Source organism: Prescottella defluvii (assembly GCF_000738775.1).
Lineage (GTDB): Bacteria > Actinomycetota > Actinomycetes > Mycobacteriales > Mycobacteriaceae > Prescottella > Prescottella defluvii.
On record NZ_JPOC01000020.1, the window covers coordinates 111,511 to 169,181 of the forward strand.

At 69.5% G+C, this 57,671-nt stretch carries 33 protein-coding genes (2 of these 33 only partly in view); 30 read left to right on the top strand and 3 right to left on the bottom strand.

The features are described 5' to 3' along the window. Positions 1-97 carry the end of a mycofactocin-coupled SDR family oxidoreductase gene (locus tag IJ15_RS0107480; RefSeq protein ID WP_031937719.1) on the top strand. 716 nt of this gene lie to the left of the window's left edge, so only the last 97 of its 813 coding nucleotides appear in the window; the start codon falls outside the window, past its left edge; the stop codon is at positions 95-97. 14 nt (positions 98-111) lie between these two features. Further along, complete coding sequence (locus IJ15_RS0107485) at positions 112-2,058, top strand: mycofactocin system FadH/OYE family oxidoreductase 2 (RefSeq protein WP_031937720.1); 1,947 nt, start codon at positions 112-114, stop codon at positions 2,056-2,058. 54 nt (positions 2,059-2,112) lie between these two features. Here IJ15_RS0107485 and IJ15_RS0107490 read toward each other — a convergent pair whose 3' ends face one another. Beyond that, entirely contained in the window at positions 2,113-2,460 is a 348-nt protein-coding gene (locus IJ15_RS0107490) for a DoxX family protein (protein WP_031937721.1), read from the bottom strand. A 91-nt stretch (positions 2,461-2,551) separates the two neighbouring features. Here IJ15_RS0107490 and IJ15_RS0107495 point away from each other — a divergent pair, with 91 nt between their 5' ends. From IJ15_RS0107495 to IJ15_RS0107515, 5 genes are all read left to right on the top strand, one after another. Further along, positions 2,552-3,010, top strand: a complete 459-nt coding sequence (locus tag IJ15_RS0107495; RefSeq protein ID WP_031937722.1) for a MarR family winged helix-turn-helix transcriptional regulator — start codon at positions 2,552-2,554, stop codon at positions 3,008-3,010. Further along, complete coding sequence (gene mftE / locus IJ15_RS0107500; RefSeq protein WP_031937723.1) at positions 3,010-3,702, top strand: mycofactocin biosynthesis peptidyl-dipeptidase MftE; 693 nt, start codon at positions 3,010-3,012, stop codon at positions 3,700-3,702. Before IJ15_RS0107495 ends, mftE begins: the two co-directional genes overlap by 1 nt. 73 nt (positions 3,703-3,775) lie before the next feature. Beyond that, positions 3,776-5,173 carry a mycofactocin biosynthesis glycosyltransferase MftF gene (gene mftF / locus IJ15_RS0107505; protein WP_031937724.1) on the top strand — a complete coding sequence of 466 codons (1,398 nt, stop codon included), beginning with the start codon at positions 3,776-3,778 and terminating at the stop codon, positions 5,171-5,173. Positions 5,174-5,175: 2 nt separating this feature from the next. Then, positions 5,176-6,657: a mycofactocin dehydrogenase MftG gene (gene mftG / locus IJ15_RS0107510; RefSeq protein ID WP_081880628.1), complete on the top strand. Its 1,482-nt coding sequence runs from the start codon at positions 5,176-5,178 to the stop codon at positions 6,655-6,657. A gap of 50 nt (positions 6,658-6,707) precedes the next feature. Next, a complete protein-coding gene (locus IJ15_RS0107515) occupies positions 6,708-8,015 on the top strand; it encodes a GAF domain-containing protein (protein ID WP_031937726.1) in 1,308 nt (435 codons plus the stop codon). Here the strand turns inward: IJ15_RS0107515 and IJ15_RS0107520 are convergent. Next, entirely contained in the window at positions 8,009-9,640 is a 1,632-nt protein-coding gene (locus IJ15_RS0107520; protein WP_031937727.1) for an AMP-binding protein, read from the bottom strand. The genes IJ15_RS0107515 and IJ15_RS0107520 overlap by 7 nt on opposite strands. Positions 9,641-9,897: 257 nt before the next feature. Here IJ15_RS0107520 and exaC point away from each other — a divergent pair, with 257 nt between their 5' ends. The 13 genes from exaC (at position 9,898) to IJ15_RS0107590 (ending at position 24,098) form a co-directional block, all read left to right on the top strand. Continuing rightward, positions 9,898-11,421: an acetaldehyde dehydrogenase ExaC gene (exaC, locus tag IJ15_RS0107525; protein WP_031937728.1), complete on the top strand. Its 1,524-nt coding sequence runs from the start codon at positions 9,898-9,900 to the stop codon at positions 11,419-11,421. A gap of 78 nt (positions 11,422-11,499) precedes the next feature. Beyond that, positions 11,500-12,525 carry an alcohol dehydrogenase AdhP gene (gene adhP, locus IJ15_RS0107530; protein ID WP_081880629.1) on the top strand — a complete coding sequence of 342 codons (1,026 nt, stop codon included), beginning with the start codon at positions 11,500-11,502 and terminating at the stop codon, positions 12,523-12,525. After that, positions 12,522-13,034 (top strand): DUF779 domain-containing protein, encoded by a 513-nt coding sequence (locus tag IJ15_RS0107535; protein ID WP_031937730.1) that lies wholly within the window; start codon positions 12,522-12,524, stop codon positions 13,032-13,034. The genes adhP and IJ15_RS0107535 overlap by 4 nt, the downstream gene beginning before the upstream one ends. Beyond that, complete coding sequence (locus tag IJ15_RS0107540) at positions 13,031-14,443, top strand: ethanolamine ammonia-lyase subunit EutB (protein ID WP_031937731.1); 1,413 nt, start codon at positions 13,031-13,033, stop codon at positions 14,441-14,443. Before IJ15_RS0107535 ends, IJ15_RS0107540 begins: the two co-directional genes overlap by 4 nt. Continuing rightward, positions 14,440-15,192, top strand: a complete 753-nt coding sequence (gene eutC / locus IJ15_RS0107545; protein ID WP_031937732.1) for an ethanolamine ammonia-lyase subunit EutC — start codon at positions 14,440-14,442, stop codon at positions 15,190-15,192. Before IJ15_RS0107540 ends, eutC begins: the two co-directional genes overlap by 4 nt. A 91-nt stretch (positions 15,193-15,283) precedes the next feature. Further along, complete coding sequence (locus IJ15_RS0107550; RefSeq protein ID WP_031937733.1) at positions 15,284-15,850, top strand: hypothetical protein; 567 nt, start codon at positions 15,284-15,286, stop codon at positions 15,848-15,850. 64 nt (positions 15,851-15,914) lie between these two features. Beyond that, positions 15,915-16,577 carry a YoaK family protein gene (locus IJ15_RS0107560; protein ID WP_031937734.1) on the top strand — a complete coding sequence of 221 codons (663 nt, stop codon included), beginning with the start codon at positions 15,915-15,917 and terminating at the stop codon, positions 16,575-16,577. A 147-nt stretch (positions 16,578-16,724) separates the two neighbouring features. Further along, entirely contained in the window at positions 16,725-18,401 is a 1,677-nt protein-coding gene (locus tag IJ15_RS0107565) for an AMP-binding protein (protein ID WP_051918618.1), read from the top strand. A 45-nt stretch (positions 18,402-18,446) separates the two neighbouring features. After that, positions 18,447-20,069, top strand: a complete 1,623-nt coding sequence (locus IJ15_RS0107570; RefSeq protein ID WP_231569450.1) for a sigma-54-dependent Fis family transcriptional regulator — start codon at positions 18,447-18,449, stop codon at positions 20,067-20,069. A gap of 217 nt (positions 20,070-20,286) precedes the next feature. After that, positions 20,287-20,937: a zinc ribbon domain-containing protein gene (locus IJ15_RS0107575; RefSeq protein ID WP_031937737.1), complete on the top strand. Its 651-nt coding sequence runs from the start codon at positions 20,287-20,289 to the stop codon at positions 20,935-20,937. Positions 20,938-21,064: 127 nt separating this feature from the next. Continuing rightward, positions 21,065-22,564, top strand: coding sequence for an aldehyde dehydrogenase family protein (locus IJ15_RS0107580; RefSeq protein WP_031937738.1), 1,500 nt, complete (start codon positions 21,065-21,067; stop codon positions 22,562-22,564). Between the two features lie 38 nt (positions 22,565-22,602). Beyond that, positions 22,603-23,715 carry an NDMA-dependent alcohol dehydrogenase gene (locus IJ15_RS0107585; RefSeq protein ID WP_031937739.1) on the top strand — a complete coding sequence of 371 codons (1,113 nt, stop codon included), beginning with the start codon at positions 22,603-22,605 and terminating at the stop codon, positions 23,713-23,715. Positions 23,716-23,834: 119 nt separating this feature from the next. Further along, entirely contained in the window at positions 23,835-24,098 is a 264-nt protein-coding gene (locus tag IJ15_RS0107590; RefSeq protein WP_031937740.1) for a GlsB/YeaQ/YmgE family stress response membrane protein, read from the top strand. Between the two features lie 5 nt (positions 24,099-24,103). On the opposite strand, the gene IJ15_RS0107595 is transcribed toward IJ15_RS0107590, so the two are convergent. Then, positions 24,104-24,733 (bottom strand): SACE_7040 family transcriptional regulator, encoded by a 630-nt coding sequence (locus tag IJ15_RS0107595; protein WP_031937741.1) that lies wholly within the window; start codon positions 24,731-24,733, stop codon positions 24,104-24,106. 118 nt (positions 24,734-24,851) lie between these two features. Between IJ15_RS0107595 and IJ15_RS0107600 the strand changes: the two genes are divergently transcribed. The 10 genes from IJ15_RS0107600 to IJ15_RS0107645 all read left to right on the top strand — a co-directional run. Continuing rightward, entirely contained in the window at positions 24,852-26,396 is a 1,545-nt protein-coding gene (locus tag IJ15_RS0107600) for a carboxyl transferase domain-containing protein (protein ID WP_031937742.1), read from the top strand. A 7-nt stretch (positions 26,397-26,403) separates the two neighbouring features. After that, positions 26,404-28,428, top strand: a complete 2,025-nt coding sequence (locus IJ15_RS0107605) for an acetyl/propionyl/methylcrotonyl-CoA carboxylase subunit alpha (RefSeq protein ID WP_031937743.1) — start codon at positions 26,404-26,406, stop codon at positions 28,426-28,428. Then, positions 28,425-29,594 carry an acyl-CoA dehydrogenase family protein gene (locus IJ15_RS0107610; protein ID WP_031937744.1) on the top strand — a complete coding sequence of 390 codons (1,170 nt, stop codon included), beginning with the start codon at positions 28,425-28,427 and terminating at the stop codon, positions 29,592-29,594. The genes IJ15_RS0107605 and IJ15_RS0107610 overlap by 4 nt, the downstream gene beginning before the upstream one ends. A gap of 2 nt (positions 29,595-29,596) precedes the next feature. Further along, positions 29,597-30,064 (top strand): MaoC family dehydratase, encoded by a 468-nt coding sequence (locus IJ15_RS0107615; RefSeq protein ID WP_031937745.1) that lies wholly within the window; start codon positions 29,597-29,599, stop codon positions 30,062-30,064. Further along, complete coding sequence (locus tag IJ15_RS0107620; RefSeq protein ID WP_031937746.1) at positions 30,061-30,921, top strand: HpcH/HpaI aldolase/citrate lyase family protein; 861 nt, start codon at positions 30,061-30,063, stop codon at positions 30,919-30,921. The genes IJ15_RS0107615 and IJ15_RS0107620 overlap by 4 nt, the downstream gene beginning before the upstream one ends. Before the next feature lie 4 nt (positions 30,922-30,925). After that, a complete protein-coding gene (locus IJ15_RS0107625; protein WP_031937747.1) occupies positions 30,926-32,881 on the top strand; it encodes an acetoacetate--CoA ligase in 1,956 nt (651 codons plus the stop codon). A 266-nt stretch (positions 32,882-33,147) separates the two neighbouring features. Continuing rightward, complete coding sequence (locus IJ15_RS0107630) at positions 33,148-35,871, top strand: branched-chain amino acid ABC transporter permease/ATP-binding protein (protein WP_031937748.1); 2,724 nt, start codon at positions 33,148-33,150, stop codon at positions 35,869-35,871. After that, the gene (locus IJ15_RS0107635) at positions 35,868-36,623 is read left to right on the top strand and encodes an ABC transporter ATP-binding protein (protein ID WP_051918620.1); all 756 of its coding nucleotides are present in this window, start codon (positions 35,868-35,870) and stop codon (positions 36,621-36,623) included. Before IJ15_RS0107630 ends, IJ15_RS0107635 begins: the two co-directional genes overlap by 4 nt. Before the next feature lie 70 nt (positions 36,624-36,693). Beyond that, positions 36,694-37,449: a FadR/GntR family transcriptional regulator gene (locus IJ15_RS0107640; protein ID WP_031937750.1), complete on the top strand. Its 756-nt coding sequence runs from the start codon at positions 36,694-36,696 to the stop codon at positions 37,447-37,449. 370 nt (positions 37,450-37,819) lie between these two features. Beyond that, positions 37,820-57,671, top strand: the 5' portion of a protein-coding gene (locus IJ15_RS0107645; RefSeq protein ID WP_081880631.1) for a non-ribosomal peptide synthetase. 911 nt of this gene lie beyond the right edge of the window; 19,852 of the gene's 20,763 nt are visible here — the first part of the coding sequence; it begins with the start codon at positions 37,820-37,822; its stop codon lies beyond the right edge, outside the window.

The following is a 57,671-nucleotide window of genomic DNA, read 5'->3' on the forward strand; positions in this document are numbered from 1 at the left end:
CGACATCTCGGATGCGGTGCTGTGGTTGGCCGGGGACGGGTCCAAGACCGTCACGGCCAGCCAGGTGGCGCTGGACCAGGGCAACACCAAGGTCTGACCGAGCTGTATCCGATGTTGTTCTCCCCGCTCCGCCTGGGCTCGCGCACGCTGGCCAACCGGGTCGTGTTCACCGCGCACCTGACGAACTATGCGTGCGGTGGCCTGCCCACCGAGCAGCACGCCGCGTACTACGCGGCCCGGGCCGCCGGCGGGGTGGGGATGATCGTCACCGAGGAGCAGTGCGTCCATCCGTCGGATTGGCCGTACGAGAAGGTGATTCACGGGTACCGCCCGGAGGTGGTCGAGGGGTATCGCAGGATCACCGACGCCGTGCACGAGCACGGCGCGGTGATCCTCGCGCAGCTCAATCACAACGGAGGGCAGGGGTCCGGGATGTATTCCCGCCGCCCGCTGTGGGCGCCGAGTCCGGTGCCGGACCCGCTGTTCCGGGAGGTCCCCAAGGCGCTCACCGCGGACGAGATCGCGGAACTGGTCGCCGGGTACGCGACCGTTGCCGGGCACTGCCGCGACGGCGGATTCGACGGCGTCGAACTGCAGGCGTCGCAGTCGTCGCTGATCCGCGGATTCCTCGCGCGACAGACGAATCTGCGGACCGACGGCTACGGCGGTCCGGTCGAGAACCGGGCGCGTTTCCTGCTCGAGGTGATCGCGGCGGTGCGGGAGGCCATCGGGTCGGATCTCGTTCTGGGCGTGCGCCTCTCAGGTGACGAGCAGGTGTCCGGCGGCATCGTGCTCGACGAGGCGGTGGCCGTGGCGCGGCTGGTGGAGGCGACGGGCGTCGTCGACTACATCAACACCACGATGGGGGTGGCGACCGAGACGCTGCATCTGGTGGAACCGTCCATGGCGACGCCACGCGGATACGCACTGCACATCTCCGATGCCATCCGGCGCGGTGTCGCGCTGCCGGTGGTGGGGGTGGGGCGGCTCAAGGATCCGGCCGAGGCGGAGCGCGCGCTGGTGGAGGGCCGCTGCGATCTGATCGGGGTGGTGCGCGGTCAGATCGCCGACCCGGAGTTCGTGGCGAAGGCCCGGCGGGGTGCCGCTGACGAGATCCGTACCTGCCTGTCGTGCAATCAGGAGTGCGTCGGGCGGATGGGTCTGGGCCGGTGGCTCGGATGTGTCGAGAATCCGCGCGCGGGTAGGGAATCGGTGCCGCTGCCGCAGTCGCGTATGCCCGAGCGACGAGTCGTGGTGGTCGGTGGCGGCCCGGCGGGGTTGTCCGCCGCGGCGACGGCGGCCGAGCGCGGGCACCGTGTGACGCTGTTCGAGCGGTCGGAGGTGCTGGGCGGGCAGATCCGGGTGGCGGCGTCGGCGGCAGGTCGTGGTGAACTCGGCGATCTGGTGCGGAACCTGGTCGGGGAGTGCGAGCGCCGAGGTGTGCTGATCGAGACGGGTGTGGAAGTCGACGTCGACCTGCTCGACGGGCTGGCGCCGGATGTCGTCGTCGTGGCGACCGGTGCGCGTCCGGTCCTGCCGTGGTGGGCGGGGGAGTGTGCGCGGGTCGTCCATGCCCGGGACGTTCTCGAGGGGCGGGCGGATCCGGACGGCCGTGTGCTGGTGGTGGACGAGCTCGGTTTCCATCAGGGGCCGTCGGTGGCGGAGACGTTGGCGGCGCGGGGGTGTGCGGTGACGATCGCTGCGCCGGGGATGATCGTCGGGCAGGATCTCGGCATCACTCTCGACATGGAGGGGTGGCAGCGGCGGGCGCACCGTGCGGGCATCGTGCAGTGGACCGATGTCGGTGTCACCGGTGTCGTCGAGGAATCCGGTGGCCTACGGGTGGCGATGGACCACCACCTGACGGGTCGGGCACGGACGAACGTGTTCGACTGGGTGGTCTGCGCAACCCATCAGGAGCCGGACGAAGAGCTGTGGAAGACGCTGTCGGGCAGTGGTTCTGGATCCTTCGAGGTGTACCGCATCGGGGACGCCGTCACGCCGCGGCGCTCGCATGCCGCGGTGCTGGAGGGGCATCGAGTGGCGGTGTCGCTGTAGGCCCTGCATCTCACGCAGCTCGTCGCCCCACCGGGCAGGCCGCAGTCGCTCGGCTCAGACGCTGATCAAACGGAGGACGATCGCGGCGACGGCGAGGAGTCCGAGGAAGGCCGCTCCGCCGATGTTCTTGTCACCGGCCCGCAGGTGCATGGTGACGGCGCCGATGAAGTAGAGGGTGACGCCGATGGCGGCGGCGACACCGATCCACGGCACCCACAGTCCGACGACGAGTCCGATGGCGCCGAGTGCCTTCAGTGCGGCGAGTTTCGGGAACCAGGAGTCGTGCGCTCCTGCATTGCGCATGCTGGTGGTCACCTGCTCGTTCCGGGTGGCGGTCAGGAACGCGGAGGCGGTGAGCGCAAGCGTCAGCAGGACGGCGACGACGGCGTAGGCGATGAACATGTGTGATTCCGATCGATTGAGGGACCCTAATCGTTGCAAGGTATCAATGATTGCGACAGGTAAACAATAGGGGTCCTGATACGGTGGCGGGATGACGTCGACGCGTGCAGCGACAGTGCCGACCGAACGCCTCGGCTTCCTCCTCGCGTTCCGCGGTGAACTGGCCGGAATCCGGTTGAGGGGCGCGCTCGCCGTCACCGGGCTTCGATCGCGCCAGGCGATGACTCTGCTGCACCTCGGTCACGGTTCGATCGGGCAGCGCCAGCTCGCCGACGCGATGGGTGTCGATCCGAGTCAGCTGGTGGCAATCCTCAATGACCTCGAGTCGGCGGGGTTGGCCGAGCGTCGTCGAGATCCCGCGGACCGCCGCAGGCACATCGTCGAGATCACCCCCGAGGGGGCGCGCACGGTCACTCGTATCGAGCAGGCCCTCGGGGACGCGGACGCCGAACTGTTCGCCGAGCTGTCCGACGAGGAGTCGGCCGCGTTGCAGGCTCTGCTCGAGCGGGTCCGGGTGAACGGCGCCGGCGTCGAATGCACCGAGGACTGATGGACGGGACGATTCGTCTCGCCGAGGCACGTTGGCCCGACATCGCCCGGGACGCCCTGACGGTCGCGGTCCCGGTCGGGTCGTTCGAGCAGCACGGCCCGCACCTGCCGCTGGACACCGACACCCGGATCGCGTCGGCGGTGACCCGCGTGCTGACCGGCGTGACCGCGGCGCCCGCGATCGAGTACGGCGCCAGTGGTGAGCACGAGGGCTTCGCCGGCACGATTTCCATCGGAACCGCGGCGCTCGAGACGCTGCTCGTCGAGTACGGCCGCTCGGTGTGCCGGTGGGCGCGGCGTGTGGTGTTCGTCAACGGGCACGGTGGTAACGGTCCGGCGCTGGTGAAGGCCGTCGAGTTGCTGCGCTACGAGGGCCGCGACGTGGCCTGGCTTCCGTGTGCGGTCCCCGGCGCCGACGCGCATGCCGGGCGAACGGAAACATCTCTGCTGCTGCATCTTTCACCGCAGGCCGTGGCGATGGAGCGGGCGGAGCCGGGGAACACCGCGCCGATCGTCGAGTTGATGCCGCAGCTGCGGGCGGGCGGCATGGCGGCCGCGACCGCCAATGGCATTCTCGGCGATCCCACCGGGGCGTCCGCGGAGGAGGGGGAGCGGTTGTTCGCCGACCTCGTCCGCCGGGCCGACTCGGCGATCGAGGGGTGGACTCTGCGGCCGGACGGGCGCCTCGCCTGACGAAAGTGACGATTCGTCCGGGTTTTCTGCAGCAAGTTGTGTCCGTTACCGAATCGAGCCTTACGATCGTCTGATGCAACATGCACGCCTCCCCGACGGGTTCGGGATCCGCATCGATCCCAAGGTGCGTGCCTATTCCGGTGGCCGCGTCCTGATCGGCGGCTCACCGATGCGCATGCTCAAGCTCGCGCCGGCCGCTGCCGCGATGATCGGCGACGGCTATCTCGAGGTCGTCGACTCGCAGACCGCGGTGGTCGCCCGGCACCTGCTCGACTCCGGTGTCGGGAACCCGCGCCCCATGACCACTCCGTCGCCCGGCGACGTCACCGTCGTGGTGCCGTTGCGGGACAACGTCGACGGCATCGCCCGTCTCGTCCCGGCACTGAAGGGCCTCAATGTGGTCGTCGTCGACGACGGGTCCGCGACGCCGCTCGAGCTTCCGGACCTGTCCGGCTGCACCGCGCACGTGACGCTCCTGCGGCACGAGTCCTCCCGTGGCCCGGCCGCGGCCCGGAACACCGGATTGCGCGCCGCACAAACACCTTTCGTGGCCTTCCTGGATTCGGATGTGCTACCGAAGACGGGTTGGCTCGAACGAATGCTCGGCCACTTCAGTGATCCCGCGGTCGCGTTGGTCGCGCCGCGGATCGTCGCCCTCGAACCCGAGGGTTCGATGCTGGCCCGCTACGAGCACGCGCGGTCGTCGCTGGATCTCGGGCGGAAGGAAGCAGCGGTCCGCTCGGGCAGTCCGGTGTCGTACGTACCGAGCGCGGCCATGCTGGTGCGCCGGGACGTCCTGTCCGAGCTGGGTGGGTTCGACGAGTCGATGCACGTCGCCGAGGACGTCGACCTGTGCTGGCGGCTCCAGGAGGGCGGCTGGCGCCTGCGCTACGAGCCGGTCGCGCACGTCGCGCACGACCACCGCGTGTCGTTCGGGAAGTGGTTCACCCGCAAGCTGTTCTACGGGACCGGGGCAGCGCCGCTGGCGGCCCGGCACGAGGGCATGGTGCCGCCGGTAGCGATGTCGAAGTGGACGTTGTTCGCGGTCCTCGCGGCCGCGACGTGCACCCGGATCGGGCTGCTCGGCAGTCTCGCCACCCTGCTGGTGACGATGCTCCGCCTGCGTCGCACGTTCCGTGAGCTGGACCAGCCCACACGCATCGCCGCGATCCTCGCGGCGCGTGGTTTCGTGGGCGGCGCATGGCAGCTCGCGTCCGCGATGTGCCGGCACTACTGGCCGGTGACCCTGCTGGCGGTCGTGCTGTCCCGCCGGATCCGGCGGCTGGCCTTGATCGTCGCGGTCACCGAGGGCGTCGTGGACTGGTCGACGCACCGTGAGCCCGGCGGGCTGGGACCGGTGCGGCACACCGCGTTCAAACGACTCGACGACGTCGCGTACGGCGCGGGGCTGTGGAAGGGCGCCGCCCGTGCCCGCGACCTGCGGGCGTTGACGCCGCGCATCGGTAGCTGACGGTGGACCGGGGCGGCCCGGACATCCCGGCGTCGGCGGATGTCGTCGTGATCGGTGGTGGTTCGTGCGGGAGCGTCGTCGCCGGTCGTCTCAGCGAGGACCCGAGCCGACGGGTCCTGCTCGTCGAATCCGGTCCGGGCCACCGGATTCCCGCCGAGTTCCCACCAGAACTCGTCGACGCCGGGGTGCTCCCGGTGGGCCCGGACAGCCGCTGGATCTGGCCGTATCCGGTGGAGCTCACGGGCAGTCGTGCCGGCTGGATCGCGCGGGGGCGGGTGCTGGGCGGTTCGGGTGCCGTCAACGGCGGCTACTTCGTGCGGGCGCAGGTGGGCGACTTCGCGCACTGGCCGGCGTCGTGGTCCTACGAGCACGTGCTGCCGTACTTCAGGAAGATCGAGTCCGACGCCGACTTCGGCGGTCCGTGGCACGGGTCGACGGGTCCGATTCCGGTGCGCCGCGACCCCGTCGACCACTGGCATCCGGTGAGCGCCGCGTTCGCCGACGTCGCGCACGCCGCGGGTCATCCCGACGACCGCGACAAGAACGCACCCGGATCGCACGGCATCGGCCCGGTGCCGCTGAACATCCGGGACGGTGTGCGGGTGGGTCCGGCGTCGGCCTATCTGCTGCCCCATCTGGGGCGGCCCAACCTCACCGTCCGGTCCGACACGACCGTGACGCGGGTGCTGTTCTCCGGAACGCGGGTGGAGGGAGTCGAGGTCACCGTCGACGGTCGGGTGGGGACGATTCGGGCGTCGACGGTGGTCCTCACCGCCGGCGCGGTCGCGACCCCGCACCTGCTGATGCTGTCCGGGGTCGGTGCCGCCGACCATCTGGCGGCGCTGGGCATCCCGGTGGTCGCGGACCTACCGGCGGTGGGTTCGGAGTTCAGCGACCATCCCGAGGTGGTGCTGCCGTACCGCTACCGGCGCCCCGTCGCCCGGACCTCCCGAACCCCGGTGCTGCAGGTGACGCTCAACACCGGGGACATCGAAATGCGTCCGTACACAGCGGCATTCGGTGACCTGATACCCGGATCGGGAATCGGCAAACCGTGCCTCGGGGTGGTGCTGATGACACCGCGCAGCCGCGGCGAGATCCGCCTGGTGTCGCCGGATCCGGGGGACGCGCCGACGGTGTCGTACCGCTATCTGGAGTCGGCCGGGGACCGGGACGCGTTGCGCTCGGGTGTGGCCCACGCCGCCGACCTCATGCACTCCGGGCCGATGAGCCGCCTGCTCGAACCCGAGCGCATCGAGACGTCCGACGACTGGCTGTCCGACCATCTCGGCACGTCCCTGCACCTGTCGGGCAGCTGCCGGATGGGCGTCGACGAGGAGTCGTCGGTGGTGGACGAGCGGTGCCGTGTCCACGGAATCGACGGCCTGTACGTCGTCGATACGTCGATCCTGCCTTCGGTGCCCAGTCGTGGCCCGCACGCCACCGCCGTCATGGTCGCGGAGCGTGCCAGCACCTTCGTGTGAGCGGCATTACAGTGGCTGTCGGGGGCGTCAGGGGTCGATGGAGGGCGTCGATGGCAGGTCAGGAGTTCGGTTCGCGCAATCCGTGGATTGCGGTGCGTCCCGGCGACGACCCCGCGGTGCTCGCGGAGAGGACGTCGTCGGCGCATCAACTGTTCGTGGACTCGGAGCTCGACGGCACCGGGGTCGATGCCGTCCGGTCGGTCGTCCGGGAGTCGTGGTTGCGCAGCCGGGGGAGCGGTGTGAGCCCGGACGTCGTCGACGACGGGGTGGTCCTCGACGGGGCCGCGCTCGCGCAGTACCGGGCGGAGCATCCGCTGGCCGCGATCCGCCCGGTGGTGCGGAAACTGCTGGTCGAGGACGCTGCGGACACCGGTCTGCTCGTTGCGATCAGCGATGCGCACGGCCGGTTGCTGTGGGTCGAGGGTGACGCCGTGGCGAAGGACCGGGCGCTGCGCATGAACTTCGTCGAGGGCGCGGACTGGAGCGAGGAACGGGTGGGGACCAACGCTCCCGGTACCGCGCTCGCACTCGACCACGGTGTCCAGATCTTCGCGGCCGAGCACTTCAACCGTGCGGTCCACGAGTGGAGTTGTTCGGCGGCCCCGATCCACGACCCGGTCACGGGGCGGACGATCGGTGCACTCGACATCACCGGCGGACCCCGGGTGGCGGTGCCGGAGGCGCTCACCCTCGTCCGTGCCACGGTGGCGGCGGCCGAGGCGGAGTTGCGGTTGCAGGCGTTGGCGTCGCCGCGACCGTCGGTGGCGTCGGCGCCGCGCCTCGAGGTCCTGGGGTCGGGGCGTCCGGGCCTGATCGTGGACGGTGAACGCAGTCATCTGTCGCGCCGGCACGCGGAGATCCTGCTGCTGCTCGCCGAACACCCCGAGGGTCTCGCCGCCGACCAGCTCGCGGTGCTGCTCGACGAGGAGGAACTGGACGCGGTCACGATCCGGGCCGAGATGTCGCGGCTACGTAAGGTTTTCGGTGCCGAACGACTGGGATCGCGACCGTACCGGCTGCTCGCGCCGCTCGCGTCCGACGTCGACGACGTGCGGTCGCTGCTCGACCGCGGTGACCTCGAGTCGGCGCTGCACCTGTACGGCGGGCCGGTGTTGCCGGGGTCGGAGGCGCCCGGCGTCGAGGACGTGCGGGAGGAGCTTCGTGTGCGGGTGCAGGCGACGGTCCTGCGCGGCGGTGACTCGCGCCTGCTCGCGTCGTGGACGAGTTCGATCCACGGCCGCCACGACCGCACCGCCTGGGTGGCGTACCTGTCCACCCTCGACACCGGTTCGTCGCGGCACGCGCAGGTGGAGGCCCACCTGCGCGTGCTCGACCGAAGGTTCGGGTCGGGCTACTGAACCTGTGCCGTCTCGGACTCCGCGGATGCGACGGCCGCGGCCCAGCGGTAGTCGGCCTTGCCGGCGGGGGTGCGCTTGACCTCCTCGACGGTCACCACGGCGCGCGGAACCTTGTAGCCGGCGAGCGTCTTGCGGCAGTGCTCCTGGACGCCGTCGAGTGTCAGTTCCGCCGCGTCGGGGTAGACCGCGATCACGGCCGCGACCCGCTGACCCATCCGCTCGTCGGGCACCGGTACGACGAGGGCGTCGGAGATCGCCGGGTGTGCGTGGAGGGCGGCCTCGACCTCCTCCGCGAACACCTTCTCGCCGCCGGTGTTGATGCACTGCGAGCCGCGTCCGAGGAAGACGATGGTGCCGTCGGCCTCGATCGTGCCCATGTCGCCGAGCACCGAGATGCGGGTGCCGTCCGCACGGGTGGGGAAGGTGCGGGCGGTCTTCTCCTCGTCCTTGTAGTAGCCGACGGGGACGTTGCCGATGCGGGCGATGTAGCCGATCTCGTCGGACCCGGCGGGGATCTGTTCGAGACGCTCGTCGACCAGGATCATGTTGGGCGACGGGGGCATCCGCAGGTTGCCGTTCTCGTCGATGGTGAAGGCGCCGTCGTTGCCGGACTCGGACGCTCCGAAGTTGTCGCGTAGCAGCAGGTCCGGCTTGACCGCGAGCATCCTCTCGCGCACGCTCAGCGACCAGATCGCGCCGCCCGAGGTGATCGAGAACAGCGAACCGAGATCGACTTCGCCCTTGCGGCGCTCCATCTCGTCCACCAGTGGCAGTCCCATGCCGTCGCCGACGATGAGGATCACCTGCAGTGATTCCTTCTCGATCGACTCGACGACCTTGCGCGGGACGAAGTCGCGCATCAACACCACCCGTGCGCCGAGAGTGAAGAAGGTGAAGAGTGAGTACAGTGCGGCCCCGTGCATGAGCGGTGCCGCGATCAGGAACGAGAGATCGGGGAATTCCTTTGCGGCAGCAGCAACCTCGGCGAGATCCTTCCGGGCGTCCTCGCCGTAGGGATTGCCGCCGGAGAGGGGCTTGCGGAAGAAGTCGTCGTGCCGCCAGATGACGCCCTTGGGGTAGCCGGTGGTTCCGCCGGTGTAGAGGACGTACAGATCGTCGCCGCTGCGCGGGGCGAACTCGGCGGTGGCCGGTAGGTCGCGCGCGTCACTGAACGGCACCACCGAGACCGAGCGGGCCTCGGCCGCCGAACGCAGTTCGTCGGTGATGTCGCCGACGACGATGACGGTCCGCACCAGTGGGCAGCGTTCGAGCAGCCCGGCGAGGGTGCGCTGGTGTTCGGGGAGTTCGACGACGACCGCGATCGAGTCCGAGTTGGTGAAGATGTACTCGAGTTCGGCGGGGGTGTAGCGGTAGTTGACGTTGATCGGTACCGCCCGGATCTTGATCAGGCCCAGGACCGACGTGACGTGCTCGACGCTGTTCTTCAGGAACAGCGACACGTGCTCGCCGGGCGCGATACCGGCCTGCGCGAGCAGTTGGGCCGTCTTGTTCGCCTCGCCGTCGAGTTCGGCGTACGTGAAGTTCTCGCCCTCGTACGTCAGGGCTGTCCGGTCGGGCACCGCCGCCGCGACTGTCTCGAAAACATCGGCCAGGTTGAACTGCATCAGCGTTCCTTCCAGAGCAGCGACACGATCGGCGGAACACGTTCCACCTGTGACCTGCACCCTAGCCAGGCGGGTACCGGTTCCGTGACGAAATTCGGACATCGATCGATCCGGACGTAGGGAACTGTTCGGGCGGATTCGGACCGGGTCGCCGCGCAGTTGTGACCTCGAACCCAACGTGGTTGCAACGTTGACATGCCTAGTGTCCTGTATCACACCCCGAGTGGAGGTGTGACAGCGCAGACAGGAGACTTCGTATGAGCGTGTATGCCCGTCCCGGTTCACCCGACGCCCTGATGTCCTTCGAATCGCGGTACGACAACTGGATCGGTGGCGAGTGGGTGGCACCGGTGAAGGGGCAGTACTTCGAGAACCCGACCCCGGTCACGGGTAAGCCGTTCTGCGAGATCGCACGGTCGACGGCCGAGGACATCGACCTCGCGCTCGACGCCGCCCATGCCGCGGCACCGGCGTGGGGCAAGACCTCGGCGGCCGAGCGCGCGGTCATCCTGAACAAGATCGCCGACAGGATGGAGCAGAACCTCGAGTCCATCGCGCTGGCCGAGTCCTGGGACAACGGCAAGCCGATCCGCGAGACCCTCAACGCGGACATCCCGCTCGCGATCGACCACTTCCGCTACTTCGCGGGTGCGATCCGCGCGCAGGAGGGCTCGCTGTCGGAGATCAACTCCGACACCGTCGCTTACCACTTCCACGAGCCGCTCGGTGTGGTCGGCCAGATCATTCCGTGGAACTTCCCGATCCTGATGGCCGTGTGGAAGCTGGCACCGGCGCTGGCCGCCGGCAACGCCATCGTCCTCAAGCCCGCGGAACAGACCCCGGCGTCGATCCTGTACCTGATGGGTGTCATCGGTGATCTGCTGCCCGCCGGCGTGCTCAACGTCGTCAACGGCTTCGGCACCGAGGCGGGCAAGCCGCTCGCATCGAGCCCCCGGATCCGGAAGATCGCGTTCACCGGCGAGACCACCACCGGCCGGCTGATCATGCAGTACGCATCGCAGAATCTGATTCCGGTGACGCTCGAACTGGGCGGCAAGAGCCCCAACGTGTTCTTCTCCGACGTCCTCGCCGCCCCCGACGACTTCCAGGACAAGGCGCTCGAGGGTTTCACGATGTTCGCGCTCAACCAGGGCGAGGTGTGCACGTGCCCGTCGCGTGCGCTGATCCAGAAGGACATCTTCGACGACTTCCTCGCGCTCGCCGCGGTACGCACCAAGGCGGTGCGTCAGGGCGATCCGCTCGACACCGACACGATGATCGGCGCGCAGGCGTCGAACGATCAGCTCGAGAAGATCCTGTCGTACATCGAGATCGGCAAGAACGAGGGCGCCCGCCTGATCACCGGCGGCGAGCGGGCCGAACTGGGTGGCGACCTGTCGGAGGGCTTCTACGTCCAGCCGACGATCTTCACCGGCGACAACGGCATGCGGATCTTCCAGGAGGAGATCTTCGGTCCGGTCGTGTCGGTGACGTCGTTCGCGGACTACGACGACGCCATCTCGATCGCGAACGACACCCTCTACGGTCTCGGTGCCGGCGTGTGGTCGCGTGACGGCGGCGTCGCGTACCGGGCCGGACGCGACATCCAGGCCGGGCGGGTGTGGACCAACACCTACCACCAGTATCCGGCGCACGCGGCGTTCGGCGGCTACAAGCAGTCCGGTATCGGCCGCGAGAACCACCACATGATGCTCGCGCACTACCAGCAGACCAAGAACCTGCTCGTCAGCTACGCACCCAAGGCGCAGGGCTTCTTCTGATCCGATCCATCCACGCACTGCGCGGCGCCGGCGGGTGCCCACGTCGGCGCTGCGCCCCCACCCCATCCGGAGGTTCCCATGACCGAGACGATGAAGGCCGCGGTTGTCCGCGAGTTCGGAAAGCCCCTGTCCATCGAGGAGGTGCCGATACCGAAGCCCGCCCGCGACCAGGCGCTCGTGAAGGTCCGTTCGAGCGGTGTCTGCCACACGGATCTGCATGCGGCCAAGGGTGATTGGCCGGTCAAGCCGCAGCCGCCGTTCATCCCGGGACACGAGGGCTACGGCGAGGTGGTGGAGCTGGGGGAGGGTGTCACCGATCTCGCGGTCGGCGACCTCGTCGGCAACGCGTGGCTGTGGTCGTCGTGTCTCGAGTGCCGGTACTGCCGCACCGGCTGGGAGACGCTGTGCGAGACGCAGATCAACGGCGGCTACACCGTCGACGGTTCGTTCGCGGAGTACATGCTGGTCGACTCCCGCTTCGCGGCCCGGGTTCCGGCGGGTGCCGACCCCATCGAGGTCGCCCCCGTCCTGTGTGCCGGGGTCACCGTCTACAAGGGCCTCAAGGTCAGTGACGTCCGGCCCGGCCAGTGGGTGACGATCTCCGGCATCGGCGGCCTCGGCCACGTCGCGGTCCAGTACGCGACCGCGATGGGGTTGCGGGTGGCCGCGGTCGACGTCGCCGACTCCAAACTCGCCCTCGCCGCCGGTTTCGGCGCCGAGGTGCTCGTCAACGCCTTCGAGGAGGACCCGGTCGAGAAGATCCAGGAGGCCACCGGAGGAACCGACGGGGTTCTGGTGACCGCGGTCAATCCGGCCGCGTTCGGGCAGGCGATCGGCATGGCCCGCCGCGGCGGCACCATCACGTGCATCGGCCTGCCGCCGGGGGACTTCCCGACGCCGATCTTCGACACCGTCCTGAAGGGGCTCACGCTGCGCGGGTCGATCGTCGGTACCCGCCAGGACATGGCGGAGGCACTCGACTTCTACGCCCGCGGGTCGATCCACCCGACGGTTCACACCCGCAGGCTCGAGGACATCAACGACATCTTCGACGAACTCGAACGCGGTGCGGTCGACGGGCGCATCGTCCTGGACTTCGCGTGAGCGTCGCGCCGCCCCGGGTGGTCGTGACGGCTGCCGCCGCGGCTCTGCTGCGACACCTCACCGACGTCCACGGACCCGTGATGCTGCACCAGTCCGGGGGCTGCTGCGACGGGTCGGCGCCGATGTGTTTCCCGTTGGGGGAGTTCGTCGTCGGGGATCGGGACGTGCTGCTCGGCGTGCTAGACCTGGGCGCCGGTGTCGGGGAGGCTCCGGCGTCGGCGCCCGAGGGTGACGACGCGGTCCCGGTGTGGATCTCCGGACCCCAGTTCGACACGTGGAAGCACACCCAGTTGGTGCTCGACGTCGTTCCGGGTCGCGGCGCCGGATTCAGCCTCGAGGCACCCGAGGGTGTGCGGTTGCTCAGCCGTGGCCGGGTGTTCGACGCCGGCGAGATCACCGCGCTGGCAGCGGCGGTACCGATCCTCGGACGCGACTGGGAGGAGGGTGTCCGTCCCGGCCCTTCGCCGGTACCGCTCGTCGTCCCGAATGCGGAGGAGGAGGCCGGGTGACCGTCCACCGACGCCAGATCTCGGGGACGACCTACACGTTCGACGGGCTGGTCGACCTCATGGCGAAGGCGACACCGCTGCGTTCGGGTGACCAATTGGCCGGGTGCGCAGCCGAATCCGACGCCGAACGCGCGGCAGCGCAGTGGCTGCTCGCCGATCTGCCGCTCACGACGTTCCTGAACGACCCGGTGGTGCCGTACGAGGACGACGAGGTGACCCGCCTCATCGTCGACTCCCACGACCGCGCTGCGTTCGGCGCGGTCTCGCACCTGACGGTCGGCGGGTTCCGCGACTGGTTGCTGGCGACCACCGCGGCACCCGCTGCGGCCGCGACCCTCGCCGCCGTCGCGCGGGGGCTGACCCCGGAGATGGTGGCCGCGGTCAGCAAGATTATGCGCAATCAGGACCTGATCGCGGTGGCGCGTGCGGTCACGGTGACGTCCGGATTCCGGACCACGATCGGGCGCCCGGGCACTCTCGCGACGCGTCTGCAGCCCAACCACCCCACCGACGACCCCCGCGGTATCGCGGCCGCGATGCTCGACGGGTTGCTGATGGGCTGCGGTGACGCGGTGATCGGCGTCAATCCGGCCACCGATTCGCCGCACGCGACGTCCGACCTCCTGCACCTGCTCTACGACATCCGTCGGCGTTACGACATCCCGGTGCAGTCCTGCGTGCTCTCGCACGTCACGACCACACTCGACCTCGTGAACGCGGGTGCGCCCGTTGACCTGGTCTTCCAGTCGGTGGCGGGAACCGAGGGCGCCAATTCTGGTTTCGGCGTGAACATCTCGCTGCTGCGGGAGGCCGACGAGGCGGGGCGGTCCCTGGGCCGCGGCACGGTCGGGGACAACGTGATGTACCTCGAGACCGGGCAGGGTTCGGCGTTGTCGGCGGGCGCCCACCTCGGGACCGGCGGCCGACCCGTCGACCAGCAGACACTCGAGGCCCGCGCCTACGCCGTGGCGCGGGATCTCGAACCGTTGCTGGTGAACACCGTCGTCGGGTTCATCGGGCCGGAGTACCTGTACGACGGGAAACAGATCGTCCGGGCCGGACTCGAGGACCACTTCTGCGGCAAACTGCTGGGGCTGCCGATGGGCGTCGACGTCTGCTACACCAACCATGCCGAAGCCGATCAGGACGACATGGACAACCTCCTCACCCTGCTCGGCGTCGCGGGAACGGCCTTCGTCATCACGGTCCCCGGCGCCGACGACGTCATGCTCGGGTACCAGAGCCTGTCGTTCCACGACGTGCTGTACGCCCGGCGCGTGCTGGGACTGCGCCCGGCACCCGAGTTCGAGGCATGGTTGCAGCGTCTGGGGATGGCGGACGGCGACGGCCGGGTCCTGCCCGCCGACGTCGACTCGTCGCCCCTGCGGGAGTTGGCGGCGGGTCGATGAGCGAACTCTGGGACGAACTGCGGCGCGGCACGCAGGCACGGATCGGCCTCGGCCGCGCCGGCGATGGATTGCCCACCGAGCGACTGCTCGAGTTCCGGGTCGCACATGCCGCGGCGCGCGATGCGGTGCACGAACCACTCGACGGCGGCCCGTTCGTCGCGGCCGTCGCGGGTGTCGGGCTCGGTACGCCGGCCGTCGTGCGCAGTCGAGTGCGCGACCGCGGCGAGTACCTGCGTCGCCCCGACCTGGGCCGGGTGCCGGAGACGCTCGATCCGGTGGCCCGGGCCGACGCGGACATCGGCATCGTGCTGGCCGACGGGCTGTCCCCGCGAGCGCTCACAGACCACGGTGTGCCGCTGCTCGGGGCGCTCGCCGAGGCGTTGTCCGACCGGTACCGCATCGCACCACCCGTCGTCGCGACCGGCGCGCGGGTGGCGCTCGGTGACCACATCGGGGCGGCGCTGAGCGTGCGCACGGTCATCGTCGTGATCGGTGAGCGTCCCGGGTTGTCCGTGGCCGACAGCCTGGGGATCTATCTCACCCACCGCCCCCGGCCCGGCTGCTCCGACGCCGATCGCAACTGTGTGTCCAACATCCACCCACCCGCCGGCCTCGGCTACCGGGACGCCGCGCGGGTGGTGTCGGCGCTGGTCGACGGTGCACACCGGCTGGGACGGTCGGGTGTCGCGCTCAAGGACACCTCGCGTGCGCACCCGCTGGCGTCACCGCCGACCATCGGCGAGTTGTAGGTTTCCTTGTCGGACCTATCTCACAGTCGGACCTATCGCACAGTCGGACCTATCGCACAGTCGGACCTATCGCACACACGAGGAGAACACGATGGCCTTCGCTGGCAACGTCGACGAACTGGCACTGCTGCAGACGATCCGGTTGAAGGGCCGGGTGACCGCCGACGTTCTCGCCGCGCAACTCGGTGTCGCCGCCGCGTCGGCGGAGGCGGCGCGTGACGCGCTGCTCGCGCAGGGCAAGGCGGAGGAGGCCGGCGACGGCGCGTTCGCGCTGACCGACGCGGGTATCGCCGAGCTCGGTGACCAGCTGGACGCCGAGCGCGTGTCGATCGACGAGGACTCGATCGCGGAGATCCACGAGCGCTTCCTCGAACTCGACGGGCCGTTGCGCGACCTCGTCGGTGCCGGTGCCGCCGACCTCGATGCGCTCGCGGCGCTCGACAAGAAGGCGCAGGACGTGTTCGACGACGTCTCCGCGTTCGTGCCGCGCCTGTCGCGCTACCAGGACCTGTTCGCCGAGGCTCTGCGGAAGGCGCAGGCCGGCGACGCGGAGTGGGTCGCAGCTCCCGACATCGCGTCCTACGCCACGGTGTGGGGCGAGATCGCGCGGGAACTGCGCGGCGCGTGCGGCCTCGACGAGGACCCGGCCGCGGCCTGACCGGTCGCCACAGCGACACACCGAACCCGCCCGGGCCTCGCCCGGGCGGGTTTATCGTCGGTGGGTGGTTGTCCACTACCCACGGGGTCTGCTCGTCGTCGCGGTATTCCTTTCCGGGCTGGCCGGATTCGTGGACGCGATGGGTTTCATCACGCTCGGCGGGTTCTTCGTGTCCTTCATGAGCGGCAACTCCACCAAGCTGTCGGTGTCGGCGGCGGACGGTCTGGTGACGACGGCGCTGACCGGCGCCGGGATCGTCGCGTTGTTCGTGGTCGGGGTGATGATCGGCTCGGTGACCGGTCGCCGCGCGGGCGTCCGCCACCGGCCGGCGGTCCTGACCCTGGTGACTGCGCTGCTCCTCGCCGCCGCGGCCGCGCACCTGGCCGGGTGGACGCCGGTCGCGATCGCGCTGATGGTCACCGCGATGGGCGCCGAGAACACCACGTTCGAGCGGGAGGGCGAGGTGAGCATCAGCCTCACCTACATGACCGGCACGCTGGTGAAGATGGGGCAGCGTCTGGTCACCGCGCTGTCGGGCGGCGAGCGGTGGGGATGGGTGCGGCACTTCCTGCTGTGGGTGGCGATGATCGTCGGCGCCTTCCTGGGCGCGATCGCGCATCGGTTCGTCGGTCTGGACGCGCTGTGGCTCGCGGCCCTGTGGGGCGCGGCCTTGACCGTCGCGATCGCCCGGATGCCGCCCGCCAGGCCTGGATCCCCGAACGACTGACCGTTCGGGGAGTGTTCGAACTCTGAACAGTTGTCGACGCCTCCGAGCGTCGACTATGTCCTACATCACACCGAGCGAGTACGTTGGGGAAGCCTGCACCGCCGGGCTTCCCCATGGGTGCCGCCAGGCATCCGGAGAGGAAACGCGATGAGGACGAATCCGCTGGCAGGGTCGCCGTCGAGCACTCAGCCGAGGTCGCTGCCGAGCTATGTCTCGGGCGTGTGGGACGCGCCCATGCTGGGCGACACCATCGGCGACGACTTCGACCGCACGGTCGCGGCACACGGCGACCGGGACGCGCTGATCGATCGGGGCTCGGGGCGCCGCTGGACCTACAGCGAACTGGCGGCCGACGTGGACGTGGTCGCGTCGGGATTGCTCGGTCTCGGCCTCGTCAAGGGAGACCGGGTCGGCATCTGGGCTCCCAACTGCGCCGAGTGGACGATGGTGCAGTACGCGACCGCGAAGATCGGCGCGATCCTCGTCAACATCAATCCCGCGTACCGCTCCCACGAACTGAAGTACGTCCTGAACCAGGCCGGGATCCGGGCGTTGATCGCCGCGCCGTCGTTCAAGACGTCCGACTACGCGGCGATGATCGAGCAGGTGCGGCCCGAGTGCGCGTCGCTCGAGTCGGTGCTGCTGCTGGGGTCGGACGAATGGGAACGACTGCTCGCCGACGGCCGCACCGTGCTCGCGGGGGATCGGGACGTGCTCGCACGGGCGCAGGCGGCACTGTCCTCCGACGAACCCATCAACATCCAGTACACCTCCGGGACAACGGGATTCCCGAAGGGGGCGACACTCAGTCACCACAACATCCTCAACAACGGGTACTTCGTGGGTGAGGTGTGCGGGTACACCGAGCACGACCGGGTGTGCATCCCGGTGCCGTTCTACCACTGCTTCGGCATGGTGATGGGCAACCTCGCGTGCACCAGTCACGGCGCCGCGATGGTGATCCCCGGGCCGGCGTTCGAACCGGGCTCGACACTGGCGGCGGTGCAGGCCGAGCGGTGCACGTCGCTGTACGGGGTGCCGACGATGTTCATCGCCGAACTCGCCGACCCGGACTTCGAGACCTACGACCTGTCGAGCCTGCGCACCGGCATCATGGCCGGCTCGCCGTGCCCGGTCGAGGTGATGAAGCAGGTCATCGAGCGGATGGGCATGAGCGAGGTGTCGATCTGCTACGGCATGACCGAGACGTCGCCGGTGTCGCTGCAGACCCGCCGCGACGACAGCATCGACCAGCGGGTGTCCACCGTCGGACGCGTCGGACCGCATCTCGAGGTGAAGATCGTCGACCCGGCCACGGGGCTGACGGTGCCACGCGGCGAGCCGGGTGAACTGTGCACCCGCGGGTACTCGGTGATGCTCGGCTACTGGAACGAGCCCGAGAAGACCGGTCAGGCGATCGACGCGGCGCGCTGGATGCACACCGGCGACCTCGGAGTCATGGACGCCGACGGGTACGTCGCGATCACCGGGCGCATCAAGGACATGGTGATCCGCGGCGGCGAGAACGTGTATCCGCGCGAGATCGAGGAGTTCCTCTACACCCACCCCGACATCCTCGATGCGCAGGTGATCGGGGTGCCCGATCCGAAGTACGGGGAGGAACTGATGGTGTGGATCCGGATGCGCGAGGGGGCGGGTCCGCTCGACGCGGAGAAGATCCGCACGTTCTGCGCCGGACGCCTCGCGCACTACAAGATCCCGCGGTACGTCCACCTCGTTGACGAGTTCCCGATGACCGTCACCGGGAAGATCCGCAAGGTCGAGATGCGGGCGATGTCTCTCGAACTGATCGATCGCGTCTGATCGGAGGAAGCAGCAGTGGTGCACGGTTTACGGCCGGAAATCGAAATGTCCTGGAAACGTTCGCAGCTCAGCGGAATCGACCCCGCCCGGGTGCCCGAGCCGACGCTGCTCGACCCGTCGGATTCAGCCGAGCGGCTGCTGCGGGCGGCCCGGCCGGTACTCGACGAACTGCGGGTGCAACTTGCGGGCACCGGCTGCGGCATCCTGCTCGTCGACCGGGACTGCCGGGTCGTGTCCCGGGTGTTCGACTCCGGCGCGTTGAAGGCCGCGATGGAGGGATCCGGAGTGCTGCCCGGGGTCTCCCTCAGTGAGGAGACCTACGGAACGAACGCGCTCGGTACGCCGCTCGAGGTCCGGCAGGGGCTCGTCATCCACGGCGCCGAGCACTTCCTCGAATCGTTCCGCCAGTTCAGCTGCTACGGACACCCGATCGTGCACCCGGTCACGCGGCGGATCGAGGGCATCCTCGACATCACCGCGACGGACACGGTCGCGAACCCGCTGTTCGTGCCGTTCGTGGCGCGCGCGGCCCGGGACGTCGAAGCCCGGTTGCTCGAGGGCGCCCGCGAGTCCGACCGTCGCGTGGTCGACGCCTTTCAGCGCGCCGCCCGGCAGCGCGGACTCGCGGTCGCCGCGATGGGTCAGGACATCATGCTCACCAACAAGGCCGCGGTCGAGATGCTCGCACCGATCGACCATGCGGCGTTGCGGGCGCTCGCCGCGGACGTCCCCGCGGGGGAGACCCGGAGGCTGGACTTCACGCTGTCCACCGGTGCGAGCACCGCGCTGCGGATCGACCGGGTCGCCGGCGCCGACAGCGGGGCGCTGTTCCTGCTCGACGTCGGGGGCCCGCGGCCGCCGGTACGGCGGACCGCGACCGCGCAGGATGCGACGTCGCGTCTGCGGCGCCGGTTGCGCGAGTTACGTTCGGGCACTGGCTCGCTCGCTGTCGTCGGTGAGCCCGGCAGTGGTCGGACGTGGGCGGCGCGGCAGTTTGCCGACGCCACCGGTGACGAACTCGAGGTGGTCGATGCCGCGCAGATCGTCGGGGAGGGGGAACACGAGTGGTCGGCGCGGCTGCTCGCGGTCGTCGCACGAGGACCTGCATGTGTGGTGATCGAGCACGTGCACCTGGCGCCGGAGTCCGTGCTGGCGCTCGTCGCCTCGATGGTGGCCGGCTCCGACGGACCGCGGATCCTCCTCACGAGCGATCCCGTCGACAGTGTTCCGCAGCCGGTGCGGGACCTGCTCGCGCGCTGCGGAAATCAGGTGCAGGTTCCCGCGCTGCGCCAGCGGATCAGGGAACTCGACGGGCTCGTCGCCGCGCTCGCCCGCGAACTCGGGCGCGCCGATCTCCGGCTCGGACCCAATGCGTCGGCGGCACTGTCCGAGCACACGTGGCCCGGGAATCTCGTCGAACTCCGTGCCGTGCTCGCCGGCCTTCCCGGCAAGCCGGACGGCAGCCCGATCCGGGTCGAGGATCTTCCCGACGACTACCGGGCGTCCGGGCGGGTAGCCCGGCTGGGCGGTCGTGAGCGGGCCGAACGCGACGCGATCGTCGAGGCGCTCGAGGAGAGCGGTGGAAACAAGGTTCACGCCGCCGCACGCCTCGGAATCAGCCGGACGACGCTGTACAGCCGGATCCGTGCCCTCGACATCACCGTGTGAGCGCGTCGGTCCCCCGCAGCGGAGTCCCGAACCCGGCCCGGTGGTACCCCGGACCCCGGTGTGATGCGCGGCACGTCATCGGTAGATTGATTCGGCGTACGCGCCAACCCCGGCATTTCGGGAAGTCGACGGGTCGGGGTTGGGATCAGATGTGGGGACGGGGGGCGCTCGGGTGAGGCCCCCGGTCGACCTCGGCAACGAAGGAAGCTGAACAGACATGACCGGGCCGGTAGCGTTCACCAGCTATTACTCCGACGAGTCCAACGACAACGGATTCCAGTGGAAGTTCAGGTGCGAGCGGTGCCGCACCGAGTACCGGTCGTCGTTCAAGCAGAACGTGTTCTCGCGTGGACGAGGCGCGCTGCGCGTCCTGCGTAACCTGTTCGGCGACCAGGTCGGAGCCCTGCACAAGGCGTCCTCCGCGGCCGAGAGCTATTCGAACACCTGGGGTGCGTCGGCATCGAGCACCAAGGACAAGGCGTTCGCGTCCGCCGTCGATGAGGTGCAGCAGGAGTTCCGCCTCTGCGGGGGTTGCGGATCATGGGTGTGCGGCCGCATCTGCTGGAACGAGCCGGTGGGCCAGTGCACGCACTGTTCGCCGCTCGCCGCCCACCAGATCGCGCGGGCCCAGGCCACTGCCCGGGACGAGCAGATCCGTCAGGCCGCCCGCGAACAGGATTGGACCGCCCAACTCGACGTCGGGGCGCCGGCGCGCGTGTCGTGCGGTACGTGTGGTGCGCATTCCGACGGCGGCACATTCTGCAGCGCATGTGGAAGTGCCTACAACCTGCGGTCCGACTGCACCGGTTGCGGCCGGCAGGTCCAGGCGGGTGCCGCATTCTGCGGCGGGTGCGGCCGGGCGCAGTAGCGATCCACACACCTGTGGGTGACGACCTGCCGGCACGGCTGTCCAAAGCTTGAACAGTTGCCCGACCACCTCCCGAAGCACGATGTCTGTGTTGCACATCACAGACAGAACTGCAGGAGGTACGGGCATGACAGTTGTTGCCGAGCAGGCCGTTTCACCACGAGTTCGCGAGTTCCTCACCGGTACCAAGCAGCTGTACATCGACGGTGAGTTCGTCGACGCGGCGTCCGGGCGCACGTTCGTCACCCACGATCCCGCGACCGGTGATCGCCTCGCGGACGTCGCCCACGGGGAGGCCGCCGACATCGACCGCGCCGTGCGGGCTGCGCGCCGCGCGTTCGACGAGGGGCCGTGGGCCGCGATGAAGCCGAACGAGCGCGAACGCCTGATCTGGCGGGTCGGTGATCTGCTCACCGAGCGTGCCGCCGAGTTCGGTCAGCTCGAGGCGCTCGACAACGGTAAGTCCGCCGCGATCGCGTCCGCGGTCGACACGGCCTGGGCCGCCGACGTCTTCCGGTACTACGCGGGCTGGGCCACCAAGATCGAGGGCAGCACCGTCAACGTGTCGATGCCGTTCGCGCCGGGCGGTGAGTTCCACGCCTACACGCTGCGCGAGCCCATCGGGGTGTGCGGACTGATCGTGCCGTGGAACTTCCCGCTGCTGATGGCGTCGTGGAAGCTCGCGCCCGCGCTCGCGGCCGGCAACACCGTGATCCTCAAGCCCGCCGAACAGACCCCGCTCACCGCGCTCCTGCTGGCCGAGATCTTCGAGGAGGCAGGATTCCCGCCCGGCGTGGTCAACATCGTGCCCGGCTTCGGTGACGCCGGTGCCGCGCTCTCGGCGCACGATGACGTCGACAAGGTCGCGTTCACCGGTTCCACTGAGGTGGGCAAGAAGATCGTGGACGCCGCCAAGGGCAATCTGAAGAAGGTCTCCCTCGAGCTCGGCGGCAAGAGCCCCAATATCGTGTTCGCGGACGCCGATTTCGATGCGGCGGTGCAGGGTTCGCTCAATGCGTGGCTGTTCAATCACGGTCAGTGCTGTGTCGCGGGTACCCGCCTGTACGTCGAGGACAGCATCTTCGAACGCTTCACCGAGGCCGTGGCGGACGCCGCGAGCAAGGTCAAGATCGGTCCCGGGCTCGACCCCACCACCGAACTCGGACCGCTCGTGTCGCAGGAACAGTTCGACCGCGTCACCGGATACCTGCGCGACGGCCTCGCCGACGGCGCCCGCGCGTTGACCGGCGGCAAGCGCTGGGGTGAGACCGGCTACTTCGTCGAGCCGACCGTGCTCGTCGATGTGAAACCGGAGTTCAGCGTCGTCCGTGAGGAGATCTTCGGGCCCGTCGTCGCCGCGATGCCGTTCGACGCGGACGAGGGCATCGTCACCGCCGCCAACGACTCCATCTACGGCCTCGCCGCCGGCATCTGGACCCGCGACATCTCCAAGGCGCACCGCACCGCACGCCGCCTGAAGGCCGGTTCGGTGTGGGTCAACCAGTACAACGGCTTCGATACCGCGATGCCGTTCGGCGGCTACAAGCAGTCCGGTTGGGGCCGTGAACTCGGTGCGTCAGGCATCGACGCCTTCACCCAGACCAAGGCCGTCAACGTCGCGCTCTGACCGCGGACCCCGACAAGCAGAACAAGCGAGGAGAACCCATGAAGACCAAGGCCGCCGTACTGCTCGAAGCCGGGAAGCCGTTCGAGATCATGGAACTCGATCTGGACGGCCCCGGCCCCGGCGAGGTGCTGATCAAGTACACCGCTGCGGGACTGTGCCATTCGGACCTGCACCTCACCGACGGCGACCTGCCGCCGCGCTATCCCATCGTCGGCGGACACGAGGGGTCGGGCATCATCGAGGAGGTCGGCCCCGGCGTCACCAAGGTCAAGCCGGGCGACCACGTGGTGTGCAGCTTCATCCCCAACTGCGGAACCTGCCGCTACTGTGCCACCGGGCGGCAGAACCTCTGTGACATGGGCGCCACCATCCTCGAAGGGTCGATGCCCGACGGGACCTTCCGATTCCACTCCGGTGGAAAGGATTTCGGTGCGATGTGCATGCTGGGAACCTTCGCCGAACGTGCCACCATCTCGCAGCACTCGGTCGTCAAGATCGACGAGTGGCTGCCGCTCGAGACGGCCGTCCTCGTCGGCTGCGGTGTCCCGTCCGGCTGGGGGACCGCGGTGTACTCCGGCGGCGTCCGTGCCGGAGACATCACCGTCATCTACGGCATCGGCGGGCTGGGCATCAATGCCGTGCAGGGTGCCGTGCAGGCCGGCGCCCGATACGTCGTCGTCGTCGACCCGATCCCGTTCAAACGGGAGACCGCGCTGAAGTTCGGCGCGACCCATGCGTTCGCGACCGCGGAGGAGGCCGCCGAGAAGGTCAACGAGCTGAGCTGGGGACAGGGCGCCGACCAGGCCCTGATCCTGGTCGGCACCGTCGACGAGGAGGTGGTTTCCGCGGCGACCGCCGTGATCGGCAAGGGTGGCACCGTCGTCATCACCGGTCTGGCCGACCCGGCGAAGCTGACCGTCCACGTCTCGGGCACCGACCTGACGCTCAACGAGAAGACGATCAAGGGCACGCTCTTCGGATCCGCGAACCCGCAGTACGACATCGTTCGACTCCTGCGCATGTACGACCAGGGTGTGTTGAAGCTCGACGAACTCGTCACCACCCGCTATTCGCTCGAGGACGTCAATCAGGGCTATGAGGACCTTCGTAACGGAAAGAACATTCGCGGAGTGATCCTGCACGGGCAGTGACGGACTCGCTCGCGCAACGATTCACGTGAACTCCCGCCCCGGCTCGGTCGAGGTCGTACCTTCGAGCCAGGGCGGGAGTGCGCTGCGCGTGTGGCGGGGGCGGACGGAAGGAGCCTGTCATGGGCGAGATCATCGGCACGATAATCTTCGGCGCCGTCATCGGCGTCCTCGCACGGTTGGTCGTCCCGGGCAAGCAGGCGATGGGTTGGATCATCACGGTCGTCATCGGCATCGTCGGGGCGCTCATCGGCTACTGGATCTGGGGCCTCATCAGCGACAAGGGCGACACCTCAGGGATCGACTGGTGGCGCTGGATCATCAGCATCGCGGCCGCCGCCGTCCTGACCCTCGCGTACACGTCGATCACGGCCAAACGGTCCTGACCGGTCTACCCGGCCTCGGCCGCGAGCGCCCGCAGGACCATCCGGCGCAGCACCTCCCGTGTCGTGTCCCCGTTCGTCGTGTCGGCGGACGGGGACACCGCGCTGTACGGGGTCGAGTTGATCAGGCCGAACGTCGCGTGCGCGGCGATGCGCGCACGGATCTCGTCGAGTCCCGGATCGATCCGCCGCAGCACGTCCACCCAGATCTCCACGTACCGTCGCTGCGTCTGCCGTACGCGGTGGCGGGCGTCGTCGGGCAGTGAGTGCAGGTCCCGGTCCTGCACGCGGATCAGGTCGGGCTCACCGAGCGCGAAGTCGAGGTGGAAGTCCACCAGTTCGTCGAGGGCCCCACGGGGGTCCGGTACCCGCTCGGCGACGTCCGTCCCGCCCGCGAGCAGGCGTTCGCTGATGTCGGTGAGCAGTTCGACGAGCAGGGCGTCCTTGTTGGGGAAGTGCCGGTAGACGGCCGGTCCGCTGATCCCGACCGCCGAGCCCAGGTCTTCGAGCCGGACCCCGGGAAAGCCGCGTTCGGCGATCAGGCGCGCGGCGGCGCGCAACAGCTCGCGGCGACGGTCGGCCTTCGCTTGACTGCGCCGGCGCGGGGCCGCTCCCACTTCACGATCGATGTCGGTCATCGGTCACATTTTCCCGTTCGTGTGATCTGGACAACTCAGTTAATCACGGATAACCTGATTTCAGTTAGTCGGCATTAACTGAATCTCATCGTATCTGTCTACCTGCGAGGACGGTGACGTGACAACCGCTCGAACCGCATCAACCACCTCCCATCGGGAGCAGCACCTCGCTCTCGTGGTCGAGTTGCGCGACAAGTTGGCCGCCGCGGCGCTCGGTGGCAGCGAGAAGTCCCGGGAGCGTCATGTCGCTCGCGGCAAACTCCTGCCCCGCGACCGTGTGGACGCGCTCCTGGACCCCGGAAGCCCGTTCCTCGAACTGGCCCCGCTCGCCGCGAACGGCATGTACGACGACGAGTGCCCCGGCGCCGGCGTCATCGGCGGCATCGGCCGGGTGTCGGGTCGCGAATGTGTGATCGTCGCGAACGACGCCACCGTCAAGGGCGGCACCTACTACCCGATGACGGTCAAGAAGCACCTGCGGGCGCAGGAGATCGCGCTGCAGAACAATCTGCCGTGCCTCTACCTCGTCGACTCCGGTGGCGCGTTCCTGCCGATGCAGGACGAGGTGTTCCCGGACCGCGAGCACTTCGGACGCATCTTCTACAACCAGGCGACCATGAGCGCCAAGGGGATTCCGCAGATCGCCGCGGTCCTCGGATCGTGCACCGCCGGCGGGGCATACGTGCCGGCGATGAGCGACGAGGCCGTGATCGTGCGAAACCAGGGCACGATCTTCCTCGGTGGTCCGCCGCTGGTGAAGGCCGCGACCGGTGAAGTCGTGACGGCCGAGGAACTGGGCGGCGGCGACCTGCACTCCAAGGTCTCCGGTGTCACCGACCACCTCGCCGAGGACGATCTCGACGCGCTGCGCATCGTCCGCAAAATCGTCTCCACGTTCGGCCCGCGCGCACCCCGGCCGTGGGAGGTGGCCGAGACGGTCGCGCCCGTCGCTGACCAGGACGAGCTGTACGACGTCGTCCCGACCGACCCGCGGATCCCGTACGACGTTCGTGAGGTGATCACGCGGATGGTCGACGGAGGCGAGTTCCAGGAGTTCAAGGCCGAGTACGGCAAGACTCTGGTCACCGGGTTCGCCCGGATCCACGGGCATCCGGTCGGCATCGTCGCCAACAACGGCGTGCTGTTCGCGGAATCGGCGCTGAAGGGCGCGCACTTCATCGAACTGTGCGACAAGCGCAGCATCCCGCTGCTGTTCCTGCAGAACATCACCGGGTTCATGGTCGGCCGCGAGTACGAGGCCGGCGGGATTGCCAAGCACGGCGCCAAGATGGTCACCGCCGTCGCGTGCGCGCGGGTGCCGAAGCTGACCGTGGTGATCGGCGGTTCGTACGGGGCCGGCAACTACTCGATGTGCGGGCGGGCGTACTCGCCGCGCTTCCTGTGGATGTGGCCCAACGCGCGCATCTCGGTGATGGGCGGTGAGCAGGCCGCCTCCGTGCTCGGGGCGGTCGGGTCCGGGCAGGACCCTGATGCGATTCGCGCCCAGTACGAGGCACAGGGCAATCCGTACTACTCGACCGCTCGGCTGTGGGACGACGGTGTGATCGACCCAGCCGACACCAGAACCGTTGTCGGACTGGCATTGTCGGCGTGCGCGAATGCGCCGCTGGAGCCGGTCTCCTACGGCGTCTTCCGGATGTGAGGCACGAATGACCACCCAGTTCGATACCGTCCTCGTCGCCAATCGCGGCGAAATCGCAGTGCGGGTCATCCGTACGCTGCGCCGCATGGGCATTCGCTCGGTCGCGGTCTACAGCGAGGCCGACACCGGCGCCCGGCACGTCCGTGAGGCCGACACCGCCGTGCTGATCGGGCCCGCCGCGGCCCGCGAGAGTTACCTCGACATCGACCGGATCCTCGACGCCGCGAAACGCACGGGTGCGCAGGCGATCCACCCGGGGTACGGCTTCCTCTCCGAGAACACCGCGTTCGCCGCAGCCTGTGCTGCCGCCGGCATCGCCTTCCTGGGCCCGTCCGCGCGAGCCATCGAGGTGATGGGCGACAAGATCACCGCGAAGAACGCGGTGGCCGCGTTCGACGTCCCGGTCGTTCCGGGCATCGCGGAGCCGGGCCTGACGGACGCGGACCTCGTCACCGCGGCCGGCGACATCGGCTACCCGGTCCTGGTCAAACCGTCCGCCGGTGGTGGCGGCAAGGGCATGCGCCTGGTCGAAGATGCCACCGACCTGCCTGCCGCACTGGCGAGCGCGCGCCGCGAGGCTGCGTCGGCGTTCGGCGACGACACCCTGTTCCTCGAGCGGTTCGTGCTGAGGCCCAGGCACATCGAGGTCCAGATCCTCGCCGACGGACACGGCAACGTCGTGCACCTCGGGGAGCGCGAGTGCAGCCTGCAGCGCCGGCACCAGAAGGTGATCGAGGAGGCGCCGTCGCCGCTGCTCGACGCGCAGACCCGCGCCCGGATCGGCGCCGCCGCGTGCGCCACGGCGCGCAGCGTCGACTACACGGGCGCCGGCACCGTCGAGTTCATCGTGTCCGCCGACCGGCCCGACGAGTTCTTCTTCATGGAGATGAACACCCGCCTGCAGGTGGAGCACCCGGTCACCGAGATGGTGACCGGCCACGATCTCGTCGAGTGGCAGGTGCGCATCGCCGCCGGGGAACCGCTCGGCTTCGCCCAGGGCGACGTCACGCTCACCGGCCACGCGATCGAGGCCCGTGTGTACGCGGAGGATCCCATCCGCGGCTTCCTGCCGACCGGCGGCACGGTGCTGGGCATCGCCGAACCACTCGGTGCGGGCGTTCGCGTCGACTCCGGGCTGCATGCCGGCACCGTCGTCGGCAGCGACTACGACCCGATGCTCGCGAAGGTGATCGCCCACGGCGCCGACCGTGACGAGGCGCTGCGCCGTCTCGACCGTGCGCTCGCGGACACCGCCGTTCTCGGGGTGGTCACCAACATCGACTTCCTGCGGTTCCTGCTCGCCGACGAGGACGTCCGCGCCGGACGCCTCGACACCGGTCTGCTCGACCGGCGCGTCGGGGACTATCGCGCTCCGCTGGCCGACGACGACGTCCTGATCGCCGCGGCAGCACACCACTGGCTCGGATTGTGGTCGGCGGGGACCGGTGATCCGTGGAGCGCGCCCACCGGTTGGCGGGTCGGCGGCAGGCATCCGATCTCGCTGCGCCTGCGCTGCGGTGATCGCACCGAGCACGTCCTGGTCACGGGCGCCCCCGACGCCGGTCTCGTCCGCATCGACGGCGGTGAGAACCGCACGCTCACAGCACGACTCGATGGCGGCAGTCTGGCCGTCGTCGTCGACGGATGCCGCGACGTCTACCGTGTCGCCGCGCAGGGGGACGCCCTGTGGCTCGCCGGGACCACCGGCACGTGGAGCGTCTCGCAGCTTCTCGAGGCCAGCGTCCGCGGCGACGATGCCCACACCGGCGACGCCGAACTGACCAGTCCCATGCCGGGCACCGTCATCGCCGTACATGTCGCGGACGGGGACGACATCGCCGCCGGTTCCGCGGTGGTCGTCGTCGAGGCCATGAAGATGGAGCACACCCTCACCGCGCCGATCGACGGTGTCGTCGAGGTCCTCGTCTCCGCCGGGGACCAGGTCCGGGTCGACCAACCCCTCGCCAGGGTCACTCCCACCACCGAATCCGAGCTGTCTTCCGAACTCGCACCGAAGGATGTCGCGTCATGACCGAGTACCTGTCCACCGGATCGCTGCCCGACGAGTACCAGCAGTTGGCGAAGACCGTCCGGGACTTCGCGCAGAACGTGGTCGCTCCGGTGTCCGCGGAACACGACGCCAACCACACCTTCCCGTACGAGGTTGTCGACGGCATGGCCGACATGGGTCTGTTCGGTCTGCCGTTCCCCGAGGAGTACGGCGGGATGGGCGGCGACTACTTCGCGCTGTGCCTCGCGCTCGAGGAACTCGGCAAGGTCGACCAGTCCGTCGCGATCACCCTCGAGGCCGGCGTCTCCCTCGGCGCCATGCCGGTCTACCGCTTCGGCAACGAGGAGCAGAAGCAGGAGTGGCTGCCGCAGCTCACGAGCGGAAAGTCGCTGGCCGCGTTCGGTCTCACCGAACCCGGTGCCGGCAGCGACGCGGGCGGCACGCGCACCACCGCAAAACTGGAGGGTGAGCAGTGGGTTATCAACGGCAACAAGCAGTTCATCACCAACTCCGGCACCGACATCACCCGGCTCGTCACGGTCACCGCGGTCACCGGAACGACCGCACAGGGCAAGAAGGAGATCTCCACCATCCTCGTGCCGACCACCACCCCGGGCTTCACCGCCGAACCGGCCTACAACAAGGTCGGCTGGAACGCCTCCGACACCCACCCGCTGACGTTCCAGGACGTGCGGGTGCCCGAGGCGAACCTGCTCGGTGAGCGCGGCCGCGGCTACGCGAATTTCCTGCGGATCCTCGACGAGGGGCGCATCGCGATCGCGGCCCTGTCGGTCGGCGCCGCACAGGGCTGTGTCGACGAGTCCGTCCGGTACGCGAAGGAGCGCGAGGCGTTCGGCCGTCCCATCGGGGCCAACCAGGCCATCGAGTTCAAGATTGCGCGTATGGAGGCCCGGGCGCACACCGCCCGGACCGCCTACTACGACGCCGCGGCACTCATGCTGTCCGGCAAGCCGTTCAAGAAACAGGCGTCGATCGCGAAGCTCGTCGCGAGCGAGGCCGCGATGGACAATGCGCGCGATGCCACCCAGATCTTCGGTGGATACGGTTTCATGAACGAGTACCCGGTGGCCCGGCACTACCGCGACAGCAAGATCCTCGAGATCGGTGAGGGCACCACCGAGGTCCAGTTGATGCTGATCGCACGGGAGCTGGGGGTGCAGCGGTGACGATGCGCAAGATCGTCCAGCGCGGGCTGTGGTTCGAGGAGTTCGAGACCGGGGTGGTGTATGCGCATCGGCCGGGCCGCACCGTCACCGAGGCCGACAACGTGCTGTTCACGACGCTCACCATGAACACGCAGGCACTGCACCTCGACGCCGCGTTCGCCGCGGAGACCCAGTTCGGGGAGCGCCTGGTGAACTCGATGTTCACGCTGTCCACGCTCGTCGGTCTGTCGGTGGCGCAACTGACACAGGGGACCATCGTCGCGAACCTCGGATTCTCCGAGATCGCGTTCCCGAAGCCGCTGTTCCACGGTGACACGCTGTACGCGGAGACGGTGGTGACAGATCTGCGGGAGTCACGCAGCCGGCCGGGGGAGGGCATCGTGACGTTCGAGCACACCGGACACAACCAGCACGGCGACGTGGTCGCGACCGCCGTTCGCAAGACCCTGGTAAGGAAGAGGCCGGCATGAGCGGTGCACCGAGAGTCGAGAGCATCTGGGCGGGAGCACTTTCCGGACCGGCCTGGTTGTTCTGCCCGGCCGACCGTCCCGAGCGGTTCGCGAAGGCGGCCGAGGCCGCCGACGTCGTGATCCTCGACCTCGAGGACGGGGTGGCGCCCGCGGACAAGGAGGCGGCGCGCCGGGCGCTGGTCGATGTGCCGCTGGACCCGGATCGCACCGTGGTGCGGGTGAACGCGCACGGCACCGACGACTACGCCCTCGACTGCGCGGCCCTCGATCGCACGCCGTACACCGCGGTGATGCTGCCCAAGTGCGAATCCGTGGACCAGGTACTCGATCTCGCGCCGTTGTCGGTGGTGGTGCTCGTCGAGTCGCCGCTCGGGGCGCTGGCCATCGAGCAAGCCGTCCGCGCCGAGAACGCGGTCGGCGTGATGTGGGGTGCCGAGGACCTCGTCGCCGGTCTCGGCGGGACGTCGAGTCGCACGGCCGACGGCCGCTACCGCGATGTCGCGCGGCACGTGCGGTCCGTGGCTCTGCTCGCGGCGAAGGCTCACGGGCGGTTCGCGCTGGACTCGGTGTTCCTCGACATCCCCGACCTCGACGGACTCGCGGACGAGTGCGACGACGCCGTAGCTGTCGGATTCGACGGGAAGGTCGCGATCCACCCGCGGCAACTCGACGTCATCCGGCACGCGTACGCACCGACGTCGGAGCAGTTGGGTTGGGCGGAGCAGGTTCTCGCCGCGGCGTCCCGGGAGCGGGGTGTGTTCACGTTCGAGGGGCGGATGGTCGATGCACCGGTGCTCCGGCACGCGCAGGAGATCGTCCGAAGGTCCGGCATTCCCCGCGCCCCGGGAGAAGAGTGAGCGCATGACGAGTCAGCAGGTGCCGCCCCGGCCGCAGTGGGTGCCGTCGGAGACCGACATCGAGGACGCCCGGATCACCGACTTCGCCCGATGGGCGGAGCGCCGGACCGGACTGTCGCTGCCGGGCTACGACACGTTGTGGCAGTGGTCGGTGAACAATGTCGGAGACTTCTGGCAGGCGGTGTGGGACTACTTCGAGGTGCGGTCGACCACCGACCCGGGTCCGCCGCTCGCCGATCGCACGATGCCCGGTGCGACGTGGTTCCCGACTGCCCGGCTCAACTACGTCGACCACGTGATCCGATGTGCACGCGCCGATCGGCCCGCCGTCCTCCACGAGTCCGAGGACGGTCACTCGGTGTCCCTGAGCTGGGCGGAACTGCTCCGGCAGACCGGCGCGCTCGCCGGCACCCTGCGGTCACTCGGTGTCGGTGAGGGCGATCGGGTGGTGGGCTACCTGCCGAACGTGCCGGAGACGGTCGTGGCGTTCCTGGCGACCGTCAGCCTCGGCGCGGTCTGGGCGGCGTGCGGGCAGGACTACTCGGCGCCTGCCGCACTGGACCGACTCGGTCAGCTCGAACCCAAGGTGCTGATCGCTGCGGACGGTTACCGATTCGGGGGCCGGAACCACCCCCGGCACGAGGAGATCGACGGACTGCGGGGCGGAATGCCCTCGCTCGTCGGCACCGTCGTGGTGCCGCGGCTCGCCGCCGACCCGGTGCCGGACGCGATGGCGTGGGCGGACGCCACCGCCGGCGACGTGCCGCTCGAGCCGGCGGCGGTACCGTTCGACCACCCACTGTGGGTGGTGTTCTCCTCGGGTACCACGGGACTGCCCAAGGGGATCGTGCACGGACACGGCGGTGTCCTTCTCGAACATCTGAAATCCCTTGCCTTGCAGATGGATATCGGCCCCACCGACACCTTCCTGTGGTACACGAGTCCCAGCTGGATGATGTGGAACTTCCAGGTCGCCGGCCTGCTGGTCGGCGCCACGATCGTCTGCTACGACGGCAGTCCCGGGTACCCCGACGTCGATTCGCTGTGGGCGCTGGCCGCCCGGCACCGGGTCACCGTGCTCGGCACCAGTCCCGGGTACGTGCTGGCCTGCGCCAAGGCCGGTGTCGTCCCGCGCCGCGACCACGACCTGAGTGCGCTCCGCGCCGTCGGGATCACCGGCTCGACGCTGCCGGCGTCTTCCTCGAACTGGTTGGCGCACAACGTGGGCGAGTCGGTGCCGGTGTTCTCGATCACCGGTGGAACCGATGTCGTGTCGGCGTTCGTCGGGGGTGCCCGGACGGTACCGGTGTGGCCCGGCGAGCTGTCCGCGCCGTGCCTGGGCGTCGCACTCGACGCCTACGATCCGGAGGGACGTCCGGTCCGTGGGGACGTGGGGGAGCTGGTCGTCACCGAGCCGATGCCCTCGATGCCGGTCAGGTTCTGGAACGATCCCGGCGGGAAGCGTTACCGCGAGGCGTATTTCGACGACTTTCCCGGAGTGTGGCGGCACGGCGACTGGATCACCGTCACCGACCGCGGCAGCGTCGAGATGCACGGACGTTCCGATTCGACGCTCAACCGCAACGGCATCAGGATGGGCAGCGCCGACATCTACCAGGCCGTCGAACGGATGCCCGAGATCGTCGAGGCGCTCGTCATCGGGGCCGAACAGCCGGACGGCGGGTACTGGATGCCGCTGTTCGTGGTGCTCGCGGACGGGGTGGTGCTCGACGCGGACCTCGAGGATCGCATCAAGTCCGTCATCCGGGACCACGCGTCTCCACGGCACGTTCCGGACGAGATCATCGCGGCGCCCGGCGTTCCGCACACCCGCACGGGGAAGAAGCTCGAGGTCCCTATCAAGCGGATGTTCCAGGGGGCCGATGCCGCGAGGACCGTCGACCGGAGCGCGATCGACGCCCCGGAACTCATCGATTGGTACCTCGCCAGGAAGCGGTGACGACGGCCGCCGCCGCGGATCTCCGGGGGCCGTGACGGATATCGCGAACTTCGCAAAAGTGTGCGACGTGATCCCATACGCTGCTCGCCAGTCGGGCGGGAGCGCAGCATCTGCTCCTGGGATTTGCTCGATGTACTGCTCACACGCAAAGGACGCGCCGTGTACCTGAAGAGATCTGCTCACGCGATCGCCGCAGGCGAACGTGACTCCGCGGCAGGCGCGGTCGCGCCCAGGCTCGCGCTCGGGTCCACCACGGAGGCCGGAGAATGACCGAACTGCTGCAGTTCGCGATCCTGGGGCTGGGAGCAGGCTCCGCCTACGCGCTCCTCGCGCACGGCATCGTCCTGGTCTATCGCGGCTCGGGGGTGGTGAACTTCGCGCAGGGCGCGATAGCCATGGTGGCCGCCTACGTGTGCCTGGAAACCCTCCAGCGTGAGCATGGCTGGGGCATGCTGCCGGCCTTCGTGGTCGCGGTTCTGGTGGCCGCGATGATCGGACTGGCCTTCCACCTGTTGGTGCTGCGGTGGCTGATGAAGGCCGCGCCGATCGTCCGGCTGGCCGCCACCCTCGGCCTGATGGTGCTCCTACAGGCGGGGGTGCAGCAGTACTACGGCTCCAAGTCGATCCGGGTGCGGGCGTTCCTCCCCAATGACGCCTACCACTGGGGAGGCATTGTGGTGCAGCAGGATCGACTGATCCTGCTGGGCATCGCGGTGGCGATGACGGCCGTGCTGTGGGGACTGGCCCGGTTCACCCGGATCGGTCTCGCGATCACCGCGGCAGCCGAGAACGAGCGCGCCGCCGCGGCGCTCGGGTGGTCACCCCAGCGGCTGGCTGCGCTGACGTGGACCGTCGGCGGTGCGCTGGCCGGCACCGCCGGAATCCTGGTGGCGCCGTTGACGGGACTCACACCGTCGGCATTCGTCGTGATCGTCACCGTCTCGGCGCTGGCGGCAGCGCTGCTCGGCAATTTCCGTTCCTTCCCGCTCACCCTGCTCGGCGGACTGCTGCTCGGGGTGGGGGAGAGCGTGGTCGTCCTGTACCAGGACGACCTGCGGAACCTTCTGGGGATGGAGACGCTCACCGGTATCAACCGGGCGGTCCCGTTCCTGGTGATCCTCATCGTGCTGGTGGTGCGGGGCAAGGGACTGCCGCTGCGCAGCCACGTCTCGGAGCGTCTTCCCCGGCTCGGGTCCGGTGAGATCCGCTGGGCCGGTCTCGTTCTCGCGGTGGTCGTGGCAGGAGCGGTCATCGCGATCGGCGGTGACTGGTTGCGGTCGCTGACATTGACCCTGGCGGCGGCGGTGTTCCTGCTGTCAATCGTGGTGCTGACCGGTTTCGCGGGCCAGTTGTCGCTCGCCCAGTACACGGTCGGCGGACTCGGTGCGCTGTTCGCCGCACGACTCGTCGGACAGGCCGGCTGGCCGCTGCTGCCCGCGGCGATCGTCAGCGTGGTCGCCGTCATCGCCTTCGGGGTGGTCTTCGCGCTGCCCGCGCTCCGGACGCGCGGTGTGAACCTGGCGGTGGTCACTCTCGGGCTCGGGTTCACCGTCCAGGAGATGGTGTTCAACAATCCGACGCTGACGGGCGACAAGCTCGACGGGGCCGTGAAGATCTCCGAGCTGAGCCTGTTCGGGATCGAGGTGACGGCGTCCCGGCACCCGGAGCGGTGGGCACTGCTGTGTCTTCTCGCGCTGGTCGTGTGCGGGCTGATGGTGGCGAACCTGCGCCGCTCCCGGACCGGACGACGGCTCATCGCGGTCCGCACCAACGAACGGGCCGCGGCGTCGCTCGGAATCAGTGTGTTCGCGGTCAAGATCTACGCGTTCGCGGTGGCGGCCGGGCTGGCTGCGGTGGCGGGAATTCTTCTCGGACTGCGCAACACCGCCATCACCTACGTGGAATTCAACGTGTTCGCCTCGATCAACGCGGTGGTCCAGTCGGTGATCGGCGGGCTCGGGTTCGTGGTGGGCAGTGTCATCGGCGCACTGATGGCGCCCGGGGCGCTCGTCAGCCGCCTGGTGGACGGCCTGGCTGTCGCGAGCCTGCTCGCCGGCGTGATCCTCATCGTCACCCTGCTCACCAACCAGAACGGAATTGCCGACATGCTCTCCCGTCGGCTCGGGTGGATCGGCAGGCTCCCCTGGGGCGGCGCGTCGCGATCGCGTCAGCGGCGGCGGGCACACGAACTCTCGGACGAGCAGCCGGCGGGCACGGTCACGCCGACGCCGCTGTCGGTGCGCGGGCTGACGGTGCGGTTCGGCGGCGTCACCGCCGTCGACGGGGTCGACCTCGACGTCGCGCCCGGACAGGTGGTGGGTCTGATCGGGCCGAACGGGGCCGGCAAGACCACCGTCATCGACGCGATCACGGGATTCGTCGATCCGGCGGCGGGGCAGCTCACGCTGGGGGAGCAGGACATCACCGGCTGGTCGACCGCGCGGCGGTCCAAGGGCGGACTCCGTCGCTCCTTCCAGTCACTCGAGCTGTTCGAGGACGTCACGGTCGGCGAGAACATTCACGCGGGAGCCGACGAGTCCACGTGGAGTACGTGGTTCACCGACCTGGTCCGCCCGGGTCGCCATCCCCTCTCGCCCAGCGCCTCGACCGTCGTGCGGGACTTCGAGCTCGAAGACGACCTGGGCGCACTGCCCGGTGAGCTGTCGTACGGGCGACGGCGGCTGGTGGGTATCGCCAGGGCGGTCGCGTCCGCTCCGTCGGTCATTCTCCTCGACGAGCCCGCGGCGGGTCTGGACGACGCGGAGAGCCGCGAACTCGCGGTCGCGATCCGGCACCTGGCGGTGCAGCGGGGAGCGGGCGTGCTCCTCGTCGAACACGACATGGGTCTGGTCATGTCGACCTGCGACCGGATCGTGGTGCTCGAGGCGGGCCGGGTGATCGCGGCCGGCACGCCCGACGAGATCGCCGCCAGCGCGGCGGTCCGCGATGCGTATCTGGGTACCGGTGACGAGACGGAGGCGGCGCGATGACCATCACGACAGAGAAGACGGTCGCGGCCGAGCCCGTGCTCGAGTGCCGCGGACTGAGCACGGGGTACGCCGGCGCCGTGGTGTGCCGCGACCTCGACATCACCGTGCGGCCCGGCGAGGTCGTGGCGCTCATCGGCGCCAACGGGGCGGGCAAGTCCACCACGATGCTGACGGTGGCCGGGGAGTTGGCACCGATCTCGGGCTCGCTGTCGGTGCTCGGCTCCCCGCGGCGCGCGTCGTTGTCGGCACTGGCGCGGAGGGGATTGAGCTACGTCACCGAGGAACGGTCGGTGATCATGGGCCTGACCGCAGCCGAGAACCTGCGTCTGGCGGGTGTGTCGGTCGACGACGCGTGTGCCGTGTTCCCCGAACTTCGGGCGCTGCTCCGGCGGCCCGCCGGACTGCTGTCCGGTGGCGAACAGCAGATGCTCACCCTGGCGCGGGCCCTGGCCCGCGGCCCCCGGCTGCTGCTCGCGGACGAGTTGTCGCTGGGCCTGGCGCCGCAGATCGTGCAGCGTCTGCTCGCGGTCGTGCGGTCCGCGGCCGACGACCACGGCGTCGGCGTGCTGCTGGTCGAACAGCACGTCCGGCAGGTGCTGACCGTCGCCGACCGGGTGTACGTGATGCGGCGCGGCCAGGTGATCATGGAGGGGACCGCCGCCGAGATCGGCGCCGATCTGGACGCGGTGCAGCGGGCCTACCTGTCCGGTGGGGAGGACTCGGGCAGCGCCGGTACCGGCCAATTCGGTTAACAGTTGTACCCTTGGTCGTTCGTCGAGCCTGCTCGGGCGGACGTCGATCCAACGCAATTGAAGGGGCATCGTGGCAGCCGGAGCGAAATCGTCGGTGGTTCGGGTACCGAAGGCTGGTGAGTTGGTTGCTGCGAACCTACGTCGTCGGATCATCACCGGTGAACTCGGTGCGGGTGATCCCCTGCCGAACGAGTCGGTGCTCATGGAACAGTTCGGGGTGTCCCGGCCCACACTCCGCGAGGCGTTCCGGATCCTCGAGTCGGAATCCATCATCACGGTGCTGCGCGGCGCTCGTGGCGGCGCCCGGGTGATGGCCCCGGACGCGTCGGTCGCCGCGCGCTACACGGGCCTGCTGCTGCAGTACCAGGGCACCCCGCTCGTGGACGTCTACCGCGCCCGCGCCCTGCTCGAGGTGTCGGCGGTCGGCGTCCTGGCCGGGTCCGGCCACACGGAGGCCCTCGACCGACTGGCGGTGCTGATCGGTGAGGGCGCCCAGTTGGTGGACGACGCCGCCGCCTTCGCGCATCACGACGTCCAGCTGCATCAGAGCCTGGTGGATCTGGCCGGCAACGAGACCCTCACGGTGCTCGCGGGCATGCTCGTCCACATCATCGAGGCCCACAACGCGCTCTTCATCGCCGCGCACGGGAACGGGCAGGAACAACCTGCGGCCCGCGCCGCGCAGCGCGCCTACACCAAACTGCTGGACCACCTGCGCCGCGGCGACGCGATCGCCGCCCAGGACTTCTGGCGCAAGCACCTGGACGGAATCGAGAAGTACATGGTGGGTGATTCGGCGACGACGCTCGTCGAGGTGCTGTCCTGACCTCGAGGTGCGGGTCGCGGCCGACGTCCGGGGTCGTCCGGAAGTGCTTTTCGGTGGGGTGTGCCTGTAAGTTGGTCCGAGTGTCCAGCCCAGGATCTTCGGTGATCGACCCCCGTACGTGACCCCTCGGACGACCGGGACGTTGCGAGTGTGATCGAGCACAATCGAAGGTGGTTGGCCGTCCCTCCTTCAACTCGGTGACCTGCGTCTGCCGGTGCTTCCCTGCTGTAACGAACCAGGTCCGATCAGCAGATATACACCCGGGTGCGTGCCGTACCGGCAGATCGTCCCGGTCCTGTGCCGGGCTCGGTCGTGCAGTTGGGCACTCGGTGTCTGCTCGCGCGTCGCTTCGGCGGCGCCGGGGACGGGGGTGCGTGATGTTGGAAGAGAGGCTCTGGGTTTGAACTCGCTAGGCGTCGGTGGACTAGAGGGTGGCGGCTCGATCGGGAACGGCTCCGGCGGGGGGCCGTTTCCGCTGTCTCAGGCGCAGCTCGGCATGTGGTTCGCGCAACACGTCGATCCGTCCGTGCCCGCGAACATCGCCCAGTACGTCGAACTGCGCGGCAGCCTCGACATCGAACTTCTGCACCGTGCCACCGCGCGAGCGGCGGGGGAGACCGGGTCCGCCTACATCCGGATTCTCGAGATCGACGCGCAGCCGCATCAGGTGGTCGACCCGACGCTCGACGATTCCCCCGAGTACGTCGATCTGCGCGCGGAGGCGGACTCGCGGGCCGCGGCGCTCGAGTGGATGCGGTCGGACTACAGCGCGCCCGTCGATCTCCTCCGGGATCGGCTCGTCGTCGGGGCTCTCCTGCACGTCGAGGACGACGTCTATTTCTGGTACAACCGCGCCCACCATGTGGTCCTCGACGGGTTCGGGGCCACCACCTTCGTCAACCGGGTGGCCGAGCACTACACGGCGCTCGCCGAGAACTCCGAGCCGTCGGCGAACCTGTCGTCCCCGCTCGAGAAGGTGTACGACGCCGATCGCACCTACCGGGCGTCGACGCGTTTCACGTCGGACCGCGACTACTGGCTCGAACGGCTGGCGGGCGTCGAGGAGTCGACCAGCCTCGCCGGCCGCTCCGCACCGCCCGCCTCGCTGAGCCGGATCGACAGCACCGCGCTGTCGGACGACGCGGCGGCGCGCATGGAGGCGTTCCTGGGCCGGGAGGACACCACGATCGCGACGGTGGTGATCGCGGCCTTCGCGGCCTACCTCGCGCACATGACGGGCCGCGAGGACGTGGTCCTGAGTCTGCCGGTCACGGGGCGCACCAATGCGGTGCTCCGCCGCTCCGGTGGCATGACGTCCAACGTCGTCCCGCTGCGACTGTCGGTGTCCGCCGACACCACCGTCTCGGAACTGCTCACCCGCGTCGCCACCGAGGTGTCGGGGGCCCTGCGCCATCAGCGGTACCGCCACGAGGACATCCGACGCGACGTCACCGGCACGGCCGGGCAGGCGTCGTTCTTCGGCCCGTGGGTGAACATCATGATGTTCCACACGGAACTGCGGTTCGGTGACATTCTGGGTGAGCAGCACATCCTGTCGACGGGTCTCATCGAGGATCTCGGCGTCAACCTGTACCAGAGCGTGGCCGGAACCCGGACCCACGTGGACTTCGAATCCAATCCCAACCTGTACGGGGACGACGAGGCGCGGCGCAACCACGAGCGCTTCGTCGAGTTCCTCGACCGGTACGTGGCCGCCGGGTCCGATCAGCCGGTGTGGGGCATCCCGCTCGCTACCGAGCTCGAACGCCGGATCGTGTTGGGGGACTGGGTCGGAACCGCCCACAGCATCCGGCCGCGCAACCTCGCCGAGGCGTTCGACGAGCAGGCGGCGCGCACTCCGGACGCGACCGCGCTCGTGTACGAGGGCGAGACGCTCACGTACGCGGAGCTGGACGCGCGGGCCAACGCGCTCGCCCGCACCCTCATCGGGATTGGTGTCGGACCCGAATCGCTTGTGGGGCTGTCGATCCGACGCTCCCTCGACCTCATCGTCGGGCTGTACGCCATCGTGAAGTCCGGTGGCGCCTGGGTGCCCATCGACCCGGATCATCCGGCCGACCGGACGGCGTACATCCTCGAATCCGCCGACCCTGCCTGTGTTCTCACCACAGCACGTGACGCGGTGGACCTGCCGGACGGCACGGTGGCGATCGAGATCGACACCCTCGATCTCCCGGAACTAGACACCAGGCCGGTCACGGACGCCGATCGGCTCGCCCCGTTGCGGCCGGAGAACACCGCGTACGTGATCTACACGTCCGGTTCGACGGGCCGGCCCAAGGGTGTCGCGGTCGCGCACGCGGCGATCGACAACCAGCTCGAGTGGATGCTCCACGAGTACCCGATGCTCGGGTCGGACGTCTACCTGCAGAAGACTGCCACCACGTTCGACGTGTCGTTGTGGGGCTTCTTCATGCCGCTGCGGGTCGGTGCGTCGATGGTGGTCGCTACCCCGGACGGTCACCGGGATCCGGTGTACGTCGCGAACAAGATCGCCGAGCACGCCGTCACCGTCACCGACTTCGTGCCATCGATGCTCAGCGTGTTCGTTGCGAATGCCCCTGCCGGAACGTGTGATTCGCTGCGAGACGTGTTCGTGATCGGCGAGGCGTTGCCGCCGGAGACGGCTGCGGAGTTCCGTGCGCTGTGCGGTGCGGGGCTCCACAACCTGTACGGGCCCACCGAAGCTGCCGTGTCGGTCACCTACTACGAGTCCGGCCCGCAGGACGTGGTGAGCGTCCCGATCGGATTCGCCCAGTGGAACACCCGGGCCTACGTGCTCGACCACCTGCTGCGACCGGCGCCGATCGGACAGCCGGGAGAGCTCTACCTCGCCGGCGACCAGCTGGCCCGCGGCTACGTCGGCCGCCCCGACATCACGTCGGATCGTTTCGTCGCCAACCCGTTCGGCGGTGTGGACGGCATTGGGTCGGCCGGCGAGCGCATGTACCGCACCGGCGACCTGGTGCGCTGGCGCGCCGACGGCACACTCGACTACATCGGCCGCACCGACTTCCAGGTGAAGTTCCGTGGCCAGCGCATCGAACTGGGCGAGATCGAGACGGTCCTGCTGGCGCACGAGGACGTGTCCCAGACTGTCGTGCTCGTGGTGCCGACCGCGACCGGCGACCAGTTGGTGGCGTACGTCGTCCCGGCGCCCGGACGTTCCCTCGTCCCGGCCGAGCTCGCCGAGTTCGCGGGACGCTCGCTGCCCGCCTACATGGTGCCCGCGTCCGTCACGATCCTCGACGGCTTCCCGCTCAACACGAGCGGCAAGCTCGACCGCAAGGCCCTGCCCGAGCCGTTGTTCCTGAGCAACAAGGAATTCCGTGCGCCCCGCACCGAGGCGGAGAAGACCGTCGCCGCGGTGTACTCCGACGTGCTCGGGGTCGAGAAGGTGGGCATCGACGACGACTTCTTCGACCTCGGCGGCAACTCGCTCGTCGCGACGCAGGTCGTGACGCGTGTGGGCGCGGCGCTGGGTGTCCAGCTGGGTGTGCGGGAGCTTTTCGAGGCGTCCACCGTGGCCGCGCTCTCCGCCCGGGCCGCTGCGACCGTCGAACGTGGGCCGGGAACGCCGGTCCTGGGTGCGGTGGCCCGCCCGGAGCGTCTTCCGCTCTCGCTCGCGCAGCAGCGGATGTGGTTCCTCAACCGGTTCGACGCCACGACGGCGGTGTACAACCTGCCGTTCGCGGTCCGTCTGTCCGGTGCGGTCGACCCCGCGGCCTTCTCGGCCGCCTTCGCCGACGTGGTCGGGCGGCACGAGTCGTTGCGGACCGTGTACCCGGAGGTCGACGGCATTCCGCAGCAGGTGATTCTGGCCGCCGATGCCGTCGTGCAGGATCTGGTGCCCGTGTCCACCGCGCCGGACGAACTCGAGGCCGCACTGCGGCGGCTCGCGGCCCGCGGTTTCGACGTGACGACCGAGCCCCCGTTCCGGGTCGAACTGCTGAGGCTGTCCGACACCGAGTACGTGGTCGCGATGGTCCTGCACCACATCGCGGCGGACGGATCGTCGTTCGGTCCGCTCGCCCGTGACCTCATGATCGCGTACGCGGCGCGCGCCGAGGGATCGTCGCCGGCGTGGACGCCGCTGCCGGTGCAGTACGCCGACTACGCGGTGTGGCAGCACGAGACGCTGGGCTCCGAGGGCGACGCCGATTCCGTTGCCGGACAGCAGATCGCGTATTGGACGCGGACGCTGTCCGGGCTTCCGGACCAACTGGACCTGCCCGCGGACCGGCCCCGGCCCGCGGTCGCGTCGAACGCCGGCGCCAAGTTCCGTTTCGAGCTTCCGGCCGCCACCCACGCCCGTCTGCTGGAGGTGGCCCGCGAGCACGGCGCCACGCTGTTCATGGTGGTGCACGCGGCGTACGCGGTGCTGCTGTCGAGGCTGAGCGGAACCTCGGACATCGCGATCGGCACCCCGGTGGCGGGGCGCGGTGACGAGGCGCTCGACAACCTCATCGGCATGTTCGTCAACACTCTGGTGCTGCGGACCCGGATCGATCCGTCGGCGTCGTTCGCCGACCTCCTGGCCGACGTCAAGGACAGCGACCTCGAGGCGTACGGGCACGCCGACGTACCGTTCGAATGGTTGGTCGAGGCACTCGACCCGGTGCGGTCGTCGGCCCGTCACCCGCTGTTCCAGGCCATGCTGTCGGCCGAGGTCACGGGCGTACGCGACCTGAGTTTCGCCGGAGTGCGCGCCACGGCAGCCGAACTGGACGTGCCGATCGCGAAGTTCGATCTGCAACTGCAGATCTCGCAGGGCTTCGAGGAGTCGGGCGCTCCGTCCGCCGTCGCCGCGGTCTTCGAGTACGCGACCGATCTGTTCGACGAGGCGACGATCGCCACCTTCGCGGAGCGCTTCGTGCGCATCGTGGAGGCGATCGTCGGCGACACCACCGTCACCGTGGGAGACGTGTCTCTCCAGGGCGACGCGGAGCGTGCGCTCGTCGTCGAGGGCTGGAACCGGACCGCCCGCGACGTGCCGGCCGCGACGCTGCCCGAACTGTTCGATCGCCAGGCGGGCCGGACGCCGGGCGCCCGCGCCGTGGTGTTCGCCGACGGAGAGTGGACGTACGGCGACTTCGCCGGTCGGGTCAACCGTCTGGCCCGGTTCCTGGTGGCGCAGGGGGTGGGGCCGGAGACCGTCGTGGCCGTCGCGATGGAGCGCTCACCCGAACTGCTGACGGCGCTCCACGCGGTCCTGGCGGCGGGCGGCGCGTACGTGCCGGTCGACCCGCAGCAGCCCGCCGATCGCAACGCACACATCCTCGCGACGGCGCGGCCGGCGTGCGTGCTGACGTCGTCCCGGGACGACGTCGCGCTGCCCGCGGATCTCCCTCGGATCGAGGTCGATGCGCTCGAGTTGTCGGAGTACTCGGACGAGTCGCTCACCGACGCCGACCGGCTGCGGCCGCTCCGCACCGCCAACACCGCGTACGTCCTCTTCACATCGGGCTCGACGGGCCGCCCCAAGGGTGTCGCCGTCTCGCACCGCGCGGTCGTCAACCAGTTGCTGTCGATGCAGGACGAGTACGTGCTGGGCGGGGACGACTCGGTCCTGTTCAAGACCCCGATCACGTTCGACGCGTCGGTGTGGGAACTGTTCTGGCCGTTGGAGGCGGGTGCTCGCATTGTCGTCGCGTCGCCCGACGGGCATCGCGATCCCGCGTACCTCGCACGGGTGATCACCGAGCAGTCGATCACGGTGGTCCAGTTCGTCCCGACCGTGCTCGATGCTGTCGCCGACCACCTGCAGCCCGCGGGCTGCAGGTCGCTGTCGCAAGTGTTCTGCGGTGGCGAGGAACTCACGGCGGCGGTGGTCGCACGAGTGCGCCGCATCTGTGACGCCGCGATCCACAACCTGTACGGTCCCACCGAGACCGCCGTCCAGGTCACTCGCCGCACGGTCGACGAGGGCCGCCCGACGACGGTGCCGATCGGTGCCCCGGTGTGGAACACCCGTGCGCGCGTTCTCGATTCGCGCCTGAATCCGGTTCCGGTCGGTGTGGTGGGTGAGCTGTACGTCTCGGGCCACCAGTTGGCACGCGGATACCACGGCCGCCCCGACCTCACCGCCGACCGGTTCGTCGCCGATCCCTGGTCACCCGGGGAGCGGATGTACCGCACGGGCGACCTGGTGCGCTGGACCGCGACGGAGGCCGGCGCCGCGGGCGAGCCCGCCGGCGAACTCGAGTACGTCGGCCGCAGCGACTTCCAGGTGAAGCTGCGCGGTCTGCGCATCGAACTCGGCGAGGTCGAATCGGCCCTGCGCGAGTACCCGGCCGTCGGCCAGGCGATCGTCGTGCTCCACCACGACGCCCGCGCCGGCGACCAGCTCGTCGCGTACGTCGTGGCCGCGGCCGACGCCGCCACGCCGGACCCGACCGATCTGCGCGAGTACCTCGCACCGCGGCTCCCGTCGTACATGGTGCCGACCATGTTCCTCCCGCTCGCCTCGATCCCGCGGACCACGTCCGGCAAGATCGACCGGCGTGCGCTGCCGGCACCGGTGTTCGCGCTCAAGACCTTCCGCGCCCCGCGCACCCCCGTCGAGGAGATCGTGGCGGACGTCCTCACCGACGTCCTGGGAGTCGACACCGTCGGGCTCGACGACGAGTTCTTCGCGCTGGGTGGCAACTCGCTGATCGCGACGCAGGTGGTCGCACGGCTCGGTGCCGCACTCGACACCACGGTCCCCGTGCGTGTCCTGTTCGAGGCGTCCAGCGTCGAGCAGTTGGCCGTGCGGGTCGAACAGCACGCGGGCACCGGCGGTCGCGCGCCGCTCGTCGCGCGACCGCGTCCCGACCACGTCCCGCTGTCGCTGGCCCAGCAGCGGATGTGGTTCCTCAACCGTCTCGAACCCGAGTCCGCCACCTACAACCTGTCGTTCGGTCTTCGGCTCGTCGGTGACCTCGATGTCGTGGCGTTGCAGATCGCGCTCGTCGACATGCTCGACCGGCACGAATCGCTGCGGACGGTCTACCCGGATTCGCCCGAGGGCCCGCATCAGGTGGTCCTCGACGCGGTGCAGGTCGTTCCGAACCTCACACCGGTGGACGTCCCGGTGCTCGAACTGGATTCCGCGATGACCGATCTGGCCACGCGCGGGTTCGACGTCACGACGGACGCGCCCGTGCGGGCTCGACTGCTGCGGGTCGGCCCCTTCGAGCACGTCCTCGCGATGGTGGTGCACCACATCAGCGCGGACGGCTGGTCGATGGGTCCGCTGGCCCGCGACGTGATGGCGTCCTACGAGGCGCGGATCCGGTGGGGCCAGCCGGTCTGGGGAACGCTGCCGGTGCAGTACGCGGACTACGCGGTGTGGCAGCAGGAGATCCTCGGATCGGCGGAGGACACCGACTCGGTGGTCTCGAAGCAGTCGCGCTACTGGGCGGAGCACCTCGACGGCCTCCCTGATCAACTCGACCTTCCGACCGACCGCCCGCGGCCGGCCCGGCAGTCCTACCGCGGCGGCACCCTCGACTTCACGGTGCCCACCGACGTGCACCGTGCGCTGATCGGCGTGGCGCACGAGCACAATGCGTCGCTGTTCATGGTCGTGCACGCCGCGCTGTCGGTGTTGCTGTCGCGGTTGGCCGCAACCGACGACGTTGCGATCGGCACCCCGGTCGCGGGTCGAGGTGAGCAGGCGCTCGACGACCTCGTCGGCATGTTCGTCAACACGCTCGTGCTGCGGACCCGGATCGACGACGGCACGCGATTCACCGACCTGCTGGCGCACGCCCGCGACGTCGCACTCGGGGCGTTCGCGCACTCGGACATCCCGTTCGAGCAGTTGGTCGAGATCCTCAACCCGGCACGTTCGACGGCACGTCATCCGCTGTTCCAGACGATGCTCTCGTTCGAGAACATGGCGGTCACCAGGCTCGACCTCCCGGACCTGACGATCGACAAGGTCGACGTCGGCGCCGGTGTCGCCAAGTTCGATCTGCAGGTCGTGTGCACCGAGTCGATCGACGGCGGCGACCCGTCCGGCATGGGTGTCGAATTCACCTACGCAACAGATCTTTTCGATGAGGCAACCGTTCGTGCCTTCGGTGCGCGGTTCCTGCGGGTTCTCGAATCGATCGTCGCCGACCCCGATGTGGTGATCGGCGACATCGGTCTCCTCGATTCGTCGGAGCACCGCCTGCTCACCGCTCCGGCCGCCGCCGGCGCCCCGGTGCCGGTACTGCTGCCGGACCTGCTGGCCGCGGCCGCCGACGCCGACCCGGACGCCGTCGCGGTGGTCTCGGGCGAGTCCCGGATCAGCTATCGGGACCTCGACGAGCGGTCCTCGCGGTTGGCCCGACTGCTGGTGTCGCGGGGCGCCGGACCGGAGGACACCGTCGCGATCGCGCTGACGCGCTCGCTCGACTCGGTCGTCGCGGTCTGGGCGGTCGCCAAGACCGGTGCCGCGTTCGTCCCCGTCGATCCGAACTACCCGTCCGACCGGGTGGCGCACATGGTGTCGGATTCGGGTGCGGTCCTGGGCGTCACGCTGGCCGAGCACGCCGCGGCGCTGCCCGAGGGGCTGCCCTGGCTGGTTCTCGACGACGCCGCCGTCACGTCGGCGCTGCAGGCGCAGTCGTCGGTGCGACTGCGCGACGCGGATCGCACGAGCGCCCTCGTCCCGGCACATCCGGCGTACGTGATCTACACGTCCGGTTCGACGGGTGTGCCGAAGGGCGTGGTGGTCACGCACACCGGTCTGGCGGCGTTCGCGGCCGAGCAGGTGGAGCGGTACGGCGTCGAGTCCGGTTCTCGGACGCTGCATTTCGCGTCGCCGAGTTTCGATGCGTCGATCCTCGAACTGTTGATGGCGTTCGGTGCGGGCGCGACGATGGTGATCGCCCCGACGTCGATCTACGGTGGGCAGGAACTCACCGAACTGCTGGCCGCCGGACGGGTGACGCACGCGTTCGTGACCCCGGCCGCGCTCGCGTCGGTCGATCCCGCCGGGCTCGATGCCCTGCGCGTCGTCGTGGTCGGCGGCGAGGCCTGCTCGGACGACCTGGTGGAACGCTGGGTCACGCCCGGCCGGCGGATGTTCAACGCGTACGGGCCCACCGAGGCCACCGTCGCGTCCAACATCTCCGACGCCCTGGTTCCCGGCGAGCCCGTCACGATCGGGCGTGCGATCCGCGGAGCGAACGCGTACGTGCTCGATCGACGGCTGCGTCCGGTCCCGGTCGGTGTCGTGGGTGAGCTGTATCTCGAGGGCCCCGGGCTGGCCCGCGGCTATCACGAGCGGTCCGGTCTGACCGCCGATCGATTCGTCGCGAACCCGTTCGGGGAACCGGGGTCTCGCCTGTACCGCACGGGCGATGTGGTGCGCACCAGTGTCGATCGGGTGATCGAGTACGTCGGCCGCGCCGACGACCAGGTCAAGCTGCGTGGCTTCCGCATCGAACTCGGCGAGATCGAGGCAGCCCTGCTGAAGTCCGACTCGGTCGGGCAGGCGGTCGTACTCGTCAAGCACGACCAGCTGGTCGCGTATCTCGTTGCGGCACCGGGGGCCTCGATAGATTCCGTCGGCGTGAAGGAATCGGTCGGCCGCGTGCTGCCGTCGTACATGGTTCCGGCCGCGGTCGTGGTGCTCGCCGAACTGCCGATCAGCGGCAGCGGCAAGCTCGATCGCAAGGCGCTGCCGGAACCCGAGTTCGAGGTCCGTGAGTTCCGGGCGCCGCAGACACCCGTCGAGGAGATCGTCGCGGGTGTGTTCGCCGAACTGCTCGACGTCGCCCGGATCGGACGCGACGACGACTTCTTCGAACTGGGTGGCAATTCGCTCGTCGCGACGCGGGTCGTGGCGCGCATCGGGGAGAGCCTCGACACGCAGGTCCCGGTACGGGAGCTGTTCGAGGCGTCGACCGTGCAGGCGTTGGCCGCGAGGATCGAGCAGTCCGTCGGCGACGGTCGCCGCAAGCTGGTGGCGACGGTGCGCCCGGACCGGATTCCACTGTCGTACGCGCAGCAGCGCATGTGGTTCCTCAACCGCTTCGACGTCTCGTCGGCCGGAAACAACATTCCGGTCGCCGTGCGACTGTCCGGCCTGCTCGACCGTACCGCGCTGCGTGCCGCCGTCGGCGACGTGATCGTGCGCCACGAGTCCCTGCGCACCGTCTATCCGGAGATCGACGGCGTCGGCACCCAGGTGATCCGCCCCGCGTCGCAGGTCGAGATGAGCCTGGACCCGATCGCTGTCGGTGTCGACGGCCTCGCCTCCGCGCTGGGGGATCTCGCGCGCTCGACGTTCGACGTCACCCGCGAGGTGCCGCTGCGGGCGGCGCTGTACGAACTGTCACCGACCGAGCACGTGCTGGCGCTCGTGGTGCATCACATCGCGGCCGACGGCTTCTCGATGGGTCCGCTCACGCGCGACATCATGGTGGCCTACACGGCACGGTGCTCCGACAGCCGTCCGGCCTGGGAACCGCTGCCGGTGCAGTACGCCGACTACGCGTTGTGGCAGCGTGAGGTTCTCGGAGCGGAGGGCGACCCGGATTCGCCTCTGTCGCAGCAGATTGCGTACTGGGCCGAGCGTCTCGCCGGCGTGCCGGAACAGCTCGACCTGCCCGCCGATCGCACGCGTCCGGCCGTGGCCTCGGGTCGCGGTGCCACCCACCGGTTCGCGGTGGACGCATCGACGCACCGGGCGATCGTGGCACTCGCGCAGCGCACCAACACGACGCCGTTCATGGTCGTCCATGCCGGGCTGTCGGTGCTGCTGGCGCGCCTCGGCGGTACCTCCGACGTCGCGATCGGCACGCCGGTCGCGGGCCGTGGTGACGCCGCCATCGACGACGTCGTGGGCATGTTCGTCAACACGTTGGTGCTGCGGACCGCAGTGGACGGCGGAGAGTCGTTCGCCGATCTGCTCCGATCGGTGCGGGAGATCGACCTCGCGGCGTTCGCGCACTCGGACGTCCCGTTCGAGCGGTTGGTCGACGTCCTCTCGCCGACGCGGTCCCAGGCGCGCAACCCGTTGTTCCAGGTGATGCTCGCGTTCCAGAACCTCGGACGCACGAGCCTCGAACTGCCGGGCGTCACGGTCTCGGAGGTCGAGTTCGACGAGGTCTCCTCGAAGTTCGACATCCAGATCAGCGTCATGGAATCGATCGACGGTTCCGGTGCCGCCGGCGGGCTCACCGTCGAGTTGACCTATGCCACCGATCTGTTCGACGTCTCGTCGATGCGGGTGTTCGCCGAGCGTTTCGTGCACGTGCTCGCCTCGGTGACCGCGGACCCCTCCGTGGTCGTCGGCGACGTCGACGTGCTCGATGCCGCCGAGCGGTCGCTGGTCGTCGACACCTGGAACTCGACCGAGCACGTCGTCGAGGGTTCGACGCTGGTGGAGTTGTTCGAGGCGCAGGTCGCGCGGACGCCGGATGCGACGGCACTGGTGCTCGAGGGTGAGTCGCTGACCTACGCGGAGTTCGCGGTGCGCGTGCGCCGGACGGCGCGGTTCCTGATCGCGGAGGGTGTGGGTCCGGAGTCGCTGGTTGCGGTGGCGATGGGCCGTTCGGTGGAGCAGTTGGTCGCGGTGTACGCCGTGCTCGCTGCCGGTGGTGGGTACGTGCCGGTGGATCCGGATCAGCCCGCGGAGCGCAACGGCCACATCCTCGACACCGCGTCGCCCACCCTGGTGCTGTCCACGGTGCGGGACGGTTTCGAGACGTCGGGGGAGCGGTCCGTCGCGGTCGTCCATCTCGACACCGTCGACGTGTCCGTGTTCTCGGAGGCTCCGGTCGTCGACGCGGAGCGGGTGTCGCCGCTGCGTTCCGGCAGTGCGGCGTATGCGATCTTCACGTCGGGTTCGACGGGACGTCCGAAGGGCGTTGCCGTGTCGCACGGTTCGATCGTGAATCAGTTGCGGTGGATGCAGGGCGAGTACGGACTCGGCGGCTCGGATCGTGTGCTGGTCAAGACGGCGTTCACGTTCGACGCCTCGGTGTGGGAATTGTTCTGGCCGTTGCAGGTCGGTGCGACCGCCGTGGTGGCGACGCGGGAGGCGCATCGGGATCCGGCCGAGCTGGCCCGCGCGATCGCGGCGGAGTCCGTGTCGGTGGCGCAGTTCGTGCCGTCGGTGCTGGGCGCGATGGTCGATCACCTGGACCGCGCCGGCGCGGTGTCGCTGCGTCGGTTGTTCTGCGGTGGCGAGGCGTTGACGGGCGCACTCGTCGACCGGGTCCGCCGGGTCACCGATGCGTCGGTCCACAATCTCTACGGTCCGACCGAGGTGACGGTGCAGGCGACGCGGTCCACGGTCGCGCCCGGCGAATCGGCGTCCGGTGCGGTGCCGATCGGCGCCCCGGTGTGGAACACGCGTGCGCTGGTACTCGACGCTCGCCTGAATCCGCTCCCCGTGGGCGTGCCGGGCGAGCTGTACCTGGCGGGCGTCCAGGTGGCGCGGGGCTACGTCGGTCGGAGCGATCTGACGGCGGACCGTTTCGTGGCGAATCCGTTCTCCGCGAGCGGTGAGCGGATGTATCGCACGGGTGATCTCGTGAAGTGGAACGCGGCCGGCGAGCTGGAGTACCTGGGCCGCACGGACTTCCAGGTGAAACTGCGTGGTCTGCGGATCGAGCTGGGGGAGATCGAGACCGCGCTGTCCGCGCTCGCGTCGGTCGCGCAGGCCGTCGTCGTGGTGCACGACGAGAAGCTGGTCGCGTACGTGGTCGCGGGCGAGGTGTTCGACGTCGACGCGGCGAAGGCCGCGCTCGCCCGGGATCTGCCGTCGTACATGGTGCCGGCGGTGTTCGTGGTGCTCGATGCGTTCCCGCTGAACGCATCGGGCAAGGTGGATCGGAAGGCGTTGCCGGAGCCGGTGTTCGAGGCTGCGGTGTTCCGGGCTCCGACGACGCCGATCGAGGAGATCGTCGCGGGGGTGTTCGCCGACGTCCTGGACGTCGAGCGGGTGGGCCTGGACGACGACTTCTTCGCTCTGGGCGGCAATTCGCTGCTCGGCACGCAGGTCGTGTCCCGACTGGGTGCTGCACTCGACACGCAGGTGCCGGTGCGGGTGCTGTTCGAGGTGTCGACGGTGGAGGGCCTGGCGGCCCTCGTGGCCCGGCTGGCCGGTGCGGGTGCACGGGCGGCATTGACCGCGCGTCCGCGGCCGGATCGGGTGCCGTTGTCGCTGGCCCAGCAGCGGATGTGGTTCCTCAACCGCCTCGAGCCCGAGTCGGCGGTGAACAACATCCCGATGGCGATCCGGCTGTCCGGCGTCGTGGACGTCGAGGCGCTGCGGGGCGCGGTCCGCGATGTCGTCGCGCGGCACGAGTCGTTGCGGACGGTGTTCCCCGACGTCGACGGCGTCGGGACGCAGGCGATCCTGCCCGCCGATCGGGTGGTGTTCGATCTTGCACCCGACACGGTGACCGACACCGAGCTGGGCGGCCGGATCGGGGCACTGGCATCGGCCGGGTTCGACCTGACGACGGACGTCCCGGTCCGCGCCGCGTTGTTCCGGCTCACCGACGCCGAGCACGTCCTCGTGATCGTGGTGCACCACATCGCGTCGGACGGCTTCTCGATGGGACCGCTGACCCGCGACGTGATGCTCGCCTACGCTGCCCGCGCGACGGGGGACACCCCGTCGTGGGCGCCGCTGCCGGTGCAGTACGCGGACTACGCGCTGTGGCAGCGTGAGGTGCTGGGGTCGGAGGACGATCCGGAGTCGCCGATCGCCCGTCAGGTGGCGTACTGGACCGAGCATCTCGCCGATCTGCCGGCCCAACTGGATCTGCCCACGGACCGGCCTCGGCCCGTGGTGTCGTCGAATCACGGTGCGTCGTACACGTTCTCGATCGGTGCGGAGCGCAGCGCGGCCATCGAGTCGTTGGCCCGCACGCGGGGAGCCACCCCGTTCATGGTGGTGCACGCCGCGCTGTCGGCGTTGTTGTCCCGGCTCAGCGGCACCTCGGACATCGCGATCGGCACGCCGGTCGCGGGCCGCGGCGACGCCGCACTCGACGATCTGGTCGGCATGTTCGTGGGCACCCTGGTGCTGCGGACCGACGTGGACGGTGGCGGGTCGTTCGCCGACCTGCTCGCGCAGGTGCGGGCCACCGATCTGGCCGCGTTCGAGCACGCGGACCTGCCGTTCGAGCGGCTCGTCGAGATCCTCGACCCCGAGCGGTCGCAGGGCCGGCACCCACTGTTCCAGGTGATGCTGGCGTTCCAGAACCTCGAGCGCGGATCGCTCGAGCTTCCCGGACTGTCGGTCGCCGCGGTCGAGTTCGACGCCGCGATCGCGAAGTTCGACCTCCAGATGACCGTCGAACCGTCCCCGGACGGGTACTCGGTCGACCTCACCTATGCGACCGACCTCTTCGACGAGTCGTCGGTGTCGGCCCTCGCGCGACGCTTCGTGCGACTGCTCGACGCGGTCACCGCAGAACCCGAGGGGCCGGTCGGCGACATCGAGTTGCTGGACGCGCCCGAGCGGTCGCGGGTCCTCGGCGGTTGGAACGCCACCGAGCACGTCGTCGTGGGATCGACGTTGGTGGAGTTGTTCGAGGCGCAGGTGGCTCGGACGCCGGACGCGACCGCGCTGGTGTTCGAGGGCGAGTCGCTGACGTATGCCGAGTTCGCGGCGCGGGTGCGTCGCACGGCGCGGTTCCTGATCGCGGAGGGCGTGGGTCCGGAGACGTTCGTCGGCCTCGGTGTCCGCCGCTCGCTGGACATGCTGGTGGGCATGTACGCGATCCTGGTCGCCGGTGGCGGCTACGTACCGATCGACCCGGACCAGCCGGCGGAACGCAACGGCTACATTCTCGAGACGGCGGATCCGGTTCTGCTGCTGAGCACCTCGCGCGACAGCGCGGATCTGCCGGCCGGGAAGCGCATCGTGTCCCTCGACGATGTCGACCTGTCGAGCTACTCGGACGCCCCGATCGTCGACACCGAGCGGCGGGCGCCCCTGCGCCCCGACAACGCCGCCTACGTGATCTTCACGTCCGGCTCGACGGGCCGACCGAAGGGGGTGGCCGTCGGCCACGCCTCGATCGTCAACCAGATCGCCTGGTTGTGCGCCGAGTACGAGCTGTCGGCCGACGACGTGGTGCTGCAGAAGACGCCGTTCACGTTCGACGTGTCGCTGTGGGAACTGTTCGGCACGCTGGCGGTCGGTGGCCGCTTGGTGGTCGCCGCTGCCGACGGGCACCGGGATCCGGGCTACCTGAAGGCGGTGATCGAGGAGCAGTCGGTCACGGCGGCGTCGTTCGTGCCGTCGATGCTGACGGCGTTCACGGCCGAACTGGCTGCCGGGGACTGTGATTCGCTGCGGCTGGTGCAGGTCGCCGGTGAGGCGTTCCCGAACTCGGTCGCAGACCGGTTTACCGCGGTAAACAATGCCGAACTGCACAACCTGTACGGGCCGACGGAGTTCGCGGTGCACGCCACCGCCCGTCCGGTGGCGGGCGCCACGGAATCGAGCATTCCGATGGGCACGCCGGTGTGGAACAGCCGTGCGTACGTGCTCGACGCTCGCCTCCATCCGGTGGCGGCGGGCGTGGCGGGTGAGCTGTACCTCTCCGGAGTCCAGCTGGCGCGGGGCTACTTCGGTCGCACCGACCTGACGGCGGACCGGTTCGTCGCGAATCCGTTCTCGGGCAGCGGCGCACGGATGTACCGCACGGGAGACCTGGTGCGCTGGAACGCAGCGGGTGAGTTGGAGTACCTGGGCCGCACCGACTTCCAGGTGAAGCTGCGTGGTCTGCGCATCGAGCTCGGCGAGATCGAGACGGCGCTGCTGGCGCTGCCGGAGATCATGCAGTCGGTCGTGCTGGTCAAGAGCGATCAGCTGGTCGCCTACGTGGTGGCCGACGGGCCGCTCGACGTCGCTGTGATCAAGGCGGAGCTGTCACGGTCGCTGGCGTCGTACATGGTCCCGTCGACGTTCGTGCTCCTGGACGCGTTCCCGTTGAACGCGTCGGGCAAGCTCGATCGGAAGGCGCTGCCGGAGCCGGTGTTCGAGACCCGTGCATTCCGGGCCCCGACGACGCCGGTCGAGGAGATCGTCGCAGGCGTGTTCGCCGAGGTCCTCGACGTCGACCGGATCGGTCTGGGCGACGACTTCTTCGCACTCGGCGGCAACTCGCTCGTCGCGACGCAGGTGGTGTCCCGCCTCGGGGCCGCGCTCGACACGCGGGTTCCGGTGCGGGAGTTGTTCGAGGCATCGACGGTGGAGGCGCTGGCGGCACGGTTGACGGAGCATTCCGGTGCGGCCCGTCGGGCACTCGTGGCGCGGCCGCGGCCGGAGCGGATTCCGCTGTCGCTCGCGCAGCAGCGGATGTGGTTCCTCAACCGCTTCGACACCGAGTCGACCGCCTACAACATCCCCATGGCGCTGCGGCTGTCCGGGGACCTCGACGTGGTGGCACTCGAGCGGGCCGTCGCGGACGTCACGGTGCGGCACGAGTCGCTGCGCACGGTGTTCCCGTCCACGGACGAGGGCCCGCAGCAGGTGATCCTGCCGGCAGACCGCGCCGTGCCCGAGATGGCGCCGATCGACGTCGATCCGGCGGAGGTGGCCGATCGCCTGCGGGCGCTGGCCGGTACCCGCTTCGACGTCACGGCGGACGTCCCGATCCGGGTCGAGCTGTACCGCGTGGGCGCCGGCGAGTTCGTCCTCGGCATGGTGGTCCACCACATCAGTGCGGACGGGGTGTCCCTGGCGCCGTTGACCAGGGACATCATGGCGGCGTACTCGGCTCGCACCGACGGCCGGGCGCCCGGGTGGACGCCGCTGGCGGTGCAGTACGCGGACTACGCGCTGTGGCAGCGGGAGGTCCTCGGTCACGAGGACGATGCGGAATCGGTGTCCGCGCAGCAGCTCGCGTACTGGAGCGAGGCTCTCGCGGACCTGCCGGACCAGCTGAACCTGCCCACCGACCACCCGCGGCCGGCGGTCCAGACGTTCCGCGGCGGGCTGGTCGAGTTCGACATCGACGCCCAGACCCATCGGGGGCTGCGTGATCTCGCCCGCGAGCAGAACGCGACCCTGTTCATGGCGGTGCACTCCGCGTTCGCGGTGCTGTTGTCGCGGCTGTCCGGCAGCGACGACATCGCCGTGGGCACCCCGATCGCCGGCCGCGGCGACGCCGCACTCGACGACCTCGTCGGTATGTTCGTCAACACGCTGGTGTTCCGCACACAGGTCGACCGGGCCGGGTCCTTCACCGACACGCTCGGCCGCGTCCGGGAGACGGACCTGCAGGCGTTCGGACACGCGGACGTGCCGTTCGAGCGTCTGGTCGAGGTGCTCAACCCGACCCGGTCCACCGCGCGGCATCCGCTGTTCCAGGTGGGCTTCTCGTTCCAGAACCACGAGCGCGGCAGCTTCGAGCTGCCGGGGCTCGCGGCCGAGGTCGTCGAGGTGGAATCCGGTGTCGCGCAGTTCGATCTGCATCTGATCATCGAGGACCGGTACGACGACGACGGTGATCCGGTGGGGATGAAGGCATCGTTGACGTTCGCGTCGGACCTGTTCGACGAGCCGACCGTCCGCTCCTTCGCCGACCGGTTCGTCCGGTTGCTGACCGCCTTCGTCGTCAAGCCCACGATGCCGGTCGGCGACGTGGACCTGCTCGACGTGGACGAGCGGGCGTCCCTGCTGGACGGACGGAACGCCACCGCACACCGCACCGAGGCGGCCACGCTGGTCGACCTGTTCGACGCGCAGGTCGTCGCGACGCCCGACGCGATCGCGTTGGTGGCCGGCGACGAACGGATCACGTACGCCGAGTTCGACGCACGCGTGAACCGTCTCGCGCGACGCCTGATCGCCGACGGTGTCGGTCCGGAGTCCCACGTCGCACTGGCGATTCGACGGTCGGTCGACCTGCTGGTCGGCATGTACGCGGTCGCGAAGGCCGGTGGCGCCTACGTCCCGGTCGACCCCGACCAGCCCGCCGAGCGGACCGGCTACATTCTCGAGGCCGCCGCACCGGTGTGCGTGCTGACGACCGCGCGGGACGGCGTCGGCATCGCCGGGACGTGGCCGGTGCTCGAGGTCGACACGGTCGATCTCACCGCGTACTCGGCGGCGCCGGTCGCCGACGCCGACCGTCTGCGGCCGCTCGATCCCCGGAACACCGCGTACGTGATCTTCACGTCCGGTTCGACGGGCCGCCCCAAGGGTGTGGCGGTGGCGCACGCCGCGATCGTCAACCAGTTGCTGTGGATGCGTGCCGAATACGCGCTCGACGGTACCGACGCCGCGCTGCTGAAGACGGCCGCGACGTTCGACCTGTCGGTGTGGGAGTTCTGGTCGATGGCGACGTGCGGTGGCCGCCTGGTGATCGCGGCGCCGGACGGGCACCGGGATCCCGGCTATCTGCTGGACGTGCTGCGCGACGAGCGGGTCACCACCCTGCACGTCGTTCCGTCGATGCTGTCGATGCTCATGACGACCGCCGACGGCGGGCTGCCGGATTCGCTGCGCCGCATCTTCGCGATCGGCGAGGCGCTGCCGGCGGCCACCGCACAGACGTTCCGCGCGCACAACACCGCGGCCCTGCACAACCTGTACGGGCCGACCGAGGCCGCGGTGTCGGTGACGCACCACGAGGTGACCGACGCGGACACCGTCGTCGTCCCGATCGGTGTGCCGGAGTGGAACACTCGCGTGTACGTCCTCGATGCACGCCTGAACCCGGTGCCCGCCGGGGTGACGGGCGAGCTGTACCTCGCGGGTGCGCAACTGGCGCGCGGCTACCACGGTCGGGCGGACCTCACGGCCGACCGGTTCGTCGCGGACCCGTGGGCTGGTGGTGAGCGGATGTACCGCACCGGTGACGTGGTGCGGTGGAATGCCTCCGGTGAACTCGAGTACGTCGAGCGCGCCGACTTCCAGGTGAAGGTCCGCGGCTTCCGCATCGAACTCGGCGAGATCGAGGCGGCGCTGCGGGAACTGCCGACGGTGCGCGGGGCCGCGGTCACCGCACACGCGGACAGCCACACGGGCACCCGCCTGGTGGCGTACCTCGTCGCCGACAGCGACACCGACACGTCTGCGGTGCAGGACGCTCTCTCGCGGACACTGCCGTCGTACATGGTGCCGTCGGCGTTCGTGGTGCTCGAAGCCCTGCCGCTCAACACGAACGGCAAGCTCGACCGCCAGGCGCTGCCGGCGCCGGTGTTCGAGACTCGCGACTTCCGGGCTGCGACGACACCGCTCGAGGAGATCGTGGCCGGCGTCTTCGCGGACGTGCTCGGCGTGCCACGGGCCGGGCTGGACGACGACTTCTTCGAACTGGGCGGCAACTCGCTGGTCGCGACGCAGTTGGTGGCGCGACTCGGCGCCGCGCTCGACACCCAGGTGCCGGTGCGCCTGGTGTTCGAGGACTCCACCGTCGCCGGCGTGGTGGCCGGGGTGACGCCGCTCGTGGGTCGCGGTGCTCGCGCCGCGCTCACGGCCGGGCCACGCCCGGAGCGGATTCCGTTGTCGCTCGCGCAGCAGCGGATGTGGACCCTGAACCAGGTCGATCCGGGTTCGTCCGCGTACAACATCCCGGTCGCGGTGCGACTGTCCGGTGCGCTGGACACCGCGATCCTGCGGGCCGCGGTGGCCGATGTCATCGCGCGGCACGAGGTGCTGCGCACGATGTATCCGGACACGGCCGACGGTCCGGCGCAGGTGCTGGTACCGGTCTCCGACGTGGCACCGGACCTCGCGCCGGCGACGGTGACCGAGGCCGAGATCGTCGACCGCCTCGTCGAATTCGTCGGACGCGGATTCGACGTCACCACCGAGGTGCCCGTCCGTGCGGCGCTGTTCGCGGTGGCCGAGACCGAGCACGTGCTCGCGTTCGTCGCCCACCACATCAGCGCCGACGGCTTCTCGATGGGGCCGCTCGTCCGGGACGTCATGCTCGCGTACATCGCGCGGGTGGACGGTGGTGTGCCGCAGTGGCAGCCGCTGGACGTGCAGTACGCGGACTTCAGTCTGTGGCAGCGCGCGGTGCTCGGCGCCGAGTCCGACCCGGACAGCCCGGTGTCGCGTCAGGTCGCGTACTGGGCGGACGAGTTGCGGGGCGCTCCGGAGCTGTCGGCGCTGCCGACGGACCGTCCGCGTCCGGCCCGGCCGTCGATGGCCGGCGCCACCGTCGACGTCGACATCGACGCGGATCTTGCGGCGCGCGTGGAGAACACGGCCCGCGAGCAGGGCGCGACGACGTTCA

Excerpts from the sequence above, each read along its gene's own strand:
- eutC (WP_031937732.1), top strand. The coding sequence starts at position 14,440 with ATGAGCGAACTCTGGGACGAACTGCGGCGCGGCACGCAGGCACGGATC.
- IJ15_RS0107580 (WP_031937738.1), top strand. The coding sequence starts at position 21,065 with ATGACAGTTGTTGCCGAGCAGGCCGTTTCACCACGAGTTCGCGAGTTC.
- IJ15_RS0107610 (WP_031937744.1), top strand. The coding sequence starts at position 28,425 with ATGACCGAGTACCTGTCCACCGGATCGCTGCCCGACGAGTACCAGCAG.
- IJ15_RS0107620 (WP_031937746.1), top strand. The coding sequence starts at position 30,061 with ATGAGCGGTGCACCGAGAGTCGAGAGCATCTGGGCGGGAGCACTTTCC.
- IJ15_RS0107630 (WP_031937748.1), top strand. The coding sequence starts at position 33,148 with ATGACCGAACTGCTGCAGTTCGCGATCCTGGGGCTGGGAGCAGGCTCC.
- IJ15_RS0107575 (WP_031937737.1), top strand. The coding sequence starts at position 20,287 with ATGACCGGGCCGGTAGCGTTCACCAGCTATTACTCCGACGAGTCCAAC.
- IJ15_RS0107490 (WP_031937721.1), bottom strand. The coding sequence starts at position 2,460 with ATGTTCATCGCCTACGCCGTCGTCGCCGTCCTGCTGACGCTTGCGCTC.
- IJ15_RS0107625 (WP_031937747.1), top strand. The coding sequence starts at position 30,926 with ATGACGAGTCAGCAGGTGCCGCCCCGGCCGCAGTGGGTGCCGTCGGAG.
- IJ15_RS0107565 (WP_051918618.1), top strand. The coding sequence starts at position 16,725 with ATGAGGACGAATCCGCTGGCAGGGTCGCCGTCGAGCACTCAGCCGAGG.
- IJ15_RS0107605 (WP_031937743.1), top strand. The coding sequence starts at position 26,404 with ATGACCACCCAGTTCGATACCGTCCTCGTCGCCAATCGCGGCGAAATC.
- IJ15_RS0107570 (WP_231569450.1), top strand. The coding sequence starts at position 18,447 with ATGTCCTGGAAACGTTCGCAGCTCAGCGGAATCGACCCCGCCCGGGTG.
- IJ15_RS0107520 (WP_031937727.1), bottom strand. The coding sequence starts at position 9,640 with ATGCAGTTCAACCTGGCCGATGTTTTCGAGACAGTCGCGGCGGCGGTG.
- adhP (WP_081880629.1), top strand. The coding sequence starts at position 11,500 with ATGACCGAGACGATGAAGGCCGCGGTTGTCCGCGAGTTCGGAAAGCCC.
- IJ15_RS0107515 (WP_031937726.1), top strand. The coding sequence starts at position 6,708 with ATGGCAGGTCAGGAGTTCGGTTCGCGCAATCCGTGGATTGCGGTGCGT.
- IJ15_RS0107585 (WP_031937739.1), top strand. The coding sequence starts at position 22,603 with ATGAAGACCAAGGCCGCCGTACTGCTCGAAGCCGGGAAGCCGTTCGAG.
- IJ15_RS0107615 (WP_031937745.1), top strand. The coding sequence starts at position 29,597 with ATGCGCAAGATCGTCCAGCGCGGGCTGTGGTTCGAGGAGTTCGAGACC.
- exaC (WP_031937728.1), top strand. The coding sequence starts at position 9,898 with ATGAGCGTGTATGCCCGTCCCGGTTCACCCGACGCCCTGATGTCCTTC.
- mftF (WP_031937724.1), top strand. The coding sequence starts at position 3,776 with ATGCAACATGCACGCCTCCCCGACGGGTTCGGGATCCGCATCGATCCC.
- IJ15_RS0107485 (WP_031937720.1), top strand. The coding sequence starts at position 112 with ATGTTGTTCTCCCCGCTCCGCCTGGGCTCGCGCACGCTGGCCAACCGG.
- IJ15_RS0107550 (WP_031937733.1), top strand. The coding sequence starts at position 15,284 with ATGGCCTTCGCTGGCAACGTCGACGAACTGGCACTGCTGCAGACGATC.
- IJ15_RS0107590 (WP_031937740.1), top strand. The coding sequence starts at position 23,835 with ATGGGCGAGATCATCGGCACGATAATCTTCGGCGCCGTCATCGGCGTC.
- mftE (WP_031937723.1), top strand. The coding sequence starts at position 3,010 with ATGGACGGGACGATTCGTCTCGCCGAGGCACGTTGGCCCGACATCGCC.
- IJ15_RS0107495 (WP_031937722.1), top strand. The coding sequence starts at position 2,552 with ATGACGTCGACGCGTGCAGCGACAGTGCCGACCGAACGCCTCGGCTTC.
- IJ15_RS0107635 (WP_051918620.1), top strand. The coding sequence starts at position 35,868 with ATGACCATCACGACAGAGAAGACGGTCGCGGCCGAGCCCGTGCTCGAG.
- IJ15_RS0107595 (WP_031937741.1), bottom strand. The coding sequence starts at position 24,733 with ATGACCGACATCGATCGTGAAGTGGGAGCGGCCCCGCGCCGGCGCAGT.